The sequence below is a fragment of the Streptomyces sp. Ru73 genome (assembly GCF_002920575.1).
GTDB lineage: Bacteria > Actinomycetota > Actinomycetes > Streptomycetales > Streptomycetaceae > Streptomyces.
The window spans coordinates 1-57,310 of the sequence record NZ_PQSQ01000035.1 but is presented as its reverse complement, the minus strand read 5'-3'; the positions used below and the strand labels follow the sequence as shown (position 1 = coordinate 57,310).

Below are 57,310 nucleotides of genomic sequence, written 5' to 3'. Positions count from 1 at the left end.
CCGGGGTCCGCGTGGACGACAGCGGCGGCTCGGCGGCGGGATCGTCTGTCACAGGGCCATCAGTCACGAGGCCATCTTCCCGCATATGCGCGCACAGGCGTGCGCTGGGTCGCGCGCATGAGCTTTACACGCTCCCGCAACGAGTCCGCCGTAGGCTCATGACCATGCGACTGAGCACCGTGATTCTGCCCGTACGCCGCTGGTCCCGAGGCGGGCGGGAGGTGTGGCAGCGCGCCGAGGAGCTGGGCTTCCACGCCGCGTACACCTACGACCACCTCTCCTGGCGGGTGCCCTTCCGGGACGGCCCGTGGTTCGGTGCCGTGCCCACCCTGACCGCGGCCGCCGCCGCGACCTCCCGCATCCGGCTGGGCACCCTCGTCACCTCGCCCAACTTCCGGCACCCGGTCACCCTCGCCAAGGAACTGATCTCGCTGGACGACATCAGCGACGGGCGGATCACGCTCGGCATCGGCGCGGGCGGCAACGGCTTCGACGCGCACGCGCTGCTCGGCGGCGGCGAGGAGCCGTGGACGCCGCGCGTCCGCGCGAACCACTTCGCCGAGTTCGTCGCGCTGCTGGACCGGCTGCTCACCGAGGACGCCGTCACGTACGAGGGCGAGCACTACAACGCCCACGAGGTGCGCAACGTCCCCGGGTGCGTGCAGCGGCCGCGGCTGCCGTTCGCCGTGGCCGCCACCGGGCCGCGCGGCCTGCGGCTGGCGGCGCGGTACGGCCAGGCGTGGGTCACCACCGGCGACCCCAAGGTGTCGGCCGACGGCACGCCCGAGCAGTCCCGCGCGGCGATCGCCGGGCAGATCGAGCGGCTGGGCGCGGCCTGCGAGGCGGCGGGCCGGGACGCCGGGAAGCTGCCGAAGATCCTGCTGACCGGCTTCACTCCGGACCGCCCGCTGGACTCCGTCGACGCCTTCGTGGACTTCGCCGGCCGCCACGCAGAGCTGGGCATCGACGAGCTCGTCCTGCACTGGCCGATCGACGGCACGATCTTCGAGGCCGACCTGTCGGTGTTCGAGCGGATCGCCGCCGAGGCGCCGGCGCAGCTGACGGCCTAGGACGCGCCGCGGGCCGCGCCGGCGGCGGCAGGAGGCGGGCCCGATGAGGCGGAAGGATCACGGTCCCTTTGCCTCGCCAAGAGGAACCAAAGGGGAATCAAGAGGGAGAATCGGGGCAGAGGCGTCGTCGTACGGGCGGTCGGTGGCACCGTCCGGCTGGAGGGCTCCATGGCACAGACCCGATTCGCCCCGGACCGCGGGCTGACCTCGCGGATGGTCGTGACGATGTTCTTCATCGGCCTGCTGTACGTCGTGGTCGTCGGCGCGCTCGTGGTGCTGCTCAAGGGCGCGTGGCTGATCGTGCTGGTCATCTCCGGAGCCCTGTTCATCGCGCAGTTCTGGTTCAGCGACCGGATCGCGGCGTTCGGCATGGGCGCGCGCGAGGTCACCCCCGAGCAGGCGCCCGAGCTGCACGGTGCGGTCGACCGGCTGTGCGCGCTCGCCGATATGCCCAAGCCCAAGGTCTGCATCGCCGACAGCGACATCCCGAACGCCTTCGCCACCGGGCGCAACCAGAAGAACTCGCTGGTCTGCGCCACCACCGGACTGCTGCGCCGGCTGGAGCCCGAGGAGCTGGAAGGGGTGCTCGCGCACGAGCTGTCGCACGTCGCGCACCGGGACGTGGCCGTGATGACCGTGGCCTCGTTCCTGGGCGTGCTCGCCGGGATCATCACCCGCGCGGCGCTCTGGAGCGGTGTGGGCCGCAGCAACCGGGACAGCAACGCCGCCATCGCCGTCCTCGTCGTCACGGCCGTCAGCGCCGTGGTCTACGTGATCAGCTTCCTGCTGACCCGGCTGCTGTCCCGGTACCGCGAGCTGTCCGCCGACCGGGCCGGAGCGCTCCTCACCGGGCGGCCGTCCGCGCTGGCCTCGGCGCTCACCAAGGTCACCGGGCAGATGGCCCGGATTCCCACCCGGGACCTGCGCCGGGCGGAGCCGTTCAACGCCTTCTATTTCGCGCCGGCCTTCTCCAAGGAGAACGCCGTCCAGCTGCTCTCCTCGCACCCGACGCTGGAGCAGCGCCTCGACCAGCTCGGCCGCCTCTCCGCCCAGCTGGGCCGCCCGTGAACCGGACCGGGGCGGCACCGGCGTCGTCCCGCTCCCGTACGGAACCGCCCCGCACCCTCGTCTCCTGGGAGTCGCCCCATGGGTTTTCTGGACGTGATCCTCGGCCGCAGCAAGCCGGTGCGCCCCGATCTCGACCAGCTCTTCGCGCTGCCGTCCGCCGCGATCACCCTGCAGGCGGCGACCGGCTTCACGCCGACCGGCCGGGGCTCGGTCTGCTTCGCGAGCGTCGAGGGCGGGGCGTTCGCCCGTATCCAGGCCGATGTACGGGCACTGCTCGGCCCGCCGGTGGAGTTCACCCAGGACCAGTACGGCTATACGTGGCTGCTCGCCCAGCACGACCCCGAGGACACCGCGGGCCTGGTCAACGACCTGCACGCGGTCAATACCTCGCTCCAGGACGGCGGCTTCGGCCCGCAACTGCTGTGCTCGCTGATCGGCTTCCGTGACGAGCGCGACCGCTCGCTCGCCCTGGTCTACCTCTACAAGCGCGGCACTTTCTATCCCTTCGCGCCGCTACCCGGGGACGCCGAGAAGCGCGACAACCCGCTCGAACTCCAGGTGCGGTCACTGCTCACCGACGACCTGACCGTGGAGAAGGATCTGAGTCGCTGGTTCCCCGTGTGGGGCGTGCCGGGACTGTGAGGAGGAGCCGCGGGGCGTGGTTTCACGTGAAACCAATGTCCTGTTTCACGTGAAACATCCGACGCCGCGTCGTGGGGGAGGCCGTCGCCGTCACCGCACGCGGGAGCTGAGCCACGGCGTCAGCGAGATGCCGGTGATCAATTCCTTGTAGGTCCGGTCGCCCGGCAGCGGCACCACGAGCCACCAGCCGGCCGGGAAGAAGCGGCCCTTCACGTACGCGAGGTCGCCCAGCACGGAGCGCAGAAAGGCCGGTACGACGTCCCGCGGGAGGTCCTGGAACGGAATGCCCTCGACGGTGACGGTGGCGTCGTCCTCCGAGAACACCTCGACCGCTATGCGCGGCGCCCCGCCCGACAGCTCGACGTACGCCTCGTGCGGCAGGGAACCGTCCGGGTCGGTCACCGCGAAGGCACCCGCCGACAGGCGCCGCCCGGAGCGGTCCGCGCCGATGTCGTGGGTCACCTCGATGTCCCGTCCGTACGACCGGGCGGCCTCGCGCACGGCTTCGACGACGGCTTCGGTACTGGGCAGGTGCGGGCGGTCCATGAGGTGATGATGTCACCGGCCGGCTGCCGTGCCCCCGTCGTCGTTCGGGCCCGGAGCCGGAGCCGGAGCCGGGGTCACGGCGTGCGCCACCAGCGAGTCCATCCGGCGTGCACTCACCTCGTGGTCGGCGGCCGCGGCGACGAAGGCCGCGACGCCCGCCGGGCCGACCAGTTCGCGGACGGACTGCACGGTGGCGGCCGGCAGCGGTACGTGCTCGACCGCCGTCCCCGGCCCGGGGCCCTCACTGTGCAGGTGGTGCCGGAGGTACCGGCTCGCCAACGTCCGCATGGCACGCGCCAGTTCGGCATCCACCGTCTGCTGGGCCAGCGGCCGCAACCGGCGGACGAGGTCCGCCGCCTCCTCCGCCTCGGCGTCGCTCGGCGGATGGTCGAAGTACTGCTGGAAGACATGCTCGGTGGTGAAGTCCAGGAAGCGCGAGGCTATGTGCTCCACCTGCACCCGCAGCTCGCGCAGATGGCCGGAGATCGCGGGCAACGGCACGCCCGCTGAGTGCAGTTCGGCGGCGACCGCCAGCTCCTGCGGGCTCGGTACCAGGAACTCCTCCGGGCTGCCCGGCACCGGCTCCAGCACCCCCAGCTCCACCGCGTCGGCCACCGCCGCCTCGTCGGGGCTGCCGCCGAACGTCGCCGCCAGCTCCTGGCGGGTGATCCGCCCGGTCTCCTCGTCCGTCCAGGGCCCGTCGATCTCGGCGACCAGCCCCAGCACCCCGCTCAGCCCCCGCCCCGCGTCCCACGCCTCCAGCAGGTCCTTGATGCTGGCCAGGGTGTACCCGCGGTCCAGCAGGTCCGAGATCTGCCGGAGCCGCGCGAGGTGCGCGTCGCCGTAGACGTTCGCCCGGCCCCGGCGCTCCGGCTTGGGCAGCAGCCCGCGGTCCTGGTACGCGCGGATCGTACGGACCGTGGTGCCGCTCCGGTGCGCCAGTTCCTCGATGCGGTACTCGGCCGCGGGGCGGTGCTGCTCGGTCAATGCGGTGCTCCTCACGAGATGGCCCGCGCCTGCCCCGCCGTGCCCGCGGCGGCCCGGGCGGCCGGGGGAGTACGCGAGGTACAGGGCGGTCCTGCGCGGTGCCCCTTCCTGCGAGGGATGGTACGACCGCGTACCGGGACGCGGTAACGCCCCGGCCGACTCGCGCCACGCCGGCTCCGGCCCGGTACGGCGGCTCGCGCCCCCGGCGCCGGGCCGGAGCGCACGGCCCCGCAGCCCCGGTTCGCCGCCCCTACAGCGGCGGCTCGACCCGGGCCAGCGCACGCAGGGCGCGTGGCGCGAAACGGGAGAGGGCGCGGGAGCCGCGGGCCTCCGCGGTCACCGGCACGACCGCCTGATTGCGCACCACCGCGCGCAGGATGGCCTCCGCGACCTTCTCCGGCGGGTAGTTGCGCAGGCCGTACAGCCGGGCCGCCTTGGACTGCCGGCGCTGCTCCTCCTCCGCCGACACCCCGGCCACGTGCGAGGTCGAGGTGATGCTGGTGTTGACCAGGCCCGGGCAGATCGCGCTGACGCCGATGCCCCGGCCCGCCAGCTCGGCGCGCAGGCACTCGCTGAGCATCAGCACCGCCGCCTTGGAGGTGCTGTAGGCCGGCAGCGCCCTGGACGGCTGGTACGCCGCCGCCGAGGCGGTGTTGACGATGTGCCCGCCCTGGCCGCGCTCGGCCATCTGCTTCCCGAATATCCGGCAGCCGTGGATGACGCCCCAGAGGTTGACGTCCAGGACCTTCTTCCAGTCCTCGGAGGTGGTGTCCAGGAAGGAGCCGGACAGGCCGATGCCGGCGTTGTTCACCAGGACGTCGACGATGCCGTACTCGGCGGCGACCTTCTCGGCGAGCTTCTCCATCGCCGCCTCGTCGCTGACGTCCACCACTTCCGCCCAGGCGGCACCGGCCCCGATCAGCCGGGCCATCTCGGCCGTACGGGCCGCGCCCTCGGCGTCCCGGTCGACCACGACCACCCGCGCGCCGGCCTCCGCGAACGCGAACGCCGTGGCCCGCCCGATGCCGCTCGCCGCGCCGGTCACCAGCACCAGCCGGCCGCCGAACCGGTCCGCGTACCGCCCCTTCGCGGCGGTCTCCTTGGCCGGGTCGCCCTCCTCCCTGGCCGTGATGAACTCCTCGATCCAGGCGGCCAGCTGGTCAGGGCGGGTGCGCGGAACCCAGTGCTTGGCGGGCAGCGTGCGGCGGGTGAGCTGCGGCACCCACTCCTCCAGCCCGTCGTACAGCCGCTCCGAGAGGAAGGCGTCACCGGTCGGGGTGATGAGCTGGACCGGGCAGTGCGCGTACGCGTCGGTGCGCGGGCGGCGCAGCCGGGCCCGGACGTTGTCCCGGTACAGCCAGGCGCCGTGCGCGGCGTCGGTGGGCAGCGAAGCGGTGGGGTAGTCCCCGGCCGGGACCTTCTCGACGCGCTCCAGGATCTTCGGCCAGCGCTTCCCCAGCGGGCCCTTCCAGGCCAGCTCGGGCAGTGCGGGGGTGTGCAGCATGTAGACGTACCAGGACTTGGCGCCCTGGTTCAGCAGCTGGGCCGCGCGGCGCGGGGTGGGCCGGGCCATGCGCTTCTTGATCCAGTGCCCGAAGTGGTCGAGGGACGGACCGGACATCGAGGTGAAGGAGGCGATCCGGCCCTGGGTGCGCGCGACGGTCACGAACTCCCAGGACTGCACCGAACCCCAGTCGTGCCCCACCAGATGCACGGGCCGGTCCGGGCTGACCGCGTCGGCCACCGCCAGGAAGTCGTCGGTCAGCTTCTCCAGGGTGTACCCGCCGCGCAGCGGCTTCGGTGCCGTGGACCGCCCGCAGCCCCGGACGTCGTACAGCACGACGTGGAAGCGCTCCGCGAGGAGCGGCGCGACCCGCGACCAGACCTCCTTGCTGTCCGGATAGCCGTGCACCAGCACCACCGTGGGCCGGGCCTCGTCCCCCAGCTCAGCGACGCACAGCTCCACGCCGCCCGTCGCGACGAAGCGCTCCCGCGCGCCCTCCAGTGCCGTGCTCATGCGCGTCTCCCCGCTCTCGCCCTGTGCCCTGCTCACGCCGCCTTCTCCTCCTGCCAGCGCCGCACGTGCGGCAGATCGTCGTCCAGCCAGAAGGCGCTCTCCTCGGGGTCCCGGGAGTCGGTGACGACCAGGATCTCCTCGAACTTCGCGCCGGTGCCCCGGAATCCGAGGTGGGGCTCGACCGCCCACAGGCCGGGCCGCGGGGGGTGGTCGGAGAAGCGGTACGGGCTCCACAGCGGTGACCAGCCCTCGCGGTGGCCGTGCAGCGCGTCGGACGCCAGGCCCTTGAGCGACTGCGTGCCGAAGCCGAACAGCGTGGGCGACCAGCGGCGCTGACGCACCCGGTCGACCTTGTGGGCGATCACGCCGAAGGGGTAGGCGCGGTGCCGGTTGGCATACCCCTGGCGGACCATGAGCCGCTCGACGTCCTCGTAGATCTCCCGGAGCGGCCGGCGCTCGCGGACCTCGCGCAGGATCAGCTCGCGGTGCGCCTCCAGGTCGGCCAGCAGCCGGTCGTGCAGCGGGCTGAGGCCGAGGCAGCCGGAGTAGCCGATGTCGGCGGTGAAGCCGTTGTACACCGGGGCCATGTCGAGGATGAAGGGCATCCCCGGCTCCAGCGCCCGGTCGGTGGGGAAGAACTGCAGCGGAATGCGGAAGTTCGCGAAGGCCGTGCGGTCGCCGAACCACGCGAAGGGCAGGTGGAACCAGTCCGTGACGCCCCGCTCGCGCAGCCAGCGCCGCTGCATGCGGGCGGCCTCCCGCTCGGTCACCCCGGGCTTCAGCTGGGCGGCCACCGCCTCGGCGCAGGCGTACGCCAGCCGCTGGACCTCCCTGAACCCCTGGAGCTCGGCGCTCGCCCCCGAGGCCGGGGCCGCTCCTCTGCTGCTGGTCGCCGCTGTGCTCGCGGTCGCTGCTGTGGTCATCGCCAACCGTTCCGTCGCGGTACGTGCGCGTAACTTGACACTGATGAATGTGACAATGGTCAGCGGCTGCGTCAAGGGTCCGGCAGCGGCCTGTGGAAAACTTCCCGCGGCCGCGGACGGCCCGGCACGGCGCACGCCGACGGCCGCGTGACTCGGCTTCCCGCACGACCCCCTACGGGGAGGTACGCCTGGAGTCGGACGGACATCCAGCCGTCTGGGGTGACGTCCGGTGTGGCGCGCGACACTACCGTCGAACGCGTGACTGTGATCGCGACCGAAAGCCTCAGCAAGCGGTTCCCGCGGGTGACCGCCCTGGACCGGCTCTCCGTTGACATCGCCCCCGGCGTGACCGGCCTGGTGGGTGCCAACGGCGCCGGAAAGTCCACCCTGATCAAGATCCTGCTGGGCCTGTCGCCCGCCAGCGAAGGCACCGCCGCGGTCCTCGGCCTGGACGTGGCCACCGAAGGCGCCGCCATCCGCGAGCGCGTCGGCTACATGCCCGAGCACGACTGCCTGCCGCCCGACGTCTCGGCGACCGAGTTCGTCGTCCACATGGCGCGGATGTCCGGGCTGCCGCCGACCGCGGCGCGCGAACGCACCGCCGACACGCTGCGCCACGTCGGCCTCTACGAGGAGCGCTACCGGCCCATCGGCGGCTACTCCACCGGCATGAAGCAGCGGGTGAAGCTCGCCCAGGCACTCGTCCACGACCCCCAGCTGGTCTTCCTCGACGAGCCCACGAACGGCCTGGACCCGGCGGGCCGCGACGAGATGCTCGGCCTGATCCGCCGCGTCCACCGCGACTTCGGCATCTCCGTGCTGGTCACCTCCCACCTCCTCGGCGAGTTGGAGCGCACCTGCGACCACGTCGTCGTCATCGACGGCGGCAAGCTGCTGCGCTCCTCGGCAACGGACGAGTTCACCCAGGCCACGACCTCGCTGGCCGTCGAGGTCACCGACTCCGACGCGCATCCGGACGGGCTGCGCGCGCTCCGGGAAGCGCTGACCGCGGCCGGCGCGGTGACCGGGTCCGCCGGCCCCGGCGAGGGCAACCCGGCCGCCACCGGCCGCCTGCTGTACGTCGAGGCCACCGGCGAGGAGACGTACGACCTCGTCCGCGACACCGTCGCCGACCTGGGCCTCGGCCTGGTCCGCATGGAACAGCGCCGGCACCGCATCGCCGAGGTCTTCCGCGACCGCGCGGACGACGGTCACACGGACGGCCACGGCACCGCCCCCGCGCGCACGGACGCGGCCCCGGCCCGTAAGGACGCGCGCCCCGCAGCCCCCGAAGCAGCCTCCGCAGGAGCCCCCGATGCCTGAGTCCACCACAGCCCCCACGGGCGGCCCGGGCCCCGCCGCCTCGATCCACGACATCGGCTACCGCCACTACGAAGGGCCGCGCCTGGGCCGCGCGTACGCCCGCCGCTCGCTCTTCGTGCAGAGCCTGCGCGGCGCCTACGGGCTGGGCCGCGCGGCGCGCACGAAGGTGCTGCCGATGCTGCTGCTGGCGGTCATGTGCGCACCGGCCGCGATCGTCGTGGCGGTCACCGTCTTCACGAAGGCGCGCGACCTCCCGCTGGACTACACCCGCTACGCGATCTACCTGCAGGCGGTCATCGGCCTCTTCCTGGCCGCGCAGGCGCCCCAGTCCGTCTCCCGCGACCTGCGCTTCAAGACCGTGCCGCTCTACTTCTCCAGGCCGATCGAACGCGCCGACTACGTGGCGGCCAAGTACGCGGCCCTGAGCAGCGCGCTGTTCCTCCTCACCGCGCTGCCGTTGCTGATCATGTACGTGGGCGCACTGCTGGCCGAGCTCGACTTCGCCGACCAGACCAAGGGATTCGCGCAGGGCCTGGTCTCGGTGGCCCTGCTCTCGCTGCTGTTCGCCGCGATCGGCCTGGTCATCGCCGCGCTCACGCCCCGCCGCGGCTTCGGCGTCGCCGCCGTCATCGCCGTACTGACCATCCCGTACGCCGCCGTCACCGCCCTCCGAGGTGTCGCCATCGTCCAGGGCAACACCGACCTCGTCGGCTGGCTGGGGCTCTTCTCCCCGATCACGCTGATCGACGGCGTGCAGAGCACCTTCCTCGGCGCGGCCAGCGCGGCGCCCGAAGGCATCGGCCTGTCCACCGCCGCCGGCTCCGTCCACCTCCTCGTCGTGCTCGGCCTCATCGCCGGCTCGCTCGCCCTCCTGATGCGCCGCTACCGGAAGGCCGGACTGTGACCACCATCGACCTGCAGCACGTCTCCCGCTGGTTCGGGAACGTCGTGGCCGTGAACGACATCACGATGACCATCGGGCCCGGCGTGACCGGACTGCTCGGCCCGAACGGCGCCGGCAAGTCCACCCTGCTCAACATGATGGGCGGCTTCCTGGCGCCCTCCAGCGGCACCGTCACCCTCGACGGGCGCACCGTCTGGCGGAACGAGGCCATCTACCGCGAGATCGGCGTCGTGCCGGAGCGGGAGGCGATGTACGACTTCCTCACCGGCCGCGAGTTCGTGCTCGCCAACGCCGAACTGCACGGCCTCGGCCGCAAGGAGGCCGCCCGCGCGCTGGCCACCGTCGACATGGAGCACGCGCAGGACCGCCGCGTCGCCACGTACAGCAAGGGCATGCGGCAGCGCGTGAAGATGGCGTCCGCGCTGGTGCACGACCCGTCCGTGCTGCTCCTCGACGAGCCGTTCAACGGCATGGACCCGCGCCAGCGGATGCAGCTCATGGAACTGCTGCGCAAGATGGGCGACGAGGGCCGCACCGTGCTGTTCTCCTCGCACATTCTCGAAGAGGTCGAGCAGCTGGCGTCCCACATCGAGGTCATCGTGGCCGGACGGCACGCGGCCTCCGGCGACTTCCGGCGCATCCGGCGCCTGATGACGGACCGGCCGCACCGCTATCTGGTGCGGTCCGACGACGACCGGGCGCTGGCCGCCGCGCTGATCGCCGACCCCTCGACGTCCGGCATCGAGGTCGACCTCGAAGAGGGCGCACTGCGCATCCAGGCCGTCGACTTCGCCCGCTTCACGACGCTGCTGCCGCGCGTCGCCCGCGACCACGGCATCCGGCTCCACACCGTCTCGCCCTCGGACGAGTCGCTGGAATCGGTCTTCTCCTATCTCGTAGCGGCCTGACGCCGTACCGAAGCGGTCGCATACGACCTGAAAGGGGCCCTGACGCGATGTCATCGCTCGTCCATCCCACCGTCGCCCGGCTGACCTACCGGGCGCTGCTCGGCCGGCGCCGCGCCGCGATCCTCTTCGCGCTGCCCGTCCTGCTGCTCGTCATCGCCGTCGCCGTACGGGCGCTGACCGGCGCCGACGACGCCACCGCCAACACCGTGCTGAGCGGCTTCGCACTGGCCACGATGGTGCCGCTGATCGGCGTGATCGCCGGCACCGGCGCGATCGGCCCGGAGATCGACGACGGCTCGGTGATGTACCTGCTGGCCAAGCCGGTACGGCGGTCCACGATCATCGTCACCAAGCTGCTCGTCGCCACCGGCGTGACCGTCGTCTTCTCCGCCGTGCCCGTACTGATCGCCGGCTTCGTGCTGAACGGCAACAGCCAGGGAATCGCGGTCGCCTACGCGCTCGCCGCCGCCGTGGCCTCCGTCGCGTACAGCGCCCTCTTCCTGCTGCTCGGCACGGTCACCCGGCACGCCGTCGTCATCGGCCTGGTCTACGCGCTCGTCTGGGAGGCGGTGTTCGGCAGCCTCGTCCCCGGCGCTCGCACCCTCAGTGTCCAGCAGTGGGCGCTCGCGCTGGCCCAGAAGGCGGGCGCCGAGGGCGCGATCACCTCGGACGTGGGCCTGACGCCCGCCGTGGTGCTGCTCGTCGTGGTCACCGGCGCGGCGACCTGGTACGCGGCCCGCCGCCTCAAGTCGCTGACGCTGGCGGGGGAGGAGTAGGCACCACGGCCCCCGAAGGGCAGCCCGCGCAGCACCGGGAGACGGCCGTCGGCTAGCCGCTGCCCTTCTTCTGCGCCTCGTTGAACTCCTGCACATTCCTGCGGTGTTCTTCGTAGTCGGCGGTGAAGCGGGTGTCGCCGGGCCGGACGGTCACGAAGTACAGCCAGTCCCCCTTCGGGGGCGAGATCGCGGCCCGGGTCGCGTCCTGGCCCGGGTTGCCGATCGGCGTCGGCGGCAGCCCCTTGTGCCGGTAGGTGTTGTACGGGCTGTCCGTACGGGTGTCCGCGTGGCTGGTGTGGAGGCTGGAGCGGCCCAGCGCGTAGTTCAGGGTGGAGTCCATCTGCAGCGGCATCCCCTTGGCGAGCCGGTTGCGGACGACGCGGGCGACCTTGCCCATGTCCCGCGGGGTGTCCGCCTCGGCCTGGACGACGGAGGCCACCACGACCGTCTCGTACGCGCTGAGGCCGCCGGGCCGGGCCGTTGGGGGCAGCCCGTCCGCCGCGTACTTCTGGCGCGCGGTGTTCACCATGAAGGACAGCAGGCTCTTCGGGGTGGTGTCGTCCTCGACGGGATACGTGGCCGGATAGAGGTACCCCTCCGGGTTGCCCTTCGCCTCGGCGGGCAGCCGGAGCCGCTTCGCCGGGTTCCGGGCCGTGGCGGCCCTCTTGGCGGCCTTCTCGGTGGTCCCCGGGGCGACCTGGAGCGCCTTGTCGATGGCGGTGTACGCCTGGGAGGCGCGCCGGCCCTCCGGGAGGGTCAGCTTCTCGGCCCGCCCCGTCCGCTCGTCCCCCGGCAGGAGGACCAGCAGCAGGACGATGCCGACGACGAGGACGGCACCGCCGGTCAGGAACAGCCGGCCCCGCCGGGTGATGCGTGCGCGGCGCCGGTCACCGGAGTGCTGCGTATCGTGCACATCGCTCATGAGGGCAAGGTAGGCCAGACCGTAGGGTGCGTGGGTGACCACCCTCCTCCCGCCGCTTCCGGTGCGCACCGTCCGGCACCGCGACGCCACCGAGGGCCGGGACCTGCCCGCACTCCTGTGGCGGCCGGGACCGGGCCACCGGATGATCTCCAGCGCCGTGCTCGGCGGCGGCATCGGTGAGCGGTCCTGGGTGCTCAACGCGCAGGTGGCGCACGGCTATACGCGCCGCGACCCGGAGGCGCACCTCGCGGAGATCGCGGCGGCGGCCGGGGCGTCCGGGCCCGGCGTCGGCATGATGACGGCGACGGACGTCCTGTCCACCCGCGCGTTGGCCCACGACGGGGGCGCACAGGCGCTCGTCACGGCGGGAACAGGCGTGCACGGCTGGGCGGCGACGGACGGGACGGAGGCCGCCACGTATGACGCGTCGGACGCGCGCCCCGAGGGCGCGGCACCGGACGGCCCCGGGGCGCCGTACTGCCCTGAGCCTCCGTACCGCCCAGGAACGATCAACATCCTCGTCGCGCTGCCCGTCCCCCTCAGCGACGCCGCCCTGGTCAACTCCGTGATGACGGCGACCGAGGCGAAGGTGCAGGCACTGCTCGAGTACGGCCTGGACGCTTCGGGCACCCCCACGGACGCGGTGTGCGTCGCCGCACGAGTGCCGCGGCCGGGCGCGCCCGTGGAGGAGTTCGCCGGGCCGCGCTCCCTCTGGGGCGCGCGGCTGGCCCGCGCCGTGTACGAAGCCACGCTCCGCGCCCTGATACAGGAGCGCGGCGGCTCCGGGAAGGAGGCCGCCGCGCTCCCGTGGCAGGGTCAGGCGCCGATCCGGCGGTCCCGGCCCGCGCCCAGCCCCAGCAGGACGAGCGCCCCGCAGACGGCGAGCAGCAGCACGATCGGCAGCGTCCAGCCGTCCGTCACCTGGTGCACCGCGCCCAGCGCCAACGGGCCCACGGCGGCCAGCAGATAGCCCCAGGTCTGCGCCATGCCGGAGAGGCGCGCCGCGGTGTGCGGGTCGCCGGCCCGCAGCACCATCATGGTCAGCGCCAGGCCCAGCGCACCGCCCTGGCCGACCCCGAGCAGCGCGGCCCAGAGCCACGCCCCGGCGACGGGGGCGACCAGCAGGCCCGCGCAGGCGAGCGCCATCAGCAGCGCGACGCACGCGGCCAGCAGCCGCTGCCGCCGCATCCTGCCCGCCAGCACCGGCACCACGAACGAGCCGGCCATCTGCAGCAGCGTGCTGAACGCGAAGACCAGTCCCGCCTGCGCCTTGTCCATCCCGTGGTCGGTGAAGACGGTCGGCAGCCAGGCGATGGCCACGTAGGCGATGAGCGACTGCGAGCCCATGAAGAGCGTGACCTGCCAGGCCAGCGGCGAGCGGCCGAGCTTCGGGCCGGTCCCGGCGGTGTGCTTCGGCGCCGCGGCGGCCTGCCCGTGGCGCGCGCCGCGCCGCGCGATGACCACCTGCGGGATCCAGACCAGCGCGGCGACCGCGGCGAGCAGCCCCCACGAGAGCAGCGAGCCCCGCCAGCCGCCCAGGGCGTTCTCCAGCGGTACGGAGGTGGCGGCGGAGACGGTCGCGCCGAGGATCATCGCCGTCGAGTACAACGCGGTCATGGGAGCGGCCCGGTCGGGGAAGTCCCGCTTGATCAGGCCGGGCATCAGGACGTTGAGCAGGGCTATGGACCCGCCGACCAGCGCACAGCCCAGGAACAGCGCGGCCAGCGGCGGCGCGACCCGCACGACGATGCCGCCGCAGAGCAGCACCAGCGCGCTGAACAGCACGGTCTCGGTGCCCCAGCGGCCGGCCAGCTTCGGCGCCACGTACGAGCCGAGGCCCATGAAGACCAGCGGAATGACGGTGACCAGGCTGCTGGCGGTGGCGTTCAGCCCGAAGTGGTCGCCGATCTCGCCGAGCAGCGGCGAGACGCCCGCGAGCGCGGCCCGCATGTTCAGGGACGCGAGGACGATGCCGAGGAGCAGCAGCGCGGGGTGCGTGCGCAGCCGGCGGCGGGCCGCGGCCGGCTGGGGCGCCGGGGTGAGGTCCTCCTCGGCGTCGATCAGGGGCACGCCGTCACGCGGCGGCGCGCCGGCGGTCGGCGGAGCATCGGGTCCGGTCCCGGACATGGTGCGGTGACTCTCCTGTCGGTACGGGGTTCCCGCACGCGGCGCGCGACGTGACGTCCGGCGTGCGGCAGGGACGGCGAAGGGGGCGGACACGGCCCGTACAGCGGGCCGGCCGTTCAGGCGGGGCGGGGCGGTCGTACGGCGCTGCCCGCGGCCGTACGACGGGGGGCGGCGGCCGTACGGCAGGCCCGCGGCAGGCGGCAGTACGCGTACGGCCGACGCGACGGGCCCGCTCACCGTTCGGCGAGCAGGGCCTCCACCGCGCGTTTCGGCCGGTCCAGCAGCGTGCGGGCGGCCGACTCGGCGGCGTCCGGGTCGCCCGAGGCGATCGCCTCCAGGACGGCGTGGTGGTCGCCGTGCAGGAGGTGCGGCATCTCCCGGTCCCCGAGCCCCGAGACCAGCGCCTCGCGCACCGAGCCGCTGAACCACTCGTACAGAGCGCTCAGCGCGGCGTTGTGCGCGGCGCCCACGACGGCCTGGTGGAACTCGATGTCGTGGTCCGCGTACAGCTCCAGGCTCCCGGCCGCGGGGCGGCCCCCGGCGCCCTCCAGCGCCCGCTGTGCGTCCAGCGCGGCCCGCATCCGCTCCAGGTCGGCCGGTTCGTGCCGCAGGGCCGCCAGCCGGGCGGCCTCCGTCTCCAGCGCGATGCGGACTTCGAGGACGTCCCGCACGCCCGACCGCTGCACGCCGCGTACGACCGCGGCCGGGTCGGTGGCGGAGACGACGAACGTGCCCTCGCCCTGGCGCGAGCGGAGCATCCCGGCGTGCACGAGTACGCGCACCGCCTCGCGGACGGTGTTCCGCCCCACCTGGAGCTGTTCGGCGAGCGCGTGCTCGGTGGGGATGCGCTCCCCGACCTGCCACTCGCCGGCGCCGATCTGCGCGCGCAGCGCGTCGACCACGGTGTCCACCAGCGACTGCCGCCCGGCGGCCTGCAACGCCATCTGGCTCCCCCATTCACCCGGTTGCCCGGTCACCCTACAACTGAGCTCGCCGTGAACGGCCGCGACGGACAGTTGTCCACAGGTGGCTGTGGACAAAGTACGGGCCGGGCCCAGCGGGCAGCCGACGGGCCGCCGCCTGCGGACCGGCTCGCGCGGCCTCAGCCCGCGAGCAGCCGCTCCAGTACCACCGCGATCCCGTCGTCCTCGTTCGACGTGGTGATCTCGTCGGCGACGGCCTTCAGCTCGTCGTGCGCGTTGGCCATGGCGACGCCGTACGCGGCCCAGCCGAACATCGGGACGTCGTTCGGCATGTCGCCGAAGGCGATCGTGCCGGCCGCCTTGACGCCGAGCCGGCGGGCCGCGAGCGACAGGCCGGTGGCCTTGCTCAGCCCGAGCGGCAGCAGCTCGACGATGCCGGGCCCGGCCATGATCACGCCGACCAGGTCGCCGGCCACCTCACGCGCGGCCGCCGCGAGCGCGTCGTCCGACAGCTCGGGGTGCTGGATGTAGACCTTGTTGATCGGTTCGGCCCACAGATCGGCCGGATTGTCGACCAGGACGTTCGGCAGCGGACCCTCGTGGACGCGGTAGCCGGGGGCGACCACGACGGCGCCCTCCAGCCCGTCCCGGCTCGCCGCCAGGTGGAGCGGGCCGACCTCCGCCTCGATCTTGGCGATCGCCAGCCCGGCCAGCTGCCGGTCCAGCGTCACCGAGGTCAGCAGCCGGCGCTCCCCGGCGTGGTAGACCTGTCCGCCCTGTGCGCACACCGCGAGACCGTCGTAGCCCAGGTCGTCCAGTATGTGCCGGGTCCAGGGCGCCGCACGGCCGGTCACGACGATGTGCGCGGCGCCCGCCGCGGTGACCGCGGCGAGCGCTTCGCGGGTGCGCGCCGAGATGGTGTCGTCGGGACGCAGCAGCGTGCCGTCGAGGTCCGTCGCGACGAGCGAGTACGGGAAGGCGGAGGTGGCGGGCAGGGTCACTTGGCGACGGGCTCCAGGACTTCCCGGCCGCCCAGGTACGGGCGCAGCATCTCGGGGACGCGCACGGAGCCGTCCGCCAGCTGGTGGTTCTCGAAGAGCGCCACGATGGTGCGCGGGACCGCGCACAGCGTGCCGTTCAGCGTGGCCAGCGGCTGCACCTTCTTGCCGTCGCGCATCCGGACCGAGAGCCGGCGCGCCTGGAACTCGTCGCAGTTCGAAGCGGAGGTCAGCTCGCGGTACTTGCCCTGGGTGGGGATCCACGCCTCGCAGTCGAACTTGCGGGAGGCGGAGGCGCCCAGGTCACCCGTGGCGACGTCGATCACCTGGAAGGGCAGCTCCAGGCCGTTCAGCCACTGCTTCTCCCAGTCCAGCAGGCGCTTGTGCTCGTTCTCCGCGTCGTCCGGCGCGACGTACGAGAACATCTCGACCTTGTCGAACTGGTGCACGCGGAAGATGCCGCGGGTGTCCTTGCCGTACGTGCCGGCCTCGCGGCGGAAGCACGGCGAGAATCCGGCGTACCGCAGCGGCAGCTTGTCCGCGTCGACGATCTCGTCCATGTGGTACGCGGCGAGCGGGACCTCGGAGGTGCCGACCAGGTAGTAGTCGTCCTTCTCCAGGTGGTAGACGTTCTCCGCGGCCTGGCCGAGGAAGCCGGTGCCCTCCATGGCGTGCGGACGCACCAGCGCCGGGGTCAGCATCGGCGTGAAGCCGGCCTCGGTGGCCTGCGCGATGGCGGCGTTGACCAGCGCGAGCTCCAGGAGCGCGCCGATGCCGGTCAGGTAGTAGAAGCGCGAGCCGGAGACCTTGGCGGCGCGCTCGACGTCGATCGCGCCCAGCGCCTGGCCGATCTCCAGGTGGTCCTTGGGTTCGAAGCCCTCGGCGCCGAAGTCGCGGATCGTGCCGTGCGTCTCCAGGACCGTGAAGTCCTCCTCGCCGCCGACGGGCACGTCGGGGTGGACGAGGTTGCCCAGCTTCATCAGGAGGGACTGGGTCTCCTCCTTGGCCCGGTCCTGCTCGGCGTCGGCGGCCTTGACGGCGGCGGACAGCTCGCCGGCCTTCTTCAGCAGCTCGGCCTTCTCGTCGCCGGAGGCCTTGGGGATGAGCTTGCCGAGCGACTTCTGCTCGGCACGCAGCTCGTCGAAGCGGACGCTGGAGGACCTGCGCCGCTCGTCGGCGGAGAGCAGCGCGTCGACGAGCGCGACGTCCTCTCCACGGGCGCGCTGGGACGCGCGCACACGGTCGGGGTCCTCACGGAGCAGGCGAAGGTCAATCACCCCACCAGGCTACCGGGGCCCGGCCGGGGCGCTCGACGCGATATTGACCCGCCGGGCAATTTGTCCGGTTTGGAGTTATTTCTGTGGTGTTCTGAGAAGGTCCGGGAAGACCGGGAATTGCAGAGAGGAATTCCCGCTGGAGTGCCGGCCGTGCGTGCCGGGAGGACTGTCGACGGGATGGCGCGCGAGTGGTCGGAAGGTGTCGGCGGGGCGTCGGGGGCCTTTCCGGCAAGGCCGTCCGGGCCTGTGGGAACGGGGAGTTGGCGGTCTGCGCACAGCCACTTGTCCACAGCTCCGGTCGGCTGCCGAAAAGTTATCCACAGGCTGTGCGTTGCTTCTGTGGAAGTCGGAAAGCGGCATCCGTTTTCTGAATCCCGGGCGAAGAAATCCTTGCTGAAACCCGCTTCCGGTACTCTTTCGTGTGGGATTTCCTCGCCCTAAAGGATTGTTCCCAGGAATTATGCTGACGCGCCCCTCCGTGGGCGGCTGTGCGCGCCTGTGGACGGGTGTGGGGTCGGTAGGGCGATTTGTCGACTGTGCGACGCGTGAGAATCGACTTGTCCCCAGGTCGAGAACCACCCCTGTGGATAACTCTGTGGACAGTCCTGTGGGCAACCTGGGGACAACTGTGTGCGGTGCGGTCAGGCCCGGCCGTCCAGGCAGCGGGTCAGCCAGTCCGAAGCGGCCAGGAAGGCGTCGTCGTCGGTCTCGGGGCGGACCTCGGCCACGACCTGGTCCGCACGCGGGTACGAACCGAGGAACCGTACGTCCCGGCAGATCCGCTTCAGCCCCATCAGCACCTCGCCGACCCGCCGGTCGGTGATGTGCCCCTCGCAGTCCACGGAGAAGCAGTACTGGCCGATGCCCTCACCGGTCGGCCGCGACTCGATCCGCATCATGCTGACGCCGCGCCCCGCGAATTCCTGCAGCAGCTCCAGCAGCGCACCGGGGTGGTTCTCGCGCAGCCACAGCACGACCGAGGTCTTGTCGGCGCCGGTCCGGGCCGCGGGCCGCGCCGGCTTGCCCACCAGGACGAACCGGGTCGCCGCGTTCTGCGCGTCGTGGATGTCGGTGGCCAGCGGCGTCAGGCCGTACGTGGCGGCCGCGAACTCGCCCGCGAACGCCGCGTCGTACCGGCCCTCCTGCACCAGCCGCGCACCGTCGGCGTTGGAAGCGGCCGACTCCCACACCGCGTCCGGCAGGTGCTCGCGCAGCCACTTGCGCACCTGCGCCTGGGCCGCGGGGTGGCCGGTCACGGTCTTCACCCCGGACAGCTCGGTGCCGGGCCGGGCCAGCAGCGCGAAGGCGATCGGCAGCAGCACCTCGCGGTAGATCATCAGGTGGCCGCCGGCGGCCAGTTCGTCGAGGGTGGTCGTGATGCCGCCCTCCACGGAGTTCTCGATCGGCACCAGCGCGCCGGCCGCCTCCCCCGCGCGGACCGCGTCCAGCGCTGCGGGCACGGACACCATCGGCACCAGCTCGCGCGTCGCCGCCTCGGGCAGGGTGCGCAGGGCTGCCTCGGTGAAGGTGCCCGCGGGCCCGAGATACGTATAGCGGCTGGCCGACATCCGTTCACTCCTTCTCCGGGGCTCGCTTCTGTCCCGGGCCCCTTACCGTACTCGCCCGCCGGCGGCCGTCCGGCGCCACCGACGGTCCGGCCGCCACCGGCGGACCGGGCGCACCCCGCGGAGCGCGCGGCCGGTCAGCCCTCCAGCAGCGGCTGGCCCACGTACCCCGACGGCTCCACCGCCGGCACCGCGTACAGCCCGCTCGCCTCGTGCCGGAGGAACGGCGAGAGCGCGTCCCCGCGGTCGAGCTTCCGCTGGACCTGCGTGAACGCGCGCAGCGGATCGGCCTGCCAGGCCATGAAGAGCAGACCGGCGTCCGGTGCGCCGTCGTCGCGGAAGCCGTCGTGGTACGAGAACGGCCGGCGCAGCATCGCGGCCCCCTGATTGGACTCGGGCGCCGCGATCCGGGCGTGCGCGTCCGCCGGGATCACCGGGGAGCCGTCCTTGCCGATCTTGTTCAGGTCCATCGGGGTGTGCTCGTCGCCGCCGGTCAGCGGCGCGCCGTCGGCCTTGCGGCGGCCGATCACCCGCTCCTGCTCGGCCCGCGACTTCTTCTCCCACGCGTCGAGCAGCATCCGGATGCGGCGCAGCACGACGTACGAGCCGCCGCGCATCCACTCCTGGTCGGCGTCGCGCCCGACGAAGATCTTCTCCTCGAAGTCCGGGTCCGACTGCTTGGGGTTGTTCGTGCCGTCGACCTGGCCCATGAGGTTGCGGGTGGTCATCGGGTGCGCCGTGGCGCCGGGGCTGCGGTTGAAGCCGTTCATCTGCCAGCGCAGCCGCGCGGTGTCCCCGGCCTCCTTCTGCAGCGCGCGCAGCGCGTGGAAGGCGACCAGCGCGTCGTCGGCGCCGATCTGGATCCACAGGTCACCGTTGCTGCGCTTCGGGTCGAGCGCGTCGGCGGAGAAGTGCGGCAGCGGGTCGAGCTGCAGCGGCCGGCGCGCGGTCAGCCCCGTACGGCCGAAGAAACTGTGGCCGAAACCGAAGGTCACGCTGAGGGAGGCGGGCCCCGCGTCCAGCGCCACTCCCGTGTCGTCGGCGGGCACCTCCCCGGCCATCAGCCGCTCGGCCAGCGCCGACCAGCGGCGCATCAGGGCGGCCGCGCCCTTGCGCCCTGCCCCCGGTGCCAGGTCGAACGCGACCAGGTGGCAGCGGGCCTGCATGGGCGTGGTGATGCCGGCCTGCGGCGCCCGGCGGTCGGTGCGGAACGCGACCTCGCCGGTGCCGACCGTGCTGAGCTTCGGCGCGTCGTCCTCGGCCGCCACGGCACCGAACGCGCCGCCCGCGCCGCCGACGACGAGACCGGCGGCCCCGGCGGCGCCGACCGTGCCGAGGAGCCGGCGGCGGGAGAGCGTGACGGAGGGCGCGGCGTCCGCGTCGGACGCCGCGGGGGTGCCGGTGGCCTCGGCGGCCTCGGCCGGCTTGGTGGAGTTCTCGGTCATCAGCTGATCTTCACGTTCCTGGTCTCGGTCACCTGATCGATGTCGGAGGTGCGGACTACGAGGGAGAGCTGCCAGCTGCCGGCCGCCGGCAGCTGCACGTCCCGCGCCGTCCAGTGTCCGGTACCGGTGTGCTGGAGCGTGGCCCGGAGCGGGCCGAGGTTCTTCGCCTTGGAGGTGAAGGACACCCGTACCTCCGGGACGTCCCGCGCGCTGCCGTCCGGCGCGGAGATCCGCAGGTGCAGGACGTTGGCCTGGCCGGTGCGCGCCGGGTCGAGGTCGAGCCGCGCGGTGCCCTTGCCCTTCGGGCCCAGCGTGTCGAACGGGATGTTCACCGAGACCGGCCGGGCGGCCTCGGCGAACTGGCCCGAGTCGCGTACGGACTCCTCCGTACGGGCCGGTTCCGTGGTGGTGAGGACGGTGGTGACGGCGAGCAGGACGACCGCGACACCGGTCTCGGCGAGCACGGAGCGGCGCAGCCCGTACCGCACGGGGTCGGCGTCCCGCACGCGCTTGCGCCGCGCGTCGGCGACGGCGGCCCGCTGCCGCGCGAGCTGCGCGGCTCGCTCGGGGGAGGTGTCCACGGGGTGCGTACCGGTGTCAGCGGCGTTTGCGGCAGCGGTCTTCGTGTCCGCGGTCTTGGTGTCCGCGGTCCTCGTGTCAGCGGCCTTGGTGTCCGTGCCGGCGGCCACCGGCGCCGGTTCGGGCGCCGTCTGCTGCTCGGGGACGCTCCCTGCCGTGTCCGCCGCGGCCTCCGCCAGCCGTCCCGTCCAGCGCCGCGAGACCGAGGCGATCCCGACCAGCACCACGACCAGCCCGGCCTTGAGCAGCAGCAGCCGCCCGTACGCGGTGTCCGTGAGCGCGCCCCAGCTGCCCACCTGGCGCCAGGACTGGTAGACGCCGGTGACGACCAGTACGAGGACGGCCCCGAAGGCGAGGCGGGAGAAGCGGTGCACGGCCGCGCGTTCGACGACCGGGCCGCGGTAGAGGGAGACCAGCAGGGTGGTCAGCCCGCCGAGCCAGACGGCGACGGCCAGCAGGTGCACGACGTCCACCGGCATCGCCACCGCGGTCTGCAGACCGGTCGAGGCGTGCTCGGCCATCGCCCAGGTCGCGGCGAGCCCCGCCGCGACCACCGCGCCGCCGACGCCGAGCCCGAAGGCGAGGTCCTTGTGGCGCTTGGCGTCGCCCTCCTCCTCGGCCCGCGCGTACGCGCCGAAGAGCACGGCCATGAAGAGCGCGGCAGCGGCGAGCAGCAGCACGCGCGAGATCAGGGCGCCGCCCGCCTTGGTTCCCAGCACCGCCTTGAGCGCGGCCAGGTCGACGACGTCCGCGAGGTCGCCGGAGCCCGTGTACGGGGCACGCAGCAGGAGCAGCACGATCGTGGCGCCGGTGAGCACCGCCCAGCTCCAGACCACCAGCCGCTGCACCGGACGGCTGAGCGCCGCCGCGGGCCGGCAGGCCAGGACGAAGCACGCGCCGCCCACGAGGAGCGCGAACGCCGCGTACGCCACGTACCGCGCGATGCCGTACAGCGCGCCGACCAGCCCGCCGCCGGCCTCCTGCTGGGGCACCACGGCGGCGGACTTCGAGGGCGCGCCGACGGAGAAGGTGAAGGCGCCGGAGACCGGGTGGCTGTCGGCCGAGACGGCCTGCCAGGCCACGGTGTACGTGCCGTCCGGAAGGCCCGGCGGCAGCCCCGTGCCGTACTTGACGGTGCTGCCGCTGCACAGGTCCAGCAGCTTGCCGCGGTCGACGCGCTTGCCCTTCGGGTCCAGCACCCGGATGGAGTCGTCGCCCATCGAGACGCCTTCGGAGAAGGAGAGCGAGACCTGCGCGGGCGCCTTCTGCAGCACCGCTCCCTGCGCCGGGGAGCTGCCGGTCAGCGCGGCGTGCGCGGACGCCGGCGCGGCGCCGCCCAGCAGCACGCCGAGCAGCGCGGCGGCGAGGACCAGCAGGCGCAGCGCGGCGGCGGTCCGGCCGCTGTGCGGTGCGGCGGCCGGGCCGGGCCGGCGGACAGCGGCCGCGGCGCGGGGAACGGTGAGCGTCATGGCGGTTCTCCCCCTACTCGTGCCCGGCGTGCTGCGGGCTGTAGTTGGTGGCCTTGACCGGCAGCACGGCCTTGATCGGCTTCGCCTTGCCGAAGTGCAGCTCGACGGCGACCTCGTCGCCCTTCACCGGCTTCTTCTTCAGTGCCATGAACATCAGGTGGTTGCCGCCGCGGGAGAGCTTCAGCTCGCCGTGCGCGGGGACGGTCAGCGAGCCGACCTGCTCCATCTTGGCGCCGACGGTCCGGTGCATCGTCACGTCGTCGGAGAGGTCGCTGGTCACCGAGGTCAGCTTGTCGGCGGTGTCTCCGGTGTTCTTGATGACGAGGAAGCCGCCCGCCATGTCCTTCATGACGGGCTGCGGCATGTACGCGCCGGAGACCTTCAGCTGAGGCGCGCTGTCACCGCCGCAGCCGGCGAGGGCGAGCGCTGCGGTGGCGGCGAGCGCGGCGGCGACAGCGGCACGGCGCTTCACGGGTGCAGTACGGCGCTTCACGGGAGCGGTGCGGCGGTTCACGGGTTCTGCCCCTTGATGATCTTGGGAAGGGCGTGGGCGTAGTCCTCGGCCCCCGCGTCCTTCATGCCGAGCCAGTGGATCTTGTCGTCCTTCGGGGAGGCCATCAGGACCTGCAGCCCGTGGTCGACGACGACGTCACCGTTCTTCTTCTTGACCGGCTTGGAGACGCCGACGTTCACGGACGAGGCGGCGCCCTGGATGGTGTCGAAGTCGCCGGTCAGACCGACGATGTCGGCGCCGAAACCGGTCAGCCAGGACTTCAGCCGCTTCGGGGTGTCCCGCTCCGGGTCGGTCGTGACGAAGACGATCCGCAGCTTCTTCTGCTCCGCCTTCGGGAGCTGCTTGCGCGCCACGTCGATGTTGCCCATGACGGCCGGGCAGGCGTCGGGGCAGTGGGTGTAGCCGAAGTAGATCAGCGTCGGCCGCCCCTTGGTCTCCTTGATCAGGTCGTACTTCTTGCCGTCGCTGTCCGTGAGGACCAGGTCCGGCTTCTCCATCGGCTGGTCGAGCGTCACGACCGGCTTGGACTGCGTGCCGGAGACGCTGGCCGCGGGGCCGTCGCCCCCGCCGTCGCCGTCGCTGCCGCAGGCCGTGAGGGTGAGGGCCGCGACGGCCACGAGGGCGGCGGCCGCGAGCTTGGGTGTTCTGCGCATTACTGAGTGATATCCCGTATGTCCGTTGGTGGTGTCGACCGGGGTACGCGGCCGGGCCGGGCGGGGCTCGCCCGCCGGCGGCCGGGTGCCGGCGGGACCGGGCGCCGGTCGCCCGGCGCCCGGCCGGTCCCGCCCGGCCGGGTCACATGAGGTGACGGCCGGTTCAGGCCGAACGGCGGCGGCCGGCGAAGACGCCGAACCCGATGCCGATCACGCCCACCACGATGCCGACCGCGCCCAGGACGCGGGCGGTGTTGTCGGTGCCGCCGTCGGCCGCTGCCGTGGTGCTCCTGCCGGCGTCCGTGCCGCCCTTGCCGTCCTGGGCGCTCGCGGTGTCCGTACCGCCGTCCTGCCCGGCCTTGTCCGCGTCGACGAGCTTGAGGACCGGCGCGGGGTTCTCCGGCTCCGGCGCGCCCTCCTTCGCGGGCTCGATCCAGCGCACGACCTCCTTGTTGTCGTACGTCTGGAGCGCCTTGAAGACGAGCTGGTCGGTGTCCTCGGGGAGGGCGCCGATCGAGACCGGGAACTGCTGGAACTGGCCGGGCTCGATCTTGCCGCCGGACCAGGTGATCTTGGTGACCGCCTCGGTGAGCTTCTCGCCGTGCGACTCGATCGGCTTGTCCAGCTTGGACTTGGTGACCTTCACGTCCCAGCCCGGCACCGGCTGCGGCATCGCGGACGCCAGCGGGTGGTCGGCGGGCAGGTCGACCTCGACCTTCACGGTCGAGGCGTCGTCCTGCTCGTTGGGGACCTTGAAGTCGACGGTCGCGTAGTCGCCCTTGGCGGCCTGCCCCGGCTGCACGGTCACGTGCGCGAACGCGGGGCCGGCGAGCAGCAGGACGGTGCCGGCAGCGGCACCGCCGACGAGGGAGGCGCGGCGCAGCGCCGTACGGCGGCGGGCGGGCGTGGCGGCGGGGGTGGCCGGCGCGGCCTGGGTGACCGGGGTGGCCGGGGTGGTGCTCGACAGGGTGTTGTCCGACATGACAGGACACTCCTCAGACAGGAGAGAAGGACGGCTGATGGGTGGCGCGCGTGCGGCGACGGCACGTCAGCCCGCCCGGACTCGCGTCCGGGGCCCCTCCTGAGGCGTGCGTGAGCTGCGTGTGACGTCAGGCCGCGAGGGCGAAGTGCGGCGGGCCCCGCCTGACGACACTGTGCTGGAGCGCGAGCTCTTCGGGCCCGGCTTTGTCATGCTCGTACGAAACGGGGGCGCGGGGGGTAGGGTCCGCGGCGCCCAGCAGCCCGGCGCACAGCGCGTGCACGAGGCGCAGCGCGGTACGCAGCGCGCCCATCGACGCGGCCGCCGTCGCTTCCCGCGCGGCGGGCGCCGACAGCCGTACCAGCCGCCAGAGCGCGGCCTCGCCGCGGCGCAGCAGCCACCCGGCGGCCAGCGCCGCGAGCAGGTGCCCGAGCAGCATGGGCAGCGACGGCAGCAGCCCGGTCAGGGAACCGAGGCCGAGGTGCTGGGCGGCGGCGGACAGCCCGGAGCCGGCACCGGCCGCACCGTGCGCGGCCATGTCGTGTCCGGCCATGCCGTGGCCTGCCATGCCGGGTCCGGTGGCGCCGTGCGTCATGGCGGCGTGGGCCGCCGAGGCGTCCGCGGCCGCGCCCTGCCCGGCGTGTGCGCCGGCGGCGGCCGCCGCGGTGCTCCCCGAGGGCCCGATGCCGGCCGCGGCGAGCATCTGCCGCGCCTGCGACGCGGAGAGCTGCCCCGTACCGAAACCGCAGGTCATCTGGCGTGCGAGCCCGATCGCCGCGCGGTCGCTGAGCCCGTTCACGCCGCCCTGCGGCAGCTGGATCGCCAGGCCGCGCTGGCCCAGCATGAAGACGGCGTGCAGCACCAGCTGTCCGAGGGCGAGTGCCGTGGCGATGCCCGGCAGCGAGCGTTCGCGGCCGGCGAGGGGGGCGGCGACGGCCAGTACGCCGACGCAGCCCGCGCCGAGCGACCACAGCGGGACGGTGGCGCAGGAACCGATCATGTGCCCCGCTGCGGCAAGCGCGACGCAGACCGCGGTGAACACCGCGGCCCTCAGCAGCCGCAGATCGGCCGCGGCGCGCCCCTCGGGGGAAGTCATGACGGCCGCCATCATCCCACTGCGCGTACCGGACGCATACGGCAGGGCGGGCGGTGTTGGACAGGGGGCGAGGGTGAGGCGCGGCCGGAACGGAAGTACGGCCTGGCAGGGGCGCGGGTGGCGGCCAGGCGGGGACCGGGGGCCGCAATTTCGCATAAGTGAGCGAGCCCGGGTAGGAGCATCTTTGCGGGGCCGTCCAGGGCCCCTGGTCGATTCCGGACATTCCGGAGACCCGCTCGCTGAACGCCCCGAGGGCGGCCAGACGGTCACCGACAGCCTTTCTGGCGCCCTTATCGCACAGACGTGCGGCACAGTATTCGCAGGGGCAATCAGTAGAAAGATGCAAACGGTCATAGACGGTCAGTAAGCGGTTTCATTTGTTCATCCGCGCGGCGCGCCATCCGTGCCGTGACCAGGGCGGGAGGCCGGACGGCGCGTCAGCGGCCCGGCGAATCCGTGCGAGATCGGCCGGAGTCCCGCTACCGCAATTGCAGGGGCGCACGAAGGGGCGCGCCGGTGGGCCTTTTACACCGGTACGCTCAATCACCGCGTCCGCCGAATGGGCGGAGTCACGTCAAACCCACGCTTACCGACCATGGAGTGCGGCAATACGTATCGATATGTCGAGCCGCGGCCAGGAGGCTGGAGCGATGAGCATCTGGTGGTCCCTCCATCTTCGGCGGGAGGCAGCGAGCGTTCCGCTCGCGCGCCGTCTGCTGCTGGGGACGATGGAGACCGCGGGCGTCGACCCGGAGGTCTGCTACGACCTCTCGCTCGCCCTGTCCGAAGCCTGTGCGAACGCCGTCGAGCACGGTGACGGCACGGCCGAGGAGTACCGCGTCACGGCGTTCATCGACGGTGACACGTGCCGTATCGAGGTGACCGACTCCGGGCCCGGCTTCCATGACCGGCTCGCGGGAGCGGGTGCGGGAGCGGGTGCGAGTGCCGGTGCGGGTGCCGGCGCCGGGGCGCTCGACCACTCCGGCGGCTCCGGTCCCGGCGCGCACGACGGCGCGGCGGGCTCGGGCTCCGACCCCGGTTCCGGTTCCGACCCCGGTCCGCACGGCCGTGCGCCGCTGACGGAACCCGCACCGCCCCGCCGCCACGCCCCCGCCCCCGCTCAGGCCGAGCACGGGCGGGGGCTCTTCTTGATCGAGGCCCTGACCGACCAGGTCCGCTACCGCAACCGCACCGGCCGCCGCGGCGCCGTGGTCAGCTTCGACAAGGCCCTCAAATGGCGAGAGGGCGCGCTGCTCCAGATGCCGTGACGTTTCTCCGGGACGTCGGGACGGGGTGCGGCTCCGCGCCCAGGTACGGACCGATGGCGAGGTCCCCTCTTCCCGGTCCCTCCGTCGAGGCGTTCCGCCCTCCTTCCCCAACACCCTGACCAGGCACGCCGTGGTGATCTACGCTGAACTCCCGTGCCGTGCAAGGCGGGAGGGGGAACGGGGTGAACGGGGGCGATCCCGGTACCGGGGGCAACGACGCCAGGGCCATGGGCCATGGCCGTGTCTACCAGGCGTCCGGTGACCAGCACATCATCGAGCACCACCACCACGGCTCCGAGGGCGGCACCGGCGGCGCCGGCGGCGGGGCGTGGTCCGGCCTGGACTCCGTCCGCTGGCCGTCCGTGGGCCGGGCTCCGGTGGTCCTGCGCGACCGCACCGGCCTGATGGAACGTCTGCGCGCCGCGGTGGCTCCGGGTGCGGGCGGCCAGGTGTACGTCCTGCACGGCCTGGGCGGCTGCGGCAAGACGGCCGTCGCGTACACCCTCTTCCAGCACGCGACGTCCGAGGCGGGCCGCATCGGCCTGTGGGTGAACGCCTCGGACACGGCGTCCTTGCGTACGGGCATGCTCGCGGTGGCGGCCGACCGGGGCGCGGGCGACGGGGAACTGACGGCGGCCCGCAGCGGGCTTCGCGCGGCGGCCGACCTGGTCTGGGACCACCTGGACCGGTCCGACCGCCCCTGGCTGCTGGTGCTCGACAACGCCGATGACCCCGCGGTGCTGAGGGACGGCGGCTGGCTGCGCACCAGCCCTCGCGGCACGGTCCTGGTCACGACGCGTCAGGCGGCCCGCCACTGGTGGCCGGGCGCGGAGCTGCTGCAGCTGGGCGTCCTCCCGAAGTCCGACGCCGCGCAGGTCCTCTGCGATCTGGCCCCGGAGGCCGGCACCCTCGAGGAGGCCGAAGCCGTCGCCGAACGCCTGGGCCGCCTGCCATTGGCGTTGACGCTGGCCGGCGGTTTCCTGGCCCACCAGGTCATCGACCCCTGGACGATGGCCCAGTACGGCGCCAACCTCGACGGCGGCGAGGGCATCGACCCGATAGACCTCCTCGACCAGGGCGCGCAGGTCGCCGGTGACAGCGACTCCCGCCACTTGGTCAGCAGCACGTGGCAGTTCTCCTTGAACGCCCTGGAACGGCAGGGCCTGCCGGAGTCCGTCACCCTCCTCCGCCTCCTCTCCTGCTGGTCGGGCGACCCACTGCCGCTGTCCTTGCTGTCCGGCCTCGCCATCGAGGAGGCGCTTCCTCCCCGCCGCGTCGAAGTGGCCCTGCGCGGACTCCTCGATCAGTCCCTGACGGAACTGGCGCCGGGAACGGTCCGGTGCCTCCGCACGCACGGTGTGCTGCTCGACAGCGTGTCCCGCGACACGCCCGCCGAGCAGCGCCACAGGCTCGTCACCGCGGCTGCGCGGCAGCTGACGGCCGCACTCCCGGACGTGTCGGAGCGCCGGAGGAACGATCCGGTGGCCCTCCTCCTGGCGCCGCACGTGACGGCCTTGCTCACACGATCGGCCGCGTGGGCGGAGGTGGGGCAGCAGGCCGTGGTGGCGGTGGCCGAAGCGGCCCTGCGCCTCGTGGTGGCCCTGCACCGGGACAGCGACTACGCCTCGGCGCTGACGGTCGTGCGGGCGGCGGTGGACCTCGCGGTGCCTCGTCTGGGAGCGGACCACCCGGTGACCCTGCGACTGCGGGAACGCCTGGGGCGGGTGCTCTTCCGGATCGGGCGGTTCGAGGAGTCCGAGGCGCTGCACCGTGAGGTGCTCGCGGAGCGGGAACGGACGCTCGGCCACGATGCGCTGGACACCCTGACGAGCTGCCTCGCCCTGGTGTACCCGCTGCAGCACCTCGGCGGGCCGGCGGAGTGCATGCCGTTCATCCGGCGCGCGCTGGCGGGACGCACGGCCGCGCTCGGTGCCGCGCATCCTCTGACGCTCCAGGCGCGGACCTTCTTGCTGGACGTGCCGACCGGGGCGGAGCTGGCCGCAGAGGTCGACGGAGGAACGGAACTCGTCGAGGACTGCCTCCGCGAACTCGGGCCGGACCACCCCATCACGGTGGTGAGCCAGGTCGTCCACGCCCGCGCGCTGTTCCACGCCGGCCGGCCCGAGGCGGCCCTGACCGCTGCCCGCGAGGCCGTGGCGGCGTCCGGGCGGCTGTACGGGCCGGACTACCCCCTCTCCCTGAACTCCCGGTCACTGATGAGCTCGGTCCTTCACGCGCTCGGGGAGACGGCGGAGGCCATCGAACAGGGCACCGCCGTTGTGGAGGGACGCACGCGGACGCTGGGCCCGACGCACCCGTGGACCGTGGAGGCCGAGGAGTTCCTCGCCGAGTACCGGGCCGGCGCATAGGAGAAGGAAACGCGCCCCGGGCGCACCCCCATGCCGAGTCCCCCGTGCTCGGCGTCCCCCGGTGGGTGCGCCTCAGGGCGCGGGTTGCGCTAATGCGAACGCGTTCGCGTTAGCGGCTGTTTGGACAATACTTGCTGTGATCGATCGCTGGCAATCCGGAGCACTTCTATGAGCACCGCGCAGCTCCCCCCGGGCGGCCCCGGCCGAACCCGGCCCGGTGGCCGTACCGCGCGCACGCGTGACGCCGTGTACGCCGCCGTCTTCGACGAACTCGGCGAGGGCGGGTTCGCCGCGCTGTCCGTGGAGCGGGTCGCCCAGCGGTCGGGCGTGCACCCGGCGACGATCTACCGCCGCTGGCGCTCCATGGAGGGCCTGGTCTGCGGGCTGCTCAGCGAACGCAGCGCCGTCGTCCCCGTACCCGACACCGGCACCCTCTGCGGCGACCTGCGCGCCCTGGCCCGCGGCATCGGCACGTTCTACGAGGACAGCCGCAACCGCGCCATGATCGAGGCCGTCGTCTCGGCGGCCGCCCGCGACCCCCGCGCGGAAGAGGTGCTGCGGGACTTCTTCGTCGACCGGCTGGGCCTGGCGGGCGCCCTCGTGCGGCGCGCGATCGACCGCGGCGAGCTGCCCGAGGGCACGGACGCGGAGACCGTGGTCGGCGCCCTGGGCGCGCCGTTCTACTACCGGATGCTGGTCGTGCGCCGCCCGCTGGACCTGGAACTCGCCGAGTCCGCGACGATCGCCACGTACACGGCGGCCAAGGCGGGCGCGTACGTCCGCAGGGAGCGCACCGGCACGGAGGGGGAGGTCAGGGAGGTCTCCGATACGAAGGAAGCCGGTGTCCCCTCCTCCAGAGGGAACACCGGCTGAGCCTTCAGGCGCGCCCGGCGTGGCGCGGCCGACGCTCGCGCGGAAACGCCGACGCTCGCCCGGAAGCGTCCGGCGCGGAACGCCGGCCCGTCAGCAGGACGTCAGCCCTTCAGGCGGGCCATCCACTCCTCGACCTCGTCCGCGCGGCGCGGCAGGGCCGCCGAAAGGTTTCGGTTGCCGTCGGAGGTGACGAGGATGTCGTCCTCGATGCGGACGCCGATGCCGCGGTACTCCTCCGGCACCGTCAGGTCGTCGGCCTGGAAGTACAGGCCCGGCTCGACGGTGAGGACCATGCCCGGCTCCAGCGTGCCGTTCACGTACGACTCGGTACGCGCGGCCGCGCAGTCGTGGACGTCCAGGCCGAGCATGTGGCCCGTGCCGTGCAGGGTCCAGCGGCGCTGGAGGCCCAGCTCCAGGACGCGCTCGACCGGCCCCTCGACGAGGCCCCACTCCACCAGGTGCTCGGTCAGCACGCGCTGCGCCGCGTCGTGGAAGTCACGGAACCCGGCCCCCGGCTTCACCGCCGCGATGCCCGCCTCCTGCGCCGCGTACACCGCGTCGTAGATCTTGCGCTGCACGTCGGAGTAGCGGCCGTTGATCGGCAGCGTGCGGGTGACGTCCGCGGTGTACAGGGAGTTCGTCTCCACGCCCGCGTCGAGCAGCAGCAGGTCGCCGGAGCGGACCTCGCCGTTGTTGCGCACCCAGTGCAGGGTGCAGGCGTGCGGTCCCGCGGCGCAGATCGAGCCGTAGCCGACGTCGTTGCCCTCGACGCGGGCCCGGAGGAAGAACGTTCCCTCGATGTAGCGCTCGGACGTGGCCTCCGCCTTGTCCAGGACCTTCACGACGTCCTCGAAGCCGCGGACCGTGGAGTCGACGGCCTTCTGCAGCTCGGCGACCTCGAAGGCGTCCTTCACCAGGCGGGCCTCGGAGAGGTACACGCGCAGCTCTTCGTCGCGCTCGGCGGTGACCTTGTCGGTCAGCGCGGCCTCGATGCCGGCGTCGTGGCCGCGCACGACGCGGACCGGCCCGGTGGCCTCCTTCAGCGCGTCGGCCAGCTCCCGCACGTCCTTGCAGGGCATGCCGTACAGCACCTCGGCCTCGGTGAGGCTGTGCCGGCGGCCGACCCACAGCTCGCCCATGCCGTCCAGCCAGAACTCGCCGTTCTCGCGGTTGGAGCGGGGCAGGCGGTACAGCGTCGCGTCGTGCCCGTCGCCGTTGGGCTCCAGGACGAGCACGCTGTCGTCGGTCTGGTCACCGGTGAGGTACACGTACTCCGTCGCGGCGCGGAAGGAGTACTCGGTGTCGTTGGAGCGCGTCTTGAGGTTGCCCGCGGGGATCACCAGGCGCTCGCCCGGGAACCGGCGGGACAGCGCGGCGCGCCGCTCGGCGGCGTTGGCGGCCTGCTCGACGGGCTGGAGGTCGCGCAGTTCCGTATCGGCCCAGCCGGACTTCATGTTGTCGGCGAGCTCGTCGGAAACGCCCGGGTAAAGGCCGTTCTTGCGCTGCTTGATCGGCTGCTCGTCCTCGTCCGGGGTCTCCGGAGTGAGCTCGTCGGCCACGGTGCCTCCTCGTCGTATGGGAACGCCTTCCATCGTATGTGCGGGCGGAAAGCGGTCCAGAGGGAGGAAGCTGTGACTTCTCAGGCACTCCGGCCTTGGGAGCGATGACTTTGGGCCTGGCGGGCGGGGCGGGCGGCCCGGGTGGTCCGGGCGGCGCCGGGCCTACCGGGTGTGCTGGGTCTGCCCGGCCTGGTGGGGCTTCGGGCTGCCGGTGCCGGGCCTCCGGGCTGCTGACGACAGGCCCGGCCCCCGGCGGCCCGTCGCCCTCCGGCCTCGGCCCGCGGCAGCCCGCCGACGTTCGACCCGGCCCCGGCAGCCGTCCGCGCCCCCCTCACCGTTCGAAGTGTGCCGCCAGCAGTACGACGTCCTCGGGTGAGGTCTCGTCCGTGAGGCCCTGGGGCAGCATCGCGCGGACGACGTGATCGACCAGGGCTTCCGGGTCCTCCCGTACGGTGCGGGACGCCCCGGCCGCCGCGGCGTGCAGCCGGGCGAAGGCGCGGTCCACCGGATCGCCGGTACGGTGCAGCAGCCCGTCGCTGTACAGCAGAAGGGTTTCTCCGGGCGCCGGTTCCAGCTCCACGCTCGGCGCCTCCCAGCACGACAGCATGCCCAGCGGCGCGGACAGCGTGGTCTCCATGAACTCCGTACGGTGCTCACCGACGAGCAGCGGCGGGCAGTGGCCGGCACCCGCCAGCACGATCCTGTGGTTCGGCGGCCCGCCGAGCGGATCGGCCACCGGCGGCTCCGCGAAGGCGAACAGCGCGGTCGCGCTGCGCGCCGGCTCGGTCAGCCGCAGCAGCAGTTCGAGGTCGGAGAGGACGGCGACCGGGTCCTCGCCCTCCATGACGGCGTACGCGCGCAGGGCGGCCCGCAGCCGTCCCATGGCCCCCACCGCGCTCGGCCCGGAGCCGGTGACGGAGCCGACGGACAGGCTCAGCGCGCCGTCCGGGAGCGGCAGCGCGTCGTACCAGTCGCCGCCGCCGTGCGGTCCCGCCGCGTGCCGTACGGCGAGCCGGACGCCGGGCACCCGGGGGAGCCGGGCGGGCAGCAGCTCGGCGCGCAGGGTTTCCTCGGCACGGCGCCGGCGGTCCAGTTCGATCAGGCGGGTGACGTGCTCGGTGGCGTACGCGCGGTACATCCCGAGCAGGCGGCGGCCGCGCTCGCTGGGCTCGGCGGGCTCGTCGTAGAACCAGACGGCAGCGCCGAGGGGGCGAGAGCCGGGGGGATGGGCGCCGAGGGGACGGGAGGGGAGGGAGGCCGCGGGGGAGGCCGGCCGCTCCGCCGGCCAGGGGGTGCGGTCCGCGTGCCGGTGGGGGCCCGGGAGCGGGCTTCCCGCCGCTGCCCCCGTTTTCCCTTCTTCTGCCGGTGCGGCAGGTGGTGTGCGCCCGGGAGGTGGTGTCGATCCAGGAGACGGTGTGGGTCCTGGAGGCGGTGTCGGCCTCGTTCCGGTTGTTTCGGCCGGTGCTCCCTCGGGGTGTGGGGGGCCGTCGGACCGGGGCGCCTCGGTGATCAGCGGTGCGGCGATCAGCGGTACGGCGTAGCTCGCGGCGTATCCGAGGCGGGCCGCGACCTGGCGCAACCGGGGGTCGAGCCCCGGCTCCGAGGCGAGGTCGGGCTGGGAGAGTTCGCAGGGAACGGCGGCGGGCGGCCCGGTCGAGGGCCCTTCGGGCGAGCCGGCCGCCGTCCCCGGAGGAGCGCCGCCCGCTGCCCCCGGAGGGGCACCTGCCACCGGCCCCGGAGGGGACCCGAGCGCTGGACCCGGAGGTGCGCCTGTCGCCGTACCTGGAGGAGCGCCGACCACCGGCCCCGAAGGTGCGCCGGAAGGCGGGCCGGAGGAGGGCACGCGCCCTGCCGCTCCGTCCAGGAGCCGCCCCACCGGTGTCGCGCGGCGGGGGACCGTCTCCAAGTGGCCGAGGTCAGCGGGACCGAGGCCCAGGCCCACGGTGATGTCGGGGCCGAGGCCGTCGGGCGGTTCGAGGGTGACCAGGCCGCGGCGGGCGCCGACCAGGAAGGCACCGGCCCGCAGCAGTTCGTCGAGCGCGCCGCCGAGGGTGTCCGTACGCGCCAGCCGCTCGGTGAGTTCGTGGAGGGTACTGAGGTCCGAGAGCCACGCGGCCAGCCGGTCGTGGGCGGCGGCCGGCGGGGTGACGGAAGGAGCCTCCGGGGTAGTGGGGGCCGCAGTGTGCGCCGGGCCGGGAAGCGTGGGTTCGATTCCGGCCACTTTCGGGGCGTGGGGGGCTGTCATGGTGTGCGACCTACGTAGGCCCGGGCGTCATCAGAGGTGAGGCCGCAGGTCAGGGAGGTTCGCTGTCGTGGAGTGCGGGCGTTTGCCTCATTTGCCCGCCAGTTCGTGTCGCTCAATAGCATCGCAAACCCCCATGTGATGCTGCTCCGCTATGAATGGGTCCACATGTACACGCAGCGATGTTGCGTGTCCAGCACTGTCCTGGTGAGGATTGTGGTGTCAGTGTGGCCAAGAGGTTGGCCGAAAAATAGCCCCATGAAGGTCAATTTGCGGTCGACTGACGGCGATCAACAGCGCGTCATCTCCACCATGGGGGTACGTACTCGGATAGGTGCGGGGCCAGTTGGGGCCGCGCCGGAACTCTCCGAAGGGCACGGGCGTCTTACGCGGTGACGACCGGGCCGCACCCCCACGTGGCGGGATTGCACCACAGGACAGCAAGCGCCATGCGCGCGCCACCCCCCGCCATGTTCCACGCTCGGCGTACGGCGTGATGCGCTGCCTTGTACGCGCAGTGACGAATGATCCACGTGGTGTGATCCGCGCCCGGTGCGGCGGCGCGCACCGCGCAACGGCATGAACCTGGCATGTAGTGCGATGGACATGGCCCTCGGCGTTTACGGAAAGGAACGAGCGCTCATGCGCGAGATCCTCGGAAGGCGACGCAAGTTCCAGCTCCGGCGCGGTGGAAGGTCGGCACTGCTCGGCGCGGCGCTCCAGTGCGCCACCGAGTGGCACTGGCCCGTCCTCCCCGGCGTCGGTCTGCGCACGGGCGGCAGGCCCGGCTGGGGAGCGCAGCAGACGCGCCCCTGCGGCTGCCCGGACCCGGACTGTGCGGTGCCCGGTGCGCACCCCTTCGACCCCGGCCTGCTGGCCGCCACGACCGACGCCCGGATGGTGCGCTGGTGGTGGACGAACCGCCCGGACGCGCCGGTCCTGCTGGCCACCGGCGGCAGGGCGCCGTGCGCGGTGAGCCTGCCGGCCGTGGCCGGTGCCCGGGCGCTCGCCGAGCTGGACCGCGCGGGCGTGGCGGTCGGCCCGGTCGTGGCGACCCCGACCCGCTGGACGCTGCTGGTCGCGCCGTACTCCCTGCCCGAGCTGGGGGAGTTGCTGTACGCGCAGGACCTGGTGCCCAGCTCGCTGCGGTTCCACGGCGAGGGCGGTTACGTCGTACTGCCGCCGTCGCAGACCGGCGCGGGCAAGGTGCGCTGGGAGCGCCCGCCGGCCACGCGCGCCGCCACGAAGCGCTCCGGCGCGCCGTGGCTCCCGGAGGTCTCCACGGTCGTGGACGCGCTGGTGGAAGCGAGCGCCGGCGCCTCGGGCGGCGGCAGCCGGCTCGCGTACTGAGCCGTGCTGAGCCGTACCGGTCCGCACTGGTCTGCACTGGTCCGTACTGACCCTTCGGCCACGGGACCTGCGGGAGGTCCGAGGAACGGGCGGGCTGCGGACTCCGCGCGGCCCGGCGGTCCAGGCAGGGCCGGCGGTCCATGGGTGCCGACGGCCCGTGACGGGCGGCAGTCCCTGGGCGGGCGACGGTTCGCAGTCATCGACGGTCCGTAGGCGGGCGGCAGTCCCTGGGCGGGCGACGGTCCGCAGGCATCGACGGTCCGTAGGCGGGCGACGGTCCCCAGACCGGCGGTGGTGGCCGAGATCGCTCCTTCCCGGCACCCCACACCGGTGAAACGGCGCGCGGGAGATTCACTCGTACGGGTGTGAGCCAGGCGTCCATCCTCGGGAAACGGGTGCGCGGCCCCAGAAAGGGCGCCCCGTGCCCGATATGTTCGGCCCACCGTCCAGCCGTTCGGGGTGCCCGGCGGCTCTCCGCATTCGTGGCGGAGGCCCACCGGGCACCCCGAAGGCTCAGCCAGAGCCCGCGAGCGGACCCGGTCACCGGGCCGGCCGCGGGCGCTCAACCGCAGGTGGTCCCATGGTTCGCGAGTCGAACATCCGCATGATCGCGCTCGCGAGCACCATCGCGCTCGCCCTGACCCTCCCCCTGGCCGCCGCCATCGCCGGCCCCTCGGGACCCGGCGACCCGGCGACCGCGGCCAAGCCGTCGGTGTCCCCGCTGCCCCATGGCGGCACCGTCGCCCAGGGCACCGCCGGGGGCGGTGACGACCGCCCGCAGGGCACCCCGCGGGGCTCCGCCCAGGAACCCCCGCACCCCGCCCGCCCAGGCGACCTGCTCGCCGGCCTCGGCCTCGGAAAGGGCGCGGGCCGGGCCAACGGCGGTACCACCCACTGCGGCCCCCACGTCACCTCGTCCCGCGGCATCGAGGCGCAGACCTGCGTCCTGACCACGGACGGCGACACCACCGAACGCGGTACGCAGCGTGACACCGAGGACGGCGACGGGAGTCCGGAGGCGGGCAGCGGCTCGCCCGATGTCGCCCGCACCCGCACCAAGGCAGTCGTGTACTACCGCAATTCCTCGGGCGAACCGCTGCGCGCCGTGCTGACCCTGATGCGGCCCGACGGCCGGACCGTACAGACGCACTGCGAGCTGCCGGCGGCCAACGAGCCGGGGAGTTGCGGGACGCCGTCCGGGGCGACCGTGCGGGGGAGCGCGACGTACTCGGCGGTCGCGGAGATCGCGGACGTACGGAGCGACCGGCTGCTGCTCCGTGCCGGGAGCAACTCCGCGCCCTCGGCGCCGCGTTAGGCCCGCCGGTAGCTGTTGCGGCGCCCGAGGTGCGCGTCACGAGGCGCACGCCGCGTACGTCGCGACGGGCGTCCAAGGGCGAGTCGGAGGGCGCTGCGGAGCGCGTGACCGGGGTGGTGCCCGGTGGTGCATGACCGCGGACCCGGAGGCGGCCTCGAACGGGTCCGGACATGGAAGCGCCCGGTCGCTGGCGACGGGGGATGCACCAGCGACCGGGCTCCTAGAACGGTAACAAGAGATCGGCCGTTCGCAAATTCGATCGCGGAATTCCGGACGCTTATTTACCCATGAGTACGGCCGGTGTGACGCGAGTCACCGCAAGCGTTTCCGCGGCGGTTACTGTCAGCTCAGCGTCACCTGACGGTTGGTGAGCCCGCCGCGCGCCCGGCGCTCGGCCGGCGTGAGCGGCGCGTCCGAGGCCAGCGCCTCCGCCAGCCGCTCGCCGAACTCCGTGGCCGGCTTGGTGATCTCCTCGGCCGTCAGATCCGACGGCAGGTCCCAGACCGGTACGACCAGCCCGTGCGCCCGGAACGAGCCGACGAGCCGGGTGCCCTCGCCCAGCGACGAGGCGTCGGCGGCGTGCAGCCGGGCGAGCGCGTCCAGCAGCTTCTCCTCGGGGTGGTCCATCACCCAGCGCAGGTGGTTCTTCTCGCCGGCGTCGCACCAGTACGCGCCGGTGAGGCCCTCCAGGCGGGCAGTGGGGATGGCGGCCGCGTTGGCCCGCTCCAGGGAGGCCGCGACCTCACCGGTGGCGTTCTCGGCGTTCTCGATCCAGAACTCGAAGCCGCTGTGCACGGTGGGCTCGAACGGCGCCGACGTGTCCAGCAGGTCCTGCAGGCGCGGACCGTCGGCAGCTGCCCGGCCCGCCGCGACCGGGGTGCCCGGGTCGGCGGCCAGCGCGCGCTGGAGGGTGTCGGCGAGGTCGCGGCTGAGGTCACCGGACGCGGTGTCGTTCTGCAGGCCGAGCAGGATCGAACCGTCGTCACGGCGCAGCGCGGGCCAGGCCATCGGCAGTACGGTCGCCAGCGTCACCGAGGGCACGCCCTCGGGCAGCCCGCCCTTCAGGGACAGCTCGGCGGTGGCGGCGGGCACCAGCTCGCGCAGCGCCACCCAGTCGCATTCGCCCGGCAGGCCCTCGAAGGGGCGCTGCACCAGCTCGGTCACCGCGTGCGCCGCGGCGCGTCCGTGGCAGGCCTTGTAACGGCGGCCCGACCCGCAGGGGCAGGGCTCGCGGGCGCCGACGACCGGCACCTCGCCGTCCGTGATCTGCGGGGTGACGGCCTTGGTCTGGGGACGGCGCTTCTTGCCCATGGTGAGGGGTTCTCCTGGTCGTTCCGACGCGTATCGGCGCGAGCCTAGGGCATGTCCCGCGCCGACGCCCCTGCCCACGGCGCGTGCCGACACGGTGCCGGCACCAAGCCGGGAGCGCGCCGTAAGTGCGCTGACGCCGCGCCCGGCGCCGGGTGGGAGGAACGAACGACCTGAGCACTCGAGCACCTGAGCAACGTATGCGGGAACGTGCAGGGAAACGTGCGGCGAAGGGGGCACCCGATTCCGGGCCGGTCGCGTCCTGGCCTGCTTTACTTCCCTGCCCTGCCCTGCCCTGCCCTGCCCTGCCCTGCCCTGCTTCGCGTCCTCGGCCCGGTCGCGTCCTCGTCCGGGCCCCGTGCCGCCCCGCCCTACGCCGGCTCGTCCAAGTCCGCCAGGGCGTCCCGCAACTCGGCGGGGAGGCCCGTCTCGAGGTCCATGCGGGTGGCGAACGCGTCGTGCAGGGAGAGCGTCGCCCAGACCGTCACCTCGCCGTGCCCGTCCCGTACGCCCCAGTCCTTGGCCAGCGAGCGGATGATGGCCAGTCCCCGGCCACCGCGTGCGGTGACGGACGGAGTGGCCGGAAGTGGTCGGGTCGGACCTCCGCCGTCGGTGACCGAAACGGTCAGCTGGCCTCGTGCGTCGATGCGCCAGGCGGCCCGAACCGCGTCGGCTTCGCCTTCCGGTGACCCCTCCGCGCATATCGGACGCGCATGTCTACAAGAATTGCTGAGCAGTTCGGAAAGAATGAGTACGGCGTCATCGACGACCGTGTCCTGAACTCCACTTGTCAGCAGCTCATCGCGCATACGCCGCCTGGCCGAGCCCACGCCCGCAGGACCATGGGGTACGGCCATGGTCGACGACGTCGGCACCTCCTGTGCCACCACCAACGCCACCCCCGAGACCTCCTTTGCCCCACGCCACGGGATGAATGCCCCATTGAGATGGACCGGAAACCGGCCAATCCGTATGCGGTGACGCACTCGGATCGATCAGATACGGGCTGAATGCGCCGGTGCACTCCCTGTGAGGGATCTCCGCCCGATGTGGCCGTGCCGAAGATCCCCGGACACCGTTCGCGCCTTTCGTCCGCATGCGTCCTCGCTGCTCAGGGGCTTACGGGCGTGCCGATCCGGACAGGCACGCGCCCGGCCGGCAACGGGAGCGGACCCTGTCCTTCTGCCCGGCCGACAACGGGAGCGGACCCCGTCCTTGCCCGGCCCGGCAACGGGAGCAGGCCCCGTCCGCTGCCCGGCCGCCCGAGGGCAGGCTCCGAGGCCCCGCCCCCTGTCCCGCCTTCTGGGGCCCCTAGGCCAGCCCCAGCTGCCTCCGCACCTCCCTGGGGCGGTTGGTGATGATCGCGTCCACGCCCAGCTCGCGGCAGAGCGCGACGTCGGCCTCCGTGTTCACGGTCCATACGTGCACTTCGTGGCCCGCGTGATGGGCCTTGGCCACATAGTCGGGGTGCGCGCGCAGTATCCGGATGCTCGGGCCCGCGATCCGTACGCCAGGCGGCAGCCGCCCCTCCCGGTGCCGCGGGGTCATGAACTGCATGAGGTACACGGCGGGTACGGCCGGAGCAGCCGCTCGTACGCGCTGCAGCGAGCGGGCCGAGAAGCTCATGACGCGGGCCGCGGGCGCCGTGCCGGGCGCCGGCTTCGTGTGCCCGAAGCGCTCCAGCAGCTCGACCAGCCGCTCCTCGACCTGCCCGGCCCACCGGGTCGGGTGCTTGGTCTCGATGGCCAGCTCCACCCGGCGGTCCGCGTCGGCGACCAGCTCCAGCAGCCGCTCCAGGGTCAGTACGGACGTGCGCTCGGTGTCGCCCGCGAGCTCGTGGACGCTGCCCAGCTCCGGGTGACGGCCGTCGGGCGCCTCGTCGACCGCGTCGTCCTTCCAGGAGCCGAAGTCCAGCGCGGCCAGGTCGGACAGCTCCAGGGCGGACACCGCGCCGCGCCCGTTGGAGGTGCGGTTCACCCGGCGGTCGTGCACGCACACCAGGTGGCCGTCGGCGGTCAGCCGGACGTCGCACTCCAGGGCGTCCGCGCCGTCCTCGATGGCCTTCCGGTACGCGGCCAGGGTGTGCTCGGGGGCGTCCTCGGACGCTCCTCTGTGTGCTACGACGGAGATGGCGGGTGATCCGGGGTGGACACCGTGTGCCGGGCGCGCAGTGGTCACCGGGTTATCGTGCCATCGCGCGGTGGCGCGCGGTCCGGTTGACCGCCGAACCCCCACCGGCCGGCGGCGGCCTGCGCCGACACCCGAAGAATTACCTGGGGATGCGCGGCAAATGTCCGGGATAAAGGATGAAGGCAAGGTCACAGCCTCGGCTTACGGTGCCCTGACGGCCCGTGGGAAAGGCTGGAACCGGACACTTCCGTATACCGTCACGCCGACATGTCACCGTCAAGCCAAGACGCCACGCACCGCTCGAACATGCCGGCCGGTCATCGGGCCGGCATGGTCAGGAAGCTGAGGAGAGAGCTGTGAGCACCGAGAACGAGGGCGCCGCCGTCCCGCCGGAGGCGGAGCCGCAGGCACCCGCCGGGGCCCAGGGGTCGGCCGCGCCCGCGTCCGGCGCGCAGACTCCGCACACCCCGGACACCGCACCGCCCCGCCCGGACTTCGCGCCGGCGGTGGGCTCACCGGCCGACCCGCAGCACAAGACCCCGACGCCCCCCGCGGCCCCCGAAGCGCAGTCCGCCACGCCTCCCGGAGCGCAGCCCGCCGCGGCCCCTGAAGGCCAGCGGCCCGCGGCCCCCGGTACGGCCACCGACGCCGCCCCCGTGGCGCAGCCTTCCGCGCCCCCTGGTGCGCAGCCGCCCGCGGCCCCTCAAGGCGACGCCCCCACGACCCCCCTGGGAGCGGCCCCCGGCACCTCCCCCCAAACCGCATCCGCGTCCTCCTCGTCCTCCTCCTCCTCGTCCTCTTCCTCCGGCTGGTCGCAGGACCCGCAGCACACCGCGGCCTTCGGTGCCGTACCGCCCGGTGGCGACCCGTACGGCGGGGGCACTCCGCACGGCGGTACGCCGCACGGTGGCGGCGCCGGCGGCTGGGGCGGCCCGCCGCAGCCCCCGTACGGCGGTGGCGGCTGGGGAGCCCCGATGGGCCCGCCCGCCGACAAGCCGCGCCGCCGCGGCGGCCTGATCGCCGCCGTACTGGTCGCCGCGCTGGTCGCGGGCGGCGTCGGCGGCGGCATCGGCTACTGGGCCGCCGGGCAGAACGACACGACCTCCACGACCGTCTCCTCGTCCGGCGACCCCCAGGCCCTGAACCGCAAGCCGACCTCGGTCTCCGGCATCGCCCAGCGCGCGCTGCCCAGCGTCGTGACCATAGAGGCGCAGGGCGCGGGCGGCGAGGGCGGCACGGGCACCGGCTTCGTGTATGACAAGCAGGGCCACATCCTCACCAACAACCACGTCGTGGCGAGCGCCGCCGACGGCGGCAAGCTGACGGTGACGTTCTCCAACGGCAAGAAGTACGACGCCGAGGTCCTGGGCCGGGCCCAGGGCTACGACGTCGCCGTCATAAAGCTCAAGAACCCCTCCGATGCCAAGCTCACCCCGCTGCCGCTGGGCAAGTCCGCGAACGTCGCGGTGGGCGACGCGACCATCGCCATCGGCGCGCCGTTCGGCCTGTCCGGCACGGTCACCACCGGCATCATCAGCGCCAAGGACCGCCCGGTGGCGTCCAGCGACGGCGGCGGGACGAACGCCTCGTACATGTCCGCGCTGCAGACGGACGCGTCGATCAACCCCGGCAACTCCGGCGGCCCGCTCATGGACGCCTCCGGCAACGTGATCGGCATCAACTCCGCGATCCAGTCGGCGAGCGGCGGCGGCAGCGACCCGTTCGGCGGCGAGAGCCAGTCCGGCAGCATCGGCCTGGGCTTCGCGATCCCGATCGACCAGGCGCGGCGGGTCGCCGACGACCTGATCCGCACCGGCAAGCCGGTCTACCCGCAGATCGGGGTGCAGGTCGGCATGCGGGAGACCAGCGACGGCGCGACGATCGCCCAGCGCGGCAACGGCGGCACGGACGCCGTCACCCCGAACGGCCCGGCCGACAAGGCCGGCCTCAAGCCCGGCGACAAGATCACCAAGCTCGACGACACGGCCATCGACAGCGGCCCGACCCTGATCAGCGAAATCTGGCAGCACCGCCCCGGCGACAAGGTCACCCTCACCTACGAACGCAACGGCAAGGAGCACACCGCCGAGGTCACCCTGGGCCAGCGAGTCGGCGACAGCTGACGCCCCGGCGAGCCCCGGCCAGCGGCAAGCGGACCCACGCGGGACCGAGGGCCGACGGGCGCACCCGGCGGGCCCGCCAGAACCGGCACCCGGGCCCGCCCGGGCCGGCGTCCGGACCATCCGGATGCCTGGTCCGGCGCCTGGACAGCGCATCGAAACAGCTGACGCGCTACCCTGATCCCCGCGTCACCGTCGGCCGGCCGCCGACCGGTGCCGCGGGGAGGCTTGCCCGAGCGGCCTAAGGGAACAGTCTTGAAAACTGTCGTGGCGGCAACGCCACCGTGGGTTCAAATCCCACAGCCTCCGCCACAGGCCACATAGCCGCAGATGAAAAGGGGTGCCCGAGGGGTCGGGCACCCCTTTCGTGTTGAGGTGGGCTAGCGCTGGCGTGAGGTCCTCGGCGGGGCCTGGGTGATGTGCTGGACCTTGTAGTAGTCGGCGATGCAGGAGGCGGGCCATTTGGCGCGGCCGCCGTGGCGGAAGGGTTCGGTCATCTTGCTCAGGGGGAGGCGCTTGTAGGGCAGGGTCTGGGCGCCGGAGGCGGCCTGACTGCGCATCACGCGGTTCTGGTGGTCCCAGCCGTGGGCGCGGGTGATCATGTGGGTTTCGAGGCCGGCGAGTGATGCGGCGAGGGCGACGCAGACGACGGCGTACACCACGGATCCCGTGGCCAGGACCGGCCAGGTCCGCCGGACGCGGCTTCGCAGGGTGCGGGCGGCGAGGGTGCCGGCGTAGACGAGCAGCAGGATGTAGAGCAGCAGGTAGTCGTTCCACAGGCGGGTCGACGACACCACTCCCGCTCCGAAGACGGGGTAGGTGATGACCGTGCACACGTAGCCGGCGGCGAGCAGGGCGCAGCCGCCGGCCGCGGCTGTCAGTCCGTCCTTCTTCCCGGGGGCGCGCCGGCCGAGGGGGCCGCGGATCAGCAGGCCGAGGAGGAGGCCCGCCGCGATGGCTCCCAGGTACTGCCAGGTCGTGAGGAGCGTGGTGAGGATCTCGCGGAAGCCGTGCAGGGACGCGAGGAGCGAGTCGGGGGTGAGCATCGTCGAGGCGTTCTTCCTCTCGCGCCGGTGCAGCGACCCCGGGGACGTGTAGAGGATCAGGGTGCCGAGTACGGTGCTCGCGATGCCGGTGGCGCAGCACGCGCGCAGGAACCGGCGGCGTGCTTCCGGGAAGACGTGGCTGCTGATCAGCAGTGCGGATGCGAGGACGGCCGAGACGACGACGCTGGTCTCTTCGGAGAGGAGGCCCAGGGACGTTCCGGTGACGGCGACGGCGAGCAGCGCCAGGTACTTGCCGCGCCGCGACGTCGCCCGCAGTACGGGGACGGCCGCCGCGCAGGCGAAGACCGGGGGCAGGGTGTGGGAGACCGAGGCGGCCGGCCAGTAGAACGTCTTGTAGGTGTTGGGCGAGCCGAAGAGGAACAACGCCGTCACCATGGACGCGACCAGGAGCGGCACACCCCGCGGGACCCTGAGCCGCGCGGCGGACAGGACGGCGGCTGCGAAGGCCCAGAGGAGGACGAGCATGAGCGCGCCGCTCACCGGTGCGAACCATTGCTGACCCGCCTCACCGAACCTGGCGTACGCCCAGACCAGTACGGCGTTGACGAGGCGCCCATTGTCATGGCCGTAGAACTTCTGCACCATCGCGGGCAGTCCGCCGTCGCGCACCACCGGCAGGAAGCACCAGTCGTCGCCACCGGGGCGCACCCACCGGGCGTTCCAGGCCGCGAACGCGAACACGGCGAGCGGGAGAAGTGAGAGCAGGCCCACCCCCGCCGGTGTCCGCCACCACGGCTTCCGCTTATCCGGAACGCTTGTGGTGTGCCGGTCCTGAACAGCCGGTTCCGACGCTTGCACTACAGGCTGCCCCCTCTCCCCTCAGGGCCGAGAAAAGAAATTTTTCGTCGCAAAGATACGGATTGCAGTTCCGTGCGTTTTGCGCCACGGTCCGACCATGTTCCGGCCAAAGGCTGATCCGTAAAGAATGTGACGACTGGTTCTTCCCTATGGTTCCACTCGTTCCTTCCTCTATGGTTCCATCGCGCTGGACGTGCTGCCCGGTGAGCGTACAGGAATCACATGGGACACACCTTTTTCTTACCGTGGTCTTAAGAAGATGCGTCATGGTGGCGGACGCAGACGGGAAGGCTGCACTCACACCTGCTGGGGTATCGAATGGAAGAGTGTCAGATCTCGGTCGTCGTTCCGTGTTTCAATGAGGAAGAGGTGATCAATACCTTTCACTCCGCACTGATGTCGGTCCTCGACGAGACGCGGCGCTCCTTCGAGATCTGTTACGTCGACGACGGCAGCCGCGACACGACCCTCGGTCAGCTGCGCGCTCTCGCCGCCGCTGACCAGCGCATCCGCTATACGTCCCTCAGCCGGAACTTCGGCAAGGAAGCGGCCATGCTGGCCGGGCTGCGCATGTCACGCGGCGACGCGGTGGTCCTCATGGACGCCGACCTCCAGCACCCGCCGGGGCTGCTGCACCGCATGCTGGAACTGCGGCAACACGGCTACGACCAGGTCATCGCGCGCCGCGACCGGTCCGGTGAGGGACTGCTGCGCAGGACGGCCAGTTCGGCGTACTACCGTGCCATCGGCCACTGCATGGACGTCGACGTCGTCGACGGCGAGGGAGACTTCAGGCTGCTGTCGCGCCGGGCCGTCGACGCGGTGCTGGCACTGCCGGAAGCCAACCGGTTCTCCAAGGGGATCTTCTCCTGGATCGGCTTCGACACCGTCAGCTTCACGTACCACAATGTCAGCCGCGCCGCGGGACGTTCGAAATGGGGCGGCCGGCGGCTCCTCAATTACGGTATCGATGGCCTCATATCCTTCAACAGCCGCCCACTGCGCCTGGTCATCTACGCCGGACTCGCCCTGTCCTTCGCGGCATTCACGTACGCACTGTGGATCATTGCGCACGTCGTGCTGCACGGCGTGGAGGTGCCCGGATTCGCGACCCTGCTGACCGCCGTCGTGGCCCTGAGTGGAATTCAGCTCGCCACGCTCGGCGTCATCGGCGAATACGTCGGCCGCATCTACGGTGAGACGAAACGCCGGCCGCTCTATGTGGTGCGGGAGACGGAAGAGGATTCGTACCGGGGGCGAGGGCGAGGGCGGGAGCAGGGGAGGGGGCTGGGCCAGGCCCCGGGCCGTGCCGTACCCGCCACGGACGGAACCAGCGGAACCAGCGGAACCAGTGGGACCAGTGGAAGCGGCGGAATGAGCGGAATCGGCCCGCCGGTCGCCAGAGGGGCGTCCGTGCAGGGGAAAGCCACAGGCCCCGGGGCCGCCAGGCTGCGTACCGTGAGGCAGTTCTTCATCTTCGGGTGCATCGGAATCGTCAACACCGCCGTCTACATGGCCGTCTACGCCACGCTCAACCGGTGGATTCCGTATCTGGTCGCTCACGTCCTCGGTTTCGCGGTCAGCATCGTCGGTTCGTTCCTGCTGAACACCTACGTCACCTGTCGCACGAGGCCGACGTGGCGGGCATTCTTCCGCTTCCCCTTGTCGAGCCTCGTCAATCTGGTATTCAGCGGCACGCTTCTCTTCCTCGGCGTGCACTCCCTGGGGATGGGGAAGAACATCGCCGCCCTGGCCGCAGGCATTCTCGCCACACCCCTTTCGTTCCTGGTCGCCCGCTGGGCCATCGACTCCGGTACCGCACACTCCCCGCAGCGGACCGTCGCCGTCCGGCTGCCCGTGCCCGACAGCACCGAGGCGCTCCTGCAACCCGAAGAGCGCCAGAGTTCGTAAAGCGATTCTCCCGCGATCGGTGCCTTCAGCAGGAAAGCAAAAAACGGTAGCTGGAACTCCGAATACCGCTGTCGAGTTGTCGAGCCGTCGAGCCGTCGCACTTCGACGCTGTCTCCCTGTCGCGCTCTCTCCCTGCGACGCTGCCTCCCTGTCTTCCTGTCTCGCTGTCAAGGAATCGTGCAGCGTCCCTGAATGGTCGCCGGGTAAGAAAAGCGTAAGTCTTCTGTCGCGGCATTCATCTGTGCGCGCATTCCGTGTTCTCGTGTGGTGGCCGCCCTTGGGGGGAGGCAAAATCGGTGAGCGGAGCCCAGGGACGCCCCGCGACGGCAGGTGAAGGTGTGGCCCACGGTGAATGACACAGCGAGGCGGGAATCGTGCGCGGCGACCCGTCGGCAGGTGCTCGCGGGCGGTCTCGGCGCTCTGGCCGCCGCCATGGTGGCCGGGTGCGGGACCAACGGGCGCCCCGGCGGCCCCGTGGCGCCGGTCCATGCCGTGGACCCGCAGGCGACGGGCTCCTTCGCCGCCGGCCGGAAGAGCCTGTTGCTGCAGGTCATAGCCCATCCCGACGACGACCTGTTCTTCATGAACCCCGAGTGCCGGCGGCTGCTGTCCTCGGGGGTGCCGGTGGTCACCGTCGTCGTCACGGCAGGCGAGTCCTCCGGCCGGAACCGCGTGCCGCATGAGCTCGCGCCGGTGGCCCGCAACAAGCCGGGGTACTCCGCCGCGCGGCAGCAGGGGATGCGGCAGGCGTACGCCGAGATGCTGGGCGTGGACCGCTTCACCCGCTGGCAGCGCACGGTCCTGGCCCTGCCGCACGGCGTCAGAGCCGAGACGGACGGGCTGGCGGCGGGCGGCCGGCGGGCGCGGCTGATCTTCCTCAACATCGCCATGCGGTCCGAGGGCGGCGTACGCCTGCCCGCCCTGTGGGACGTCCCGGGCACCGTGATGCGTACGGTGGTCGCCACCGCCTCCCTGGTCTCGCAGGTGCACACCTACGACCACCAGACCCTCGTCGATGTCCTCGCCTGGCTCATGGGCCATTACCGGCCCACCGTCATCCACACCATGGACCCCGACCCCGACTACCAGGTGCACGACGCGACGCACCCGAAGGGCAGCGATCAGCGGCACTTCTCCGATCACCGGGACCACACCCCGACGGCCCTGTTCACGTGGAAGGCGATCTCCCAGTGGGTGGCCGATGCCACGCGGCGGGGCGGGCGCGCGCCGGGCTTCACCACCGTGGCCTTCCGCGGGTACTACAACCAGCGCTGGCCGCACAATCTCCCGCCGGCCGTCCTCGAGGACAAGGTCCGCTACATCGCCGCCTACGGGGGCGGCGCCCGGTGGGAGTGCGGCGACCCGGCCGGCTGCGGCGACTACAGCCAGAGCGGCACCCACGCCCTGACCAGCCGGAAGGGCTGGGCGCGCAGCACCCACCCGCGTTACCCGGGGGCGCTGCCCGTGCCCACCACCGACCGCTCGGGACGGATCGTCGCCTACGGAGTACTCGGCACCCAGGCCGTCCGCTGGCGGGAGACCGACCCCGGCAGCGGACGGTTCGGCGCCCCGCGCAACCTCGGCGGCGGGCCGCTCGCCCCGGCCCTGAGCGTGGTGACCGACACCGCCGGCCGTCAGCTGCTCTTCGCGCTGCGGTTCTCCGCGCTGGACGGCCAGGGCGGGCCCAATACGCGCGAGATCGTCGTACGGGAACAGCGCGGCACGGACGGGCAGTTCGGGCCCTGGCGGGGGCTCGGCACCCCCGACGCCGGTGCCGCGAGGGGACGGCGGGCCGGCTGCCCGGTGGCCGTGGCCACCGCCGATCACCGCGTCCACCTCTTCGTCCGTACGGCGGCCAAGGGCCTGGCCACGCGCATACGTGGGGCCTCCGGCCGGTGGGGGCCCTGGCACCGGCTGGGCGGCCGGGAGATACAGGACGGGCTGTCCGTCGTCCTCGACGGGGCGGGGCGGATACACGTCTACGCGGCGGGGCACGACGGCGTGCACCACTGGGCCCAGGAGCGCCCGGGCGGCCCGGTCACCTTCCGTCGGCCGTCCGGCGTGCGGGGCCCGGTACCGGACGACCCGCCGGCCGCCGTCCGCGAGGCGTCCGGCCGCACCGCGCTGATCTACCGCGCCCCGGCCGCGGCCACGCCGTACGTGTACGGCGCGTCGGCGGGCGCGGCCGGCACCCCGCTGCCGCACTTCACCGGGTACGGACTTCTCACCGCACACCTGGCCGCCGGCCCCGACGGGGAGAAGGCCGCACCGGTACTGCTGGGCCTGACCGACGGCGGCCGGGTCCAGGTCCAGTACGGCACGTCCGCCGACGCGCGTCCCGTGACGGCCCCCGCCCGCACGGTCACCGTGGGCGCACCGGCGCTCCTGGCCCCGCACGGGGGCCCCGTGTCGGTCGTGGGAATGTCACCCGACGCGACGCCGTGGGTCTGGCGGCCGCAGACCACTCCGCGGGCCTGAGCGCGGCCCGCCCGAGTACGCCGTACGCCCCCGAGCAGGGCCGCCCGCGCGGAGCGGCTCGACCGGAGCGCCGGCGCGAACTCCCGTACGCACGCGCTCGCAGCCGGGGAAATTCCGGTGTGAAGCCGTGCCGCGTACCGCGATTACGCGACGTTAGTCGGCCGTTAGCCGATCACCAGCGTGATCTTCGAGGCTGGTTGTCGTCCGGGAGCAGACGAGAGACCAGCAACGGGAGACACGATGAAGACCGCCACCGCCACCCACCGTTTCCGCGGCCGTTCCGGCCGCCGCATCGTCGCCGCCGTGGTCGCCGCAGCGGCGCTGGGGCTGGGGGCCACGGCCTGCGGGCAGGACTCCGGGTCGGCGGGCGCCGCGTCCTCGTCCGGTTCGTCGAGCGCGTCCGGCTCGCAGCAGGGTTCGGCCTCGTCGGACCAGGCCGGTGCCGGTTCCTCCGCCGGCAAGGCCGACAAGGGCGCGCAGGGACAGAACGGCGGGCAGGCACAGCACACCGGTAAGTCGGAGCCGGCGCCGTCCACCGGTGCCGACAGCAAGTCCGCCGCCGACGGGGGCGGCGTCGCCAACGCGGGCAACCACCGTACGGTCGTCGGCAAGCTGGAGTACCTCGCGCCCGGCAAGCTGATCGTCGATCCCGAGGACGGCGGCATGGACCAGGCCTTCTTCGTCGCCAACGCCACCAAGATCCTCGGCGCGGCCGCGATCTGCTCCGACGACTCCGGAAGCGTGTCGATCGGCGACGACGGCTACGGCACCGCCGAGTGCACCGTGGAGCAGCTGGAGAAGGCCGCGAAGACGAAGGCCGTGACCGTCCGCGTCACCATGAGCACCAAGTCCGGCGCCGCCGAGACGGTCGAGGAGAAGTACCACCCGTAAGCCCGCGCCCCCCGCCCCGCGTCACGCACGTCGCACCACACGCCACGCGCGCCCGGTGGGTCCCTGCCGACCCGCCGGGCGGGAGCGTTTCCCCGGCGGCCGTCGGCCACGGCGCTCTGCTCAAGCCGTGAGCAGGTGGGTCGCCTGCCAGGCGAGGCCGAGGTGCAGGACGGCACAGGAGGACCAGCCTTCGGCGCCCTTGGCGCCGTGCCTCGCCACCTGGACCCAGCCCGCGACCGCCAGCAGCGCCGCGAGGCTTGTGTCGGTCGCCGCCCCGCGCATCCCCGAGTTGCCTCGCCCCGGCGCGCGTTGATCACTCGGGAGTGCCGTACACCACCCGGTGTGGGTCAATGCGGACGTTTGAGGGGGGACAATCACGCTTGCGGGCGAATAGGCGGGCTTAGCCGATTCGGGCTACGCCGCTTGGGCAGTTCTGGGGCGCGACGTCGTCACGCAACAGACCCGGGGGGGTCGGCCAACCACCCAGGGAATGCCCGTTCCATGTGGTTCCGCAGGAGGAAAAGTCATGGCAAGCATCCGTACCGCCCGCACCATCGCCGCCGTTGCCTCGCTGCCGCTCGCCGCGGCCCTGTTCGCCGGGGTCGCCTACGCGGACAACGGTTCGTTCGCGTCGGACGGGTCCGGGGCGGTGTCGGCGAGCCAGGAAGGCACCGGCGTCGGGAACGACAACAACGGCAACTCCACCACCACTCAGCAGGTCGCCAACGGGGACGGTGCCTCCAACCAGAACAACACCGCCAGCGTGAACGGTTCCGGCTTCACGCACATCGACCAGGACAACGCCACGGTGAACTTCACCAACCTGTGGTGAACCCGCCGGTGACTCCTCGGGCGGCCCGCCGGGCGGCCTGAGGGAGGGGCGGCCGGTCCTGGGGAGAGCCGGCCGCCCGTACCTTGACAGTGAGCGGTTTCTGACGGACAGTCAGAAACCGCTCGTTCGTATGTGCCGGTGAGCTGTGCGTGCGCATGCGTCCGTGCCCTGTCCGCCCGTCCCTGGTGGAGGCCGTCGACGTGCACCTCGCTCCCACGCCGCGCCAGCGGCAGCTCAGGACACGGCTGCGGGAGTACTTCCGCGGGCTGCTCCCGGACGGCGCCGTCGAGGACCCGCAGGAGCAGCGCGCCGTCCTGAAGCGGATCGGCGCCGACGGGCTCCTCGGGCTCGGCTGGCCGGAGGAGTACGGCGGCCAAGGGCGCGGCGCCGACGAGCAGTTCGTCTTCTTCGACGAGGCGTACCGGGCCGGCGCACCGGTCTCGATGGTCACGCTGAACACCGTCGGCCCCACCCTGATGAAGTACGGCAGCGCGGAGCAGAAGGCGTTCTTCCTGCCGCGCATCCTGAGCGGGGAGATCGTCTTCGCGATCGGCTACACCGAGCCGGAGGCCGGTACGGACCTGGCGGCGCTGCGCACCCGCGCGGTCAGGAGCGGCCCGGACGGCGCCTGGCTGATCGACGGCGCGAAGGTCTTCACCAGCAACGCGCAGCACGCCGACTGGGTCTGGCTGGCCTGCCGTACGGACCCGGCCGCCGCCAAGCACAAGGGGATCTCGATCCTGCTGGTGCCGACGGACGCACCGGGGTTCTCGTGGACGCCGATCGAGACGGTGGGCGGGCTGGTGACGACGGCCACGTACTACGACGGGGTGCGGGTGCCGGCCGGGAACCTGGTCGGCGAGGAGAACGGCGGCTGGGGGCTCCTCACCAACCAGCTGAACCACGAGCGGGTGGCGCTGGCAGCCCTCGGCATGCAGGCGGAGGACTGTTACGAGGCGGCGCTCGCGTACGCGCGCACACCGGACCCGTGCACCGGTGAGCGGCCCGCCGATCAGCCCTGGGTACGCGCCCGGCTCGCGGAGGCGCACGCCCGGCTCGCGGCGACGCGGCTGCTCAACTGGCGGCTGGTGGGCGACGTCGGCGCCGGGACGCTGAGCCCGGGGGACGCGAGCGGGGTGAAGTTCGCGGGGACCGAGAGCGCGGTGGAGGTCTACCGGCTGTGCCAGGAGGCGGTCGGCGAGGCGGGGCTCGTACGGGCCGGGTCCCCGGGCGCCTTCGGGGCCGGTACGGCGGCCGAGGGCGAGCTGGAGCGGATGAACCGGGCCGCGCAGATCAACACCTTCGGCGGCGGGGTCAGCGAGGTGCAGCGGGAGATCGTGGCGACGATGCGGCTGGGGATGCGGAGGGCGCGGCGGTGACCGGTGCGGTGCGGGACGCGGACAGCGGCGTGGTGCGGGACTCGGCGATCGAGGCGGGGAGGCGCGAGGAGGCGGATCTCGACGCGCGGCTGCGGGAGTTCGTGGGGCGGCCCGCCGCGACCGCGAAGGCCGGCAAGGACCCGGTCAACCTGCCGATGATCCGGCACTGGTGCGAGGCGGTGGGCGACGCGAACCCGGCGTACACCGGCGAGGCCGCGATCGCGCCGCCCACCATGCTGCAGACCTGGACCATGGGCGGGCTCTCGGGGCACACGGACGGCTCGGCGGCGCACGACGAGCTGTTCGCGCTGCTGGACGGCGCCGGGTACACCGCGGTGGTCGCCACCGACTGCGAACAGGAGTACCTGCGGCCGCTGCGGCCCGGCGACGAGATCGTGTTCGACTCCGTGATCGAGGCGGTGTCGGCACGCAAGACGACGAAGCTGGGCACCGGGTACTTCCTGACGACGCGGATGGACGTACGGGTGGACGGCGAGCTCGCCGGTACCCACCGCTTCCGGATTCTGAAGTACGCACCCGGGCCGAGGAATTCCGTCCCGGCCCCAACTGCCGCGGCCCCGGCCGCATCCGCCGCGACCGCCCCCGCCTCGGCCGCCCGCGCCGAGCCCCCGCGCCGCCCCCGCCCGGTGATCAACCGGGACAACGCCGGTTTCTGGGCGGGCGTCGACGAGCGGCGGCTGCTGATCCAGCGGTGCGCCGGCTGCGGCCGGCTGCGTTTTCCCTGGCTGCCCGGCTGCAACGGCTGCGGCGGGCAGGACTGGGACACCGTCGAGGCGTGCGGCGACGGCACCGTCTTCTCGTACGTCGTGATGCACCACCCGCCGTTCCCCGCCTTCGACCCGCCGTACGCGGTCGCGCTGATCGAGCTGGCCGAGGGCGTGCGGATGGTCAGCGACGTGGTGGGCGTGGCGCCCGACGAGGTACGGGTCGGGATGCCCGTACGGCTGGAGTTCCGGCAGGTGGACGAGGAGCTGGTGCTGCCGGTGTTCCGGGCCGCCGGGGAGGGCACGGAACGGGGCGCGGCGGCCGGGGCGGCGGACTGATGGACTTCACGCCCACGGAGGAGCAGCGGGCCGCCGCGGAACTGGCCGCCGAGATCTTCGGCGATCTGGCGACCCATGATCGGATGAACGCGCTGGACGGGGCGACGGACGCCGAGCTGTGGGGCGCGCTGTGCAGGGCCGGGCTGGTGGGCGCGGTGGAGGAGACCGGACTGCTGGGGCTCGTCCTGCTGCTGGAGGAGCAGGGCCGGCGTACCGCGCAGGTGCCGCTCGCCGCGACGGCCGCGTACGGACTGCTGCCGGTCGCGGCGCACGGAAGCCCGGAGCAGCGGGAGCGGCTGCTGCCCGTGCTGGCCACGGGGGCGGCCGTCGCCACCGGTGCGCTCCCCGGTCGCGGCAGGGGCCGGGTGCGCGCCGATGCCGTGGGGCGGCTGAGCGGGGTGCTGCCGGTCGTCCCCTGGCTGCGCGACGCCACCCATGTGCTGGTGCCCGTGCACGTGTCCGAGGCGGCGGGGTGGCGGCCGTGGCTGGTCGAGACCGCGGGGCCGGGCGCCGTACGGGAGCCGGTGGAGACGACGGCGCCCTGGTCGGCGGGGCGGCTGACGCTGGCGGACACGCCGGCCGAGGCGCTCGGTACCGGCCCGGAGGCGTACGAGGACGTGCTCGGGTGCGCGCGGACGGCGTTCGCCGGGCTGCAGGCGGGCGTGTGCGCCGGGTCGCTCGCGCGGGCGGTCGGCCACGTCAGCACCCGCGAGCAGTTCGGCCGCCCGCTCGCCACGCACCAGGGGGTCATGCTGCGGGCCGCCGACGCGTACATGGACACCGAGGCGATCCGGGTCACGGCGTACGAAGCGGCCTGGCGCCGGGACGCGGGCCTGGACGCGCGGCAGCACGCGCTGACCGCCGCATGGTGGGCGGCCGAGGCGGGCCGCCGGGTCGTCCACGTGGGCCAGCACCTGCACGGCGGCATCGGCGCTGACCTCGGCCACCCGGTGCACCGGCACTTCCTGTGGGGCCGGCAGCTGGCCGCGCAGTTCGGCGGCGGCGCCGGGCTGCTGGAGGAACTGGGGCAGTCGCTCACCGGATCGGGGTGCTCATGAGCAAGCAGTACAGCGGCAACGAAGGCCCGGTGCCGATACGGCCGGGGGCCGAACTCCCGCCGCTCACCGTCCCCGTCACCCGCACCCTGATCGTCGCGGGCGCCGTCGCCTCCCGCGACTACCAGGACGTGCACCACGACGCCGAGGCGGCGCGGGAGAAGGGCTCGCCGGACATCTTCATGAACATCCTCACCACCAACGGGCTGGTCGGGCGGTACATCACCGACCACTTCGGGCCGCGGTGCACGCTGCGCAAGGTGGCCATCCGGCTGGGCGCGCCCAATCACCCGGGCGACACGATGGTGCTGCGGGGCACGGTGAGCGAGGTGGCGGACGGCACCGCGGTCGTGCGGGTGACCGGCGAGAACGGCCGGGGCCACCACGTCACCGGTACGGTCACCGTCGCACTGGACGGCGGGGGCGCGGCATGAGCGTACGCAGCGGGGACCGCCTCGGGGGCCGGGCCGCGATCGCGGGCATCGGCGCGACGGAGTTCTCCAAGGACTCCGGGCGCAGCGAGCTGAAGCTGGCGGTCGAGGCCGTACAGGCCGCGCTGGACGACGCCGGGCTGGGCCCCGAGGACGTGGACGGGCTGGTCACCTTCACCATGGACACCAGCCCGGAGATCACCGTCGCGCAGGCGGCGGGCATTGGCGACCTGTCGTTCTTCTCGCGCGTGCACTACGGGGGCGGCGCGGCGTGCGCGACGGTCCAGCAGGCCGCGATGGCGGTGGCGACGGGCGTCGCGGAGGTGGTGGTCTGCTACCGCGCGTTCAATGAACGCTCGGGCCGCCGCTTCGGTTCCGGCGTCCAGCACCGCGAGCCGTCCGCCGAGGGCGCGGCGCTCGGCTGGAACCTCCCGTTCGGGCTGCTGACGCCCGCTTCGTGGGTGGCCATGGCGGCCCGCCGCTACCTGCACGTGTACGGGCTGACGCCGGAGGCGTTCGGGCACGTCGCCGTCACGGGACGGCGGCACGCGGCGCGCAACCCCGCGGCGTACTTCCACGGCAGGCCGATCACGCTCGCCGACCACGCGGCCTCGCGCTGGATCGTCGAGCCGCTGCGGCTGCTGGACTGCTGTCAGGAGACCGACGGCGGGCAGGCGCTCGTGGTGACCTCCGCCGAGCGCGCCCGCGACCTGCGACGGCCGCCCGCGGTGATCACGGCGGCGGCACAGGGCGCGGGCCGCGGCCAGGAGCAGATGACGAGCTACTACCGGGACGGGCTGACCGGGCTGCCCGAAATGGGCGTGGTGGCGCGGCAGTTGTGGCGGAGCAGCGGGCTGCGGCCGGACGCGGTCGACGTGGGGATCCTGTACGACCACTTCACGCCGTTCGTGCTGATGCAGCTGGAGGAGTTCGGGTTCTGCGGCCCCGGCGAGGCGGCGGACTTCGTGGCCGCGGACGCGCTGCCGCTCAACACGCACGGCGGCCAGCTCGGCGAGGCGTACCTGCACGGCATGAACGGCATCGCGGAGGGCGTCCGGCAGATCCGCGGCACGTCCGTGAACCAGGTGCCCGGTGCGTCGCACGTCCTGGTCACGGCCGGTACGGGCGTCCCCACCTCCGGCCTGGTGCTGGGCGCGGACACGGGCCGGTGACCGCGGGCGCGGGGCGATGAGCCAGGGCGCGCGCCGGTGACCGCGTACGGCCGACCGCCGCGCCCGGCATCCGGCTGAACGGGCGGCGCCACCCGCGTGTCCGGGCCCGGGTGCCGCGGCGGGCCGTTTTCACTCGCGGTATGAGATGGACAAAATCTGCAAAAAGTATCGCGTTGCTGCTCCTGGTGCCGGCCGTCGGGCTGGCTGTCGCCCTGGCGGCGCTGCTTCCTTCCTGGCGTACCCCGGCGGCGTCCGGCGGTGACCGGACCGCTGCGGCGCCCGGCGGGAGCGGGGCGGCGGCGGGCCGGGCCGGTGACGGCCCGGTGGCGGCCGACGACGCCGCCGTCTCCCGCCGCGGCCCCGCTCCGAGGGCCGCCAATCCGGTGCCGGGGGAGGGCCCCAGCCTCTACAAGGGCTTCGGCATCGACACCTGCGAGGCCCCCGCGGTGAGCTCGCTGCGGGCCTGGAACAGCACCCGCTACCGGGCCATCGGCGTCTACTTCGCCGGCCACGGACGGGCCTGTCCCAAGCAGCACAACCTCAGTCCCCAGTGGTTCCAGGGCGCGAAGTGGGCCGGCTGGAAGGTGCTGCCGGTCTACCTCGGCGCCCAGTCGCCGTGCGTGAAGAACAAGCACAAGCGGCGGTACGCCATCGGCTCCGACCCCTACCAGCAGGGCACGAACGAGGCCAGGGTGGCGGTGCAGCGCGCCCGCGCCTACGGGATCATGCCGCGCAGCCCGATCTACCTGGACATCGAGGCGTACGACCTGAAGAACCAGCGCTGCAAGGACGTCACCCTGCGCTTCATCCGGTCCTGGAGCCGCGAGGTGCGCCGCTTCGGCTACATCGCGGGCTTCTACAGCAGCGCGAACTCCGGCGTGCGGCACATGGCGGCGGCGCGCGCGAAGGGCATCACCGACCTGCCGTCGGTGATCTGGTTCGCGCGCTGGCACGTCGCGCCCTCCACGTACGGTGAGAAGTGGCTGCCGGACACGGCCTGGCAGCCCAACCGGCGGATCCACCAGTACGCCGGGCACGTGCTGGAGGAACACGGCGGCCGCAAGCTGCGCATCGACCGCAACTGGGTGGACGCGCCGGTCGCGGTGATCAAGTGACCCGCCACCCCGCCGGGGCGCTCCGGCCGCGGGGGCTCCGGCGGGCCGACCCCGACGGGAGCGGGTGCGCGCTCCGCCCTGAGGAGGTGGGGTCAGCCCCACCGCTACAACTTGAGGCGGAGGCGGCTTCGGCACCTCGGACCGATCCCCGGCCGGGCCCGCGCTCCTAGCGTGGAGGACATGACCACGCCAGTGTGCAAGGGCGCTTCGACCGCCGCGGTGGCCCCGTCGCCGACGCCGCTCCCGAGGCCGTCGTCGCTGCCCTCCTTCCCGACGTTCCCGTCGTTCGCGGCGTACGTACGGGACCGGGGGCCGGCGCTGCTGCGTGCGGCCCGCTCGCTCTGCGCCAACCCCAACGACGCGGAGGACCTGCTCCAGACCGCGCTGACCAAGACCTTCGCGGCCTGGGAGCGCATCGAGGACCACCGGGCGCTGGACGGTTACGTGCGGCGGGCGCTGGTCAACACCCGTACGTCGCAGTGGCGCAAGCGGAAGATCGAGGAGTACGCCTGCGACGAGCTGCCGGAGCCGGGGCCGGTGCCGGCCTCCGACCCGGCCGAGCTGCAGGCGCTGCGGGACGCGATGTGGCGGGCGGTGCTGAGGCTGCCCGACCGGCAGCGGGCCATGGTCGTGCTGCGCTACTACGAGGACCTGAGCGAGGCGCAGACCGCCGAGGTGATGGACGTCTCCGTGGGCACGGTCAAGAGCGCCGTCTCCCGCGCGCTGGCGAAGCTGCGCGAGGACCCCGACCTCGCGCGGGCGGCCTGACGACAGGCCCTGGCCGCGGCCCCGCAGCCCCGTCGGCACGGGCGATTCCGCACGTCAGCGGTACAGCAGCGTGACGGGTGACACGCCTGTTTTTCTCGCGCGGT

At 72.9% G+C, this 57,310-nt stretch carries 48 protein-coding genes, 1 tRNA gene and 1 pseudogene (1 of these 50 cut by a window edge); 26 read left to right on the top strand and 24 right to left on the bottom strand.

The features are described 5' to 3' along the window. On the bottom strand, window positions 1-52 hold the 5' portion of the coding sequence (locus C3486_RS17415; RefSeq protein ID WP_374936885.1) for a Cof-type HAD-IIB family hydrolase. Its footprint begins 914 nt before the window's first position; the window shows 52 of its 966 coding nt (coding positions 1-52); the start codon lies at window positions 50-52; the stop codon falls past the left edge of the window. A 106-nt stretch (window positions 53-158) separates the two neighbouring features. Here C3486_RS17415 and C3486_RS17410 point away from each other — a divergent pair, with 106 nt between their 5' ends. The 3 genes from C3486_RS17410 to C3486_RS17400 all read left to right on the top strand — a co-directional run bounded on the left by C3486_RS17410 (window position 159) and on the right by C3486_RS17400 (window position 2,780). Continuing rightward, window positions 159-1,070 carry an LLM class flavin-dependent oxidoreductase gene (locus C3486_RS17410; RefSeq protein ID WP_103833623.1) on the top strand — a complete coding sequence of 304 codons (912 nt, stop codon included), beginning with the start codon at window positions 159-161 and terminating at the stop codon, window positions 1,068-1,070. 168 nt (window positions 1,071-1,238) lie between these two features. Further along, complete coding sequence (htpX, locus tag C3486_RS17405) at window positions 1,239-2,138, top strand: zinc metalloprotease HtpX (RefSeq protein ID WP_103833622.1); 900 nt, start codon at window positions 1,239-1,241, stop codon at window positions 2,136-2,138. A gap of 78 nt (window positions 2,139-2,216) precedes the next feature. Beyond that, on the top strand, window positions 2,217-2,780 hold the full coding sequence (locus C3486_RS17400) for a hypothetical protein (protein WP_103833621.1): 564 nt from the start codon (window positions 2,217-2,219) through the stop codon (window positions 2,778-2,780). Window positions 2,781-2,870: 90 nt separating this feature from the next. On the opposite strand, the gene C3486_RS17395 is transcribed toward C3486_RS17400, so the two are convergent. From C3486_RS17395 to C3486_RS17380, 4 genes are all read right to left on the bottom strand, one after another. Beyond that, a complete protein-coding gene (locus C3486_RS17395; protein ID WP_103833620.1) occupies window positions 2,871-3,326 on the bottom strand; it encodes a hypothetical protein in 456 nt (151 codons plus the stop codon). Between the two features lie 12 nt (window positions 3,327-3,338). Beyond that, window positions 3,339-4,313, bottom strand: coding sequence for a MerR family transcriptional regulator (locus tag C3486_RS17390; RefSeq protein ID WP_103833619.1), 975 nt, complete (start codon window positions 4,311-4,313; stop codon window positions 3,339-3,341). Between the two features lie 250 nt (window positions 4,314-4,563). Beyond that, entirely contained in the window at window positions 4,564-6,330 is a 1,767-nt protein-coding gene (locus C3486_RS17385; RefSeq protein ID WP_103833618.1) for an SDR family oxidoreductase, read from the bottom strand. 32 nt (window positions 6,331-6,362) lie between these two features. Beyond that, window positions 6,363-7,253 carry a M24 family metallopeptidase gene (locus C3486_RS17380; RefSeq protein WP_258052833.1) on the bottom strand — a complete coding sequence of 297 codons (891 nt, stop codon included), beginning with the start codon at window positions 7,251-7,253 and terminating at the stop codon, window positions 6,363-6,365. Window positions 7,254-7,517: 264 nt separating this feature from the next. Between C3486_RS17380 and C3486_RS17375 the strand changes: the two genes are divergently transcribed. From C3486_RS17375 to C3486_RS17360, 4 genes are read left to right on the top strand one after another with little or no spacing between them, the layout of a single operon-like run. After that, complete coding sequence (locus C3486_RS17375) at window positions 7,518-8,576, top strand: ABC transporter ATP-binding protein (RefSeq protein ID WP_374936887.1); 1,059 nt, start codon at window positions 7,518-7,520, stop codon at window positions 8,574-8,576. Then, entirely contained in the window at window positions 8,569-9,480 is a 912-nt protein-coding gene (locus C3486_RS17370; RefSeq protein WP_103833617.1) for an ABC transporter permease subunit, read from the top strand. Before C3486_RS17375 ends, C3486_RS17370 begins: the two co-directional genes overlap by 8 nt. Then, window positions 9,477-10,388, top strand: a complete 912-nt coding sequence (locus C3486_RS17365; protein ID WP_103833616.1) for an ABC transporter ATP-binding protein — start codon at window positions 9,477-9,479, stop codon at window positions 10,386-10,388. Before C3486_RS17370 ends, C3486_RS17365 begins: the two co-directional genes overlap by 4 nt. Window positions 10,389-10,435: 47 nt before the next feature. Then, window positions 10,436-11,164, top strand: coding sequence for an ABC transporter permease subunit (locus C3486_RS17360; RefSeq protein WP_103833615.1), 729 nt, complete (start codon window positions 10,436-10,438; stop codon window positions 11,162-11,164). Window positions 11,165-11,216: 52 nt separating this feature from the next. Here the strand turns inward: C3486_RS17360 and mltG are convergent, their stop codons facing one another. Beyond that, on the bottom strand, window positions 11,217-12,086 hold the full coding sequence (gene mltG, locus C3486_RS17355; RefSeq protein WP_103833614.1) for an endolytic transglycosylase MltG: 870 nt from the start codon (window positions 12,084-12,086) through the stop codon (window positions 11,217-11,219). Window positions 12,087-12,120: 34 nt separating this feature from the next. Here mltG and C3486_RS17350 point away from each other — a divergent pair. Then, window positions 12,121-12,849: pseudogene (locus tag C3486_RS17350) on the top strand (adenosylcobinamide amidohydrolase); the annotation flags it as partial. A gap of 53 nt (window positions 12,850-12,902) precedes the next feature. Here C3486_RS17350 and C3486_RS17345 read toward each other — a convergent pair. The 11 genes from C3486_RS17345 to C3486_RS17295 form a co-directional block, all read right to left on the bottom strand. After that, window positions 12,903-14,213 (bottom strand): MFS transporter, encoded by a 1,311-nt coding sequence (locus C3486_RS17345; protein WP_103833613.1) that lies wholly within the window; start codon window positions 14,211-14,213, stop codon window positions 12,903-12,905. A 233-nt stretch (window positions 14,214-14,446) separates the two neighbouring features. Further along, the gene (locus C3486_RS17340) at window positions 14,447-15,157 is read right to left on the bottom strand and encodes a FadR/GntR family transcriptional regulator (protein ID WP_103833612.1); all 711 of its coding nucleotides are present in this window, start codon (window positions 15,155-15,157) and stop codon (window positions 14,447-14,449) included. Between the two features lie 158 nt (window positions 15,158-15,315). Beyond that, complete coding sequence (locus C3486_RS17335; RefSeq protein WP_103833611.1) at window positions 15,316-16,137, bottom strand: HAD family hydrolase; 822 nt, start codon at window positions 16,135-16,137, stop codon at window positions 15,316-15,318. Beyond that, the gene (gene serS, locus C3486_RS17330) at window positions 16,134-17,411 is read right to left on the bottom strand and encodes a serine--tRNA ligase (protein ID WP_103833610.1); all 1,278 of its coding nucleotides are present in this window, start codon (window positions 17,409-17,411) and stop codon (window positions 16,134-16,136) included. Before serS ends, C3486_RS17335 begins: the two co-directional genes overlap by 4 nt. A gap of 641 nt (window positions 17,412-18,052) precedes the next feature. Beyond that, window positions 18,053-18,979, bottom strand: coding sequence for a prephenate dehydratase (gene pheA / locus C3486_RS17325; RefSeq protein ID WP_103833609.1), 927 nt, complete (start codon window positions 18,977-18,979; stop codon window positions 18,053-18,055). A 134-nt stretch (window positions 18,980-19,113) separates the two neighbouring features. Continuing rightward, window positions 19,114-20,421 carry an iron uptake transporter deferrochelatase/peroxidase subunit gene (efeB, locus tag C3486_RS17320; RefSeq protein ID WP_103833608.1) on the bottom strand — a complete coding sequence of 436 codons (1,308 nt, stop codon included), beginning with the start codon at window positions 20,419-20,421 and terminating at the stop codon, window positions 19,114-19,116. Further along, complete coding sequence (locus C3486_RS17315; RefSeq protein ID WP_103833607.1) at window positions 20,421-22,469, bottom strand: copper resistance CopC/CopD family protein; 2,049 nt, start codon at window positions 22,467-22,469, stop codon at window positions 20,421-20,423. Before C3486_RS17315 ends, efeB begins: the two co-directional genes overlap by 1 nt. A gap of 13 nt (window positions 22,470-22,482) precedes the next feature. After that, a complete protein-coding gene (locus tag C3486_RS17310) occupies window positions 22,483-22,983 on the bottom strand; it encodes a copper chaperone PCu(A)C (protein ID WP_258052832.1) in 501 nt (166 codons plus the stop codon). Continuing rightward, window positions 22,980-23,636 carry an SCO family protein gene (locus tag C3486_RS17305; protein WP_103833605.1) on the bottom strand — a complete coding sequence of 219 codons (657 nt, stop codon included), beginning with the start codon at window positions 23,634-23,636 and terminating at the stop codon, window positions 22,980-22,982. The genes C3486_RS17310 and C3486_RS17305 overlap by 4 nt, the downstream gene beginning before the upstream one ends. A gap of 163 nt (window positions 23,637-23,799) precedes the next feature. Then, window positions 23,800-24,618, bottom strand: coding sequence for a YcnI family protein (locus C3486_RS17300; RefSeq protein ID WP_103833604.1), 819 nt, complete (start codon window positions 24,616-24,618; stop codon window positions 23,800-23,802). Window positions 24,619-24,745: 127 nt separating this feature from the next. Next, window positions 24,746-25,711 (bottom strand): hypothetical protein, encoded by a 966-nt coding sequence (locus tag C3486_RS17295; protein WP_181138583.1) that lies wholly within the window; start codon window positions 25,709-25,711, stop codon window positions 24,746-24,748. 650 nt (window positions 25,712-26,361) lie between these two features. Between C3486_RS17295 and C3486_RS17290 the strand changes: the two genes are divergently transcribed. The 3 genes from C3486_RS17290 to C3486_RS17280 all read left to right on the top strand — a co-directional run bounded on the left by C3486_RS17290 (window position 26,362) and on the right by C3486_RS17280 (window position 30,221). Beyond that, window positions 26,362-26,979, top strand: a complete 618-nt coding sequence (locus C3486_RS17290) for an ATP-binding protein (protein ID WP_103833602.1) — start codon at window positions 26,362-26,364, stop codon at window positions 26,977-26,979. A gap of 227 nt (window positions 26,980-27,206) precedes the next feature. Continuing rightward, entirely contained in the window at window positions 27,207-29,348 is a 2,142-nt protein-coding gene (locus tag C3486_RS17285; protein WP_103833632.1) for a tetratricopeptide repeat protein, read from the top strand. A gap of 168 nt (window positions 29,349-29,516) precedes the next feature. After that, window positions 29,517-30,221 carry a TetR-like C-terminal domain-containing protein gene (locus C3486_RS17280; protein WP_103833601.1) on the top strand — a complete coding sequence of 235 codons (705 nt, stop codon included), beginning with the start codon at window positions 29,517-29,519 and terminating at the stop codon, window positions 30,219-30,221. A gap of 101 nt (window positions 30,222-30,322) precedes the next feature. On the opposite strand, the gene C3486_RS17275 is transcribed toward C3486_RS17280, so the two are convergent. Together C3486_RS17275 and C3486_RS17270 are read right to left on the bottom strand one after the other, a co-directional pair. Beyond that, window positions 30,323-31,780, bottom strand: coding sequence for an aminopeptidase P family protein (locus tag C3486_RS17275; RefSeq protein ID WP_103833600.1), 1,458 nt, complete (start codon window positions 31,778-31,780; stop codon window positions 30,323-30,325). A gap of 331 nt (window positions 31,781-32,111) precedes the next feature. Continuing rightward, a complete protein-coding gene (locus C3486_RS17270; protein ID WP_374936886.1) occupies window positions 32,112-33,644 on the bottom strand; it encodes a PP2C family protein-serine/threonine phosphatase in 1,533 nt (510 codons plus the stop codon). Between the two features lie 1,020 nt (window positions 33,645-34,664). On the opposite strand from C3486_RS17270, the gene C3486_RS17265 reads away from it, so the two are divergent. After that, entirely contained in the window at window positions 34,665-35,372 is a 708-nt protein-coding gene (locus C3486_RS17265; protein WP_103833598.1) for a bifunctional DNA primase/polymerase, read from the top strand. A 580-nt stretch (window positions 35,373-35,952) separates the two neighbouring features. After that, window positions 35,953-36,687: a hypothetical protein gene (locus tag C3486_RS17260; RefSeq protein WP_103833597.1), complete on the top strand. Its 735-nt coding sequence runs from the start codon at window positions 35,953-35,955 to the stop codon at window positions 36,685-36,687. Between the two features lie 342 nt (window positions 36,688-37,029). Here the strand turns inward: C3486_RS17260 and C3486_RS17255 are convergent, their stop codons facing one another. The 3 genes from C3486_RS17255 to C3486_RS17245 all read right to left on the bottom strand — a co-directional run bounded on the left by C3486_RS17255 (window position 37,030) and on the right by C3486_RS17245 (window position 40,173). Then, window positions 37,030-37,998 (bottom strand): DUF5926 family protein, encoded by a 969-nt coding sequence (locus tag C3486_RS17255; protein WP_103833596.1) that lies wholly within the window; start codon window positions 37,996-37,998, stop codon window positions 37,030-37,032. Window positions 37,999-38,366: 368 nt separating this feature from the next. Then, window positions 38,367-38,981 carry an ATP-binding protein gene (locus C3486_RS17250; RefSeq protein ID WP_103833595.1) on the bottom strand — a complete coding sequence of 205 codons (615 nt, stop codon included), beginning with the start codon at window positions 38,979-38,981 and terminating at the stop codon, window positions 38,367-38,369. A 325-nt stretch (window positions 38,982-39,306) separates the two neighbouring features. Beyond that, window positions 39,307-40,173, bottom strand: a complete 867-nt coding sequence (locus tag C3486_RS17245) for a glycerophosphodiester phosphodiesterase family protein (RefSeq protein ID WP_103833594.1) — start codon at window positions 40,171-40,173, stop codon at window positions 39,307-39,309. Between the two features lie 308 nt (window positions 40,174-40,481). On the opposite strand from C3486_RS17245, the gene C3486_RS17240 reads away from it, so the two are divergent. After that, window positions 40,482-42,248 carry a S1C family serine protease gene (locus C3486_RS17240; RefSeq protein ID WP_258052831.1) on the top strand — a complete coding sequence of 589 codons (1,767 nt, stop codon included), beginning with the start codon at window positions 40,482-40,484 and terminating at the stop codon, window positions 42,246-42,248. A 219-nt stretch (window positions 42,249-42,467) separates the two neighbouring features. Further along, window positions 42,468-42,557: transfer RNA gene (locus C3486_RS17235), tRNA-Ser, on the top strand. Window positions 42,558-42,625: 68 nt separating this feature from the next. Here the strand turns inward: C3486_RS17235 and C3486_RS17230 are convergent. Next, complete coding sequence (locus C3486_RS17230) at window positions 42,626-44,023, bottom strand: DUF6056 family protein (protein WP_103833593.1); 1,398 nt, start codon at window positions 44,021-44,023, stop codon at window positions 42,626-42,628. 405 nt (window positions 44,024-44,428) lie between these two features. On the opposite strand from C3486_RS17230, the gene C3486_RS17225 reads away from it, so the two are divergent. From C3486_RS17225 to C3486_RS17215, 3 genes are all read left to right on the top strand, one after another. Next, the gene (locus tag C3486_RS17225) at window positions 44,429-46,021 is read left to right on the top strand and encodes a glycosyltransferase (protein WP_103833592.1); all 1,593 of its coding nucleotides are present in this window, start codon (window positions 44,429-44,431) and stop codon (window positions 46,019-46,021) included. Between the two features lie 348 nt (window positions 46,022-46,369). Continuing rightward, the gene (locus C3486_RS17220; RefSeq protein ID WP_258052830.1) at window positions 46,370-48,499 is read left to right on the top strand and encodes a PIG-L family deacetylase; all 2,130 of its coding nucleotides are present in this window, start codon (window positions 46,370-46,372) and stop codon (window positions 48,497-48,499) included. 240 nt (window positions 48,500-48,739) lie between these two features. After that, window positions 48,740-49,390 (top strand): hypothetical protein, encoded by a 651-nt coding sequence (locus tag C3486_RS17215; protein WP_103833591.1) that lies wholly within the window; start codon window positions 48,740-48,742, stop codon window positions 49,388-49,390. A gap of 120 nt (window positions 49,391-49,510) precedes the next feature. On the opposite strand, the gene C3486_RS37305 is transcribed toward C3486_RS17215, so the two are convergent. Further along, window positions 49,511-49,672, bottom strand: coding sequence for a hypothetical protein (locus C3486_RS37305; RefSeq protein WP_181138581.1), 162 nt, complete (start codon window positions 49,670-49,672; stop codon window positions 49,511-49,513). Window positions 49,673-49,916: 244 nt separating this feature from the next. Between C3486_RS37305 and C3486_RS17210 the strand changes: the two genes are divergently transcribed. The 8 genes from C3486_RS17210 (at window position 49,917) to C3486_RS17175 (ending at window position 57,206) form a co-directional block, all read left to right on the top strand. Next, window positions 49,917-50,222, top strand: a complete 306-nt coding sequence (locus C3486_RS17210) for a hypothetical protein (RefSeq protein ID WP_103833590.1) — start codon at window positions 49,917-49,919, stop codon at window positions 50,220-50,222. 200 nt (window positions 50,223-50,422) lie between these two features. Then, a complete protein-coding gene (locus tag C3486_RS17205; protein WP_103833629.1) occupies window positions 50,423-51,601 on the top strand; it encodes an acyl-CoA dehydrogenase family protein in 1,179 nt (392 codons plus the stop codon). A 47-nt stretch (window positions 51,602-51,648) separates the two neighbouring features. After that, window positions 51,649-52,665 (top strand): bifunctional MaoC family dehydratase N-terminal/OB-fold nucleic acid binding domain-containing protein, encoded by a 1,017-nt coding sequence (locus C3486_RS17200; protein WP_258052835.1) that lies wholly within the window; start codon window positions 51,649-51,651, stop codon window positions 52,663-52,665. After that, window positions 52,665-53,723, top strand: coding sequence for an acyl-CoA dehydrogenase family protein (locus tag C3486_RS17195; RefSeq protein WP_103833588.1), 1,059 nt, complete (start codon window positions 52,665-52,667; stop codon window positions 53,721-53,723). The genes C3486_RS17200 and C3486_RS17195 overlap by 1 nt, the downstream gene beginning before the upstream one ends. After that, window positions 53,720-54,154, top strand: coding sequence for a MaoC family dehydratase (locus C3486_RS17190; RefSeq protein ID WP_103833587.1), 435 nt, complete (start codon window positions 53,720-53,722; stop codon window positions 54,152-54,154). Before C3486_RS17195 ends, C3486_RS17190 begins: the two co-directional genes overlap by 4 nt. Then, entirely contained in the window at window positions 54,151-55,323 is a 1,173-nt protein-coding gene (locus tag C3486_RS17185) for a lipid-transfer protein (RefSeq protein WP_103833586.1), read from the top strand. The genes C3486_RS17190 and C3486_RS17185 overlap by 4 nt, the downstream gene beginning before the upstream one ends. Window positions 55,324-55,496: 173 nt before the next feature. Continuing rightward, window positions 55,497-56,438 carry a glycoside hydrolase domain-containing protein gene (locus C3486_RS17180; protein ID WP_258052829.1) on the top strand — a complete coding sequence of 314 codons (942 nt, stop codon included), beginning with the start codon at window positions 55,497-55,499 and terminating at the stop codon, window positions 56,436-56,438. A gap of 180 nt (window positions 56,439-56,618) precedes the next feature. Then, on the top strand, window positions 56,619-57,206 hold the full coding sequence (locus C3486_RS17175; RefSeq protein ID WP_103833584.1) for a SigE family RNA polymerase sigma factor: 588 nt from the start codon (window positions 56,619-56,621) through the stop codon (window positions 57,204-57,206). Window positions 57,207-57,310: the final 104 nt, after the last annotated feature.

Excerpts from the sequence above, each read along its gene's own strand:
- C3486_RS17410 (WP_103833623.1), top strand. The coding sequence starts at position 159 with ATGACCATGCGACTGAGCACCGTGATTCTGCCCGTACGCCGCTGGTCC.
- htpX (WP_103833622.1), top strand. The coding sequence starts at position 1,239 with ATGGCACAGACCCGATTCGCCCCGGACCGCGGGCTGACCTCGCGGATG.
- C3486_RS17400 (WP_103833621.1), top strand. The coding sequence starts at position 2,217 with ATGGGTTTTCTGGACGTGATCCTCGGCCGCAGCAAGCCGGTGCGCCCC.
- C3486_RS17395 (WP_103833620.1), bottom strand. The coding sequence starts at position 3,326 with ATGGACCGCCCGCACCTGCCCAGTACCGAAGCCGTCGTCGAAGCCGTG.
- C3486_RS17385 (WP_103833618.1), bottom strand. The coding sequence starts at position 6,330 with ATGAGCACGGCACTGGAGGGCGCGCGGGAGCGCTTCGTCGCGACGGGC.
- C3486_RS17380 (WP_258052833.1), bottom strand. The coding sequence starts at position 7,253 with ATGACCACAGCAGCGACCGCGAGCACAGCGGCGACCAGCAGCAGAGGA.
- C3486_RS17370 (WP_103833617.1), top strand. The coding sequence starts at position 8,569 with ATGCCTGAGTCCACCACAGCCCCCACGGGCGGCCCGGGCCCCGCCGCC.
- C3486_RS17360 (WP_103833615.1), top strand. The coding sequence starts at position 10,436 with ATGTCATCGCTCGTCCATCCCACCGTCGCCCGGCTGACCTACCGGGCG.
- mltG (WP_103833614.1), bottom strand. The coding sequence starts at position 12,086 with ATGAGCGATGTGCACGATACGCAGCACTCCGGTGACCGGCGCCGCGCA.
- C3486_RS17345 (WP_103833613.1), bottom strand. The coding sequence starts at position 14,213 with ATGTCCGGGACCGGACCCGATGCTCCGCCGACCGCCGGCGCGCCGCCG.
- C3486_RS17340 (WP_103833612.1), bottom strand. The coding sequence starts at position 15,157 with ATGGCGTTGCAGGCCGCCGGGCGGCAGTCGCTGGTGGACACCGTGGTC.
- pheA (WP_103833609.1), bottom strand. The coding sequence starts at position 18,979 with ATGTCGGCCAGCCGCTATACGTATCTCGGGCCCGCGGGCACCTTCACC.
- efeB (WP_103833608.1), bottom strand. The coding sequence starts at position 20,421 with ATGACCGAGAACTCCACCAAGCCGGCCGAGGCCGCCGAGGCCACCGGC.
- C3486_RS17315 (WP_103833607.1), bottom strand. The coding sequence starts at position 22,469 with ATGACGCTCACCGTTCCCCGCGCCGCGGCCGCTGTCCGCCGGCCCGGC.
- C3486_RS17305 (WP_103833605.1), bottom strand. The coding sequence starts at position 23,636 with ATGCGCAGAACACCCAAGCTCGCGGCCGCCGCCCTCGTGGCCGTCGCG.
- C3486_RS17300 (WP_103833604.1), bottom strand. The coding sequence starts at position 24,618 with ATGTCGGACAACACCCTGTCGAGCACCACCCCGGCCACCCCGGTCACC.
- C3486_RS17295 (WP_181138583.1), bottom strand. The coding sequence starts at position 25,711 with ATGACTTCCCCCGAGGGGCGCGCCGCGGCCGATCTGCGGCTGCTGAGG.
- C3486_RS17290 (WP_103833602.1), top strand. The coding sequence starts at position 26,362 with ATGAGCATCTGGTGGTCCCTCCATCTTCGGCGGGAGGCAGCGAGCGTT.
- C3486_RS17285 (WP_103833632.1), top strand. The coding sequence starts at position 27,207 with ATGGGCCATGGCCGTGTCTACCAGGCGTCCGGTGACCAGCACATCATC.
- C3486_RS17280 (WP_103833601.1), top strand. The coding sequence starts at position 29,517 with ATGAGCACCGCGCAGCTCCCCCCGGGCGGCCCCGGCCGAACCCGGCCC.
- C3486_RS17265 (WP_103833598.1), top strand. The coding sequence starts at position 34,665 with ATGCGCGAGATCCTCGGAAGGCGACGCAAGTTCCAGCTCCGGCGCGGT.
- C3486_RS17260 (WP_103833597.1), top strand. The coding sequence starts at position 35,953 with ATGGTTCGCGAGTCGAACATCCGCATGATCGCGCTCGCGAGCACCATC.
- C3486_RS17255 (WP_103833596.1), bottom strand. The coding sequence starts at position 37,998 with ATGGGCAAGAAGCGCCGTCCCCAGACCAAGGCCGTCACCCCGCAGATC.
- C3486_RS17225 (WP_103833592.1), top strand. The coding sequence starts at position 44,429 with ATGGAAGAGTGTCAGATCTCGGTCGTCGTTCCGTGTTTCAATGAGGAA.
- C3486_RS17215 (WP_103833591.1), top strand. The coding sequence starts at position 48,740 with ATGAAGACCGCCACCGCCACCCACCGTTTCCGCGGCCGTTCCGGCCGC.
- C3486_RS37305 (WP_181138581.1), bottom strand. The coding sequence starts at position 49,672 with ATGCGCGGGGCGGCGACCGACACAAGCCTCGCGGCGCTGCTGGCGGTC.
- C3486_RS17210 (WP_103833590.1), top strand. The coding sequence starts at position 49,917 with ATGGCAAGCATCCGTACCGCCCGCACCATCGCCGCCGTTGCCTCGCTG.
- C3486_RS17195 (WP_103833588.1), top strand. The coding sequence starts at position 52,665 with ATGGACTTCACGCCCACGGAGGAGCAGCGGGCCGCCGCGGAACTGGCC.
- C3486_RS17190 (WP_103833587.1), top strand. The coding sequence starts at position 53,720 with ATGAGCAAGCAGTACAGCGGCAACGAAGGCCCGGTGCCGATACGGCCG.
- C3486_RS17185 (WP_103833586.1), top strand. The coding sequence starts at position 54,151 with ATGAGCGTACGCAGCGGGGACCGCCTCGGGGGCCGGGCCGCGATCGCG.
- C3486_RS17175 (WP_103833584.1), top strand. The coding sequence starts at position 56,619 with ATGACCACGCCAGTGTGCAAGGGCGCTTCGACCGCCGCGGTGGCCCCG.